Below are 57,671 nucleotides of genomic sequence, written 5' to 3'. Positions count from 1 at the left end.
CCATCCGGGTGAACCAGGGGATCCCGGTCACTTTTGCCACCAGGGCGATATCGTGTTTTTCTGCGGCCAGCAGCGGAGTCGCGAACAACATACAGGCAGAGACAACACATGCATTGAGTAACGAGAGGTTAAATTTCATAGCAGTACCTTGTTATCTGATTCGTTGTTTTTGTCAGGTAAGAGGTGGCATTGACCACCGGATCAAGATAGCAAGAAGATTTTGGCGAAGAGTTGAGCGAGATGAAGAAGTGTGATCGGTAACTTTATATGTAAAATTACGAGCATTATTGTGTTAATTATTTGTTTGTTTTGCTGTGGTTGTTGGATTTTTACCACGATAAAGTGTTGTGTATTTGTTAGTTTAATTTTTATTTAACAAATAAATAACATTATGAGTGGTTCATACGACAAAAAGCACAGGGTATGGCGGTCAGATGCTGTTTTCTGCCTGGAAGAATTCACCGAATGCGAGCGATCTCGCGAATTTTCCATCCGGCCGCCTTGCTTTAGCCTGAAAGATGAGGAAGGTGGTGACGTAATTTCCTTACACAGAGGAAAAATAAGGTCAATGAGCCGCCCGCAGGCGGCCCTGAACACTATTTTGTTGTGCTCTTGCGGTAAACACTGTCGAAGCGCACGTTCATCCCGCCGCAGTTGCTGTTATCGCGCACCACCAGATTGCCATTAATCAACAGCATTTCACCGCCGCACTCGTAGTTCTGTGAATCCGGTTTGCCGAACGTCAGACGGTTGCCGTCTACCGTGGCATCATCATCGATTTCACCGATATGCACCACTTGTTCACCGTAGCTGTTGATGCCGCCGTGCCAGTTCGCCGTACCGCTGACGTGCAGTTTTTCGCCGCTGCGTGAAAGCGTGATGGCATCGGACCCTTCCACCGGAAGCCACAGGCCCAGCCAGTCTTCAGGCTTTACCGCGCGTGTCGGGAGGGGGGTCAGGCTGGCCGTGGGGATCCAGCTGGTAAAGTCGCGCTTTTTCGCGAAGTACCAGACGCAGCTCCACCCGGGTTTGGTCTGTGCCACCAGCACCTGATTACCAGGGACCAGATAGGCTTTACGCGCGCAGCTTGCCCCTTTTTCCGGGCAGCCATTATCATCATCATAGAAATGGACGTTACCTGCATCTGCGCTGATCTCTGCCTGGTGATACTCTCCCTGGTAGCTGGGGAAATAGCCGTTACGGCAGCTATCTTCTTCCGCGGCAAAGGCATGGACGCTGGTCAGCAGTGTGGTCAGTGTTAAAGCGAATATCCCTGTTTTCAATGTCTTGTTCCCGCATCGTCAATATTGCCCTGATAATAACTGACTGCGGGCTTCCTCACGAACTTCCTGATGTGATATTGACGATTTGAAATTTTTTAGCCAATCTATGATACTTTGAAAATAAAATTTCACACAAGCCAACTGAGCGGCACAGGCTGTGCTGTAGGTTTTCCAGGAGAAGTTCGCCATGTCAAGTTGCAGTGATGAGAGCCCGAAAGCGGGCACCCATGCTCTTGCACGTATTTCCTTCGCGGTATTTCTCACCTATCTGACGGCAGGCCTCGCGCTGCCGGTGATCCCGCTCTATGTTCACCAGGAGTTGGGGCTGAACAATGTGATGGTGGGGATTGCCGTCGGCATTCAGTTTTTTGCCACGCTGCTGACCCGCGGTTATGCCGGACGGCTGGCCGACCAGCGTGGGGCAAAGCGCTCCACGATGCAGGGTATGATGGCGCTGGCGCTGGTCGGTGTGGCTTATCTGCTGGCGGCGCTGCTGCCGCTGCCGATCATGGGTAAATTTGCCCTGCTAGTGGCGGGCAGGCTGTTGCTGGGCTTTGGTGAAAGCCAGCTGCTGACCGGTAATTTGACCTGGGGAATGGGGCTGGTCGGGCCGAAACGCGGTGGCCAGGTGATGTCGTGGAACGGCATGGCGATTTATGGATCGCTGGCCGCCGGGGCGCCACTGGGCTTGTGGTTACACAGTCAGTGGGGATTTATGGCGCTGGGCGTGGCAACGATCCTGCTGCCGCTGGTGGCGCTATTGTTCAATACCGGCGTACGCCCTGTACCGATCCACGGCGGCGAGCGTCCCTCGCTGTGGAAGGTGGTGGGGCAGATTACTCAGCCGGGCCTGGCGCTGGCGTTACAGGGCACCGGGTTTGCGGTGATCGGCACCTTTACCTCGCTCTACTTTGCCGATCAGCAATGGGGCAATGCCGGGTTTGCGCTGACCGCGTTTGGGCTGGCATTTGTGCTGGTGCGCGTACTGTTCGGCGGGCTGCCGGACCGGCTCGGAGGCACGCGCGTGGCGCTGATCTCGCTGGGGGTGGAAGCCTGCGGGCTGCTGCTGCTTGGGTTGGCGCCGAATGGCTGGGTGGCGCTGGCGGGAGCGGCGTTGACCGGCTGCGGCTGTTCGCTGGTGTTCCCGGCGCTGGGCGTTGAGGTGCTGAAGCGGGTAGCCCCGCAGGTGCGTGGCACGGCGCTTGGCGGCTTCTCGGCGTTTCAGGATATCGCTTATGGGGCCAGCGGCCCGCTTACTGGCATCCTGGCGACCTCGCTGGGCTACGGTTCGGTGTTTGTCGCCGGATCGATCTGTGCGCTGGCGGGGATTGCCGTGACCTTCAGCTTCTCGCGCACTGCCGTCAGTAGCTCAGACGGCTGAGTTTTAATACCGCCTGCACAATCTCTGCGGGTTGTAGTGCTGAAAATCCCAGCAGCCAGCCTTCCCGTGCAGGTTGCTGCTGATACAACGGTGACAGACGCGGTAACAGCAGCCCGCTCTGCACTGCCTGCTGCGTCAGTCGTTGTTCACCGCCGGATGTCAGGTGCACCGTCAACTGTAAGCCGCCCTGCTGGGGAAACAGTGTGAGTCGATCCGCCAGCTTCTCGTTTAATTCCTCGATCAGCCGTTGACGGCGGCTGGCATAGAGCTGGCGCATCAGGCGCAGGTGGGCAGCGAAATGACCGTGCTGGATAAAATCCGCCGTCACCGCCTGCATCAACTGGGCGCTGTGGCCATCCATCACGCTGCGCAGCCGCCGCAGCGGCTCAATCAGTGCATCGGGCACCACCAGATACGCCAATCGCAGCGAGGGAAACAGCACTTTGGAAAAAGTGCCGAGATACAACACCCTTGCGCTATCCTCCAGCCCCTGCAATGCCGGTAGCGGGCGTCCGTCATAATGAAATTCACTGTCATAGTCATCTTCAATCAGCCAGCGTTGATGGCGGCGTGCCCACGCCAGCCATGCCAGCCGTCGCTGACCGCTCATCGTCACGCCGGTCGGATACTGGTGGGCAGGTGTCAGGTAGACCAGCCGTGGGGCTGGCCCGTCGGGCGGGATAGCTCCCTGTTCGTCGGTGGCGATGCTGGTGAGCTGCGCCCCGGCATAGCGGAAAGCGTGCCAGGCACCCGGGTAACCCGGATCTTCCATCCCGACCGGATCACCGGCATCGCACAGCAGCAGAGCGATCATTTGCAGCGCCTGCTGAGAGCTGGTGAGGATCATCACCTGGTCGGCCGAACAGCGCACGCCGCGCGACTGCCCCAGGTAATGCGCCACCGCCTGGCGCAGATCGGGCAGACCAAGCGGATCGCCATATTGCATCAGGGAAGTGCTCTCTGAGCGCAGGCGCTGCTGGGTCAGGCGCCGCCACAGCACCTGTGGGAAAGCGCGCAAGTCCGGCGAACCGGCGGCAAAAGCACGGGGAAACAGTGGATCGTCACAGCCGCCTCCCGCCACCATTTTCCCCCCGCGTGCTGAGAGTTGTGGCGCCGCAGAAGCGGGGCGGTGGCGGTTTTGCGATACGGTGGGGCTGATGGCAACAAACGTGCCGCGCCCGCTTTTACGTGAGAGATATCCCTCGCTTTCCAGCTGGCTGTAAGCGGCCTCAACGGTAACGCGAGACAGTGAGAGATCGCTGGCGAGCAGGCGGGAAGAGGGCAGGCGAGACCCTGCGGGTAACGTTGCGCTGGCAATCGCCTCCCGTAACATGGCACACACTTTTTCCCGCAGGGTGGACCCATTCTGGCGGGAAAAAAGAGCGGCAAAGGGAGCGGGAGTGGGGTTCATTGTGGTCTTATCATTGTCTCAGAATGGGTCTTATGATTAAGACCCATCCATTCTATGATGGCAACATTAATAATGAACGGGAGTGCATCATGAGTTCGTTTTCAGCGGTTTTACAATTTCCTCCGGCGGCATCTGAGCAGAGTGAGGCGCTGCTGCGCCAGAAGCTGGCACTCTATGCTGATGCCTGGGATGTGGCGCAGGATCTGGCACACGGCGTGCCGGAGATTGTGGTGATTGATACGCGCTCAGAGCAGCAGTATCACGCCGGGCATATCTGCGGTGCCGTCAGCTTCCCTCATCGTTTCATGAATGCCGATACGCTGGCGGAATGGGACCGTGAGAAAGTGTATATCACTTACTGTGACGGCATTGGCTGTAACGGATCAACAAAAGGCGCATGGAAGCTGGCGGCGGCGGGCTTCAGGGTGAAGGAGTTGATTGGTGGGCTGGATTTCTGGCGGCGCGATAACCATCCGGTAACGGAAGGCGATCGGCCGGGCAGTTGGCCTGAAATGACAACACTGCCCGACTGCGGTTGCTAAGTTAAAGCAGTATCCAGAGTACCAGCACCACAACAAACAGGATGGCAAAAGCGGCAAACACCGGACGATTAGCCAGGGGTTGCAGCACAGGTGGAAGTGCACCCCACAATGGCACGGTGATCGGGCGTGGGTTGAGTTCGTTGTCGGCCAACTGCTGTTCTTGCAGGCGCTCTGCACGGCGGCTGAACAGTTGGTTCAGCAGATCCTGCGTCTGGGTTGGCGTCAGCAGCGTTTGCGGTGCGGCGTTAAAGCGCTGCTGGCTGTAATCCTCCAGCATCCGCTGTTCACCGGCATCCGGCGGCTGTTTTAGCGTGGCGGTCAGCTGTATCAGCGTAGGGGCAGTATGCTGGCTCAGGGTCTGGCTGGCCTGCAAATACTGGTTCATCAGCGGGAAGAAACGCGATGGGATCGGGTCGCCGCTGTGCAGGTTCACCACTTTCAGCAGCGAGGTCCACAGCTTGGCCGGCTGTTCCCCGGTCGCGGCGGCAAGACGTGAGATCTGCTGATTCAGCGTCTGATGCTCTGCCGGAAGCAGAGAGCGGTCGGTAACACGGTTTTGCTGTGGCTGGGGAATGGCCATCTGACCATTTTGCAACATCGTCAGCACCTGATGAAGCTGGTCAGGATTCAACGAGCTGAGCACGGTATGACCAAACTGCTGACGAATGAAATCGCTGACCGCCTGGCGGTTATTGCCGGTCGGTAACAGGTCTGTCAGTTGTTGCAGAAGCTGACGTGTGGCGTGGGTGTTTTGTACCTGCGACAGACGGGTATTAAGAAACTGTTCCGCAGGCGGAAAATGGCGTGCCTGAAGACCTGCATCGTTTTTAACCCCCACTTCATGACGTAACCCGGCCCAAAGCTCGGCAGATTTCAGCGAACTGAGCGACATAATCTTGACGATCAGGCGCTCCAGCGTGGTGCGCTGCGCGGGTGTCAGAGGCTGTTCGCCCGTTCCCGTACTGGTGCCCGGGCGTGTTGCGCCGGTTCGGGCATCGATCGTCGGGCGATCGCCGGGTAACGGCGCACCGGGGCCGCTTATAGGTTGCATGGCGAAGTCCTTCAGTCAGAGTCAACGTCCGGGGGGCGCCGGAACAGAATGGTCATCCACTATGATAACAATCCCGTCCGGTGATAGGTAGAGGAACGGGGAACAATCCCGATGCTTTCCCCCTTTTTTTTCATGGTGGCGGGTTAAAGGTAGTTGAGGGTCCAGGTCAGGGTGCTATTAGCCTTACCGGGGGTGATGCGTTCCGCCGTCTGGTAATAGCGTGCCAGGAAGGAGACGGTGAGGGTGCGATCGGCCAGCGGATAGCGGGCGATTTGCCAGCGCTGGCCGATATTCACCGGCGTGCCGTTGTCAGTATGTAAGATTTGCAGTGCTACCCCAGTGGCGCTGTTCGCCTCATCACTGAGGGCAATCAAACTGGGATTGACCGTACCGGTGGGGGCCGTGCCATCAAGTTGCATTAGCACAGTGAAGTTACCGGACACATCCGTGTCGCAGAGAAAATGAAGTGAGAAAGGTTTACCTGCATTTGTCGATCCGATGCCGGATCCCAGCCCCTGTTCGCGCCGTGTTCTGACCTGACCTAGTGGGACATTAAATGAGGCAAGTCCCTGAATCTGGCAGCTCTGGGCGATAAACGTCAGGCCGGTAGTGGCATCCAGCATCATAAACTTTGCATTTTTTATTCCGGTTTCCGATCCCACCTCGAAAAGGGCAATACGTGAAGGGATCGGGGTGACCTGCTCCGGGCGTTCAGGTGTCTTTGCCGTTTTGACGATATCAACGGTGACATTGAGAGAAAAGTGCTGCCAGGTACGGGACGGCAGGCTGGCGGCAGCATTATGGTTATCAATCATGATCCCGGAACTGACAACGCTGTATTCGCTGCCACGGTTGCCGTTAACCGTGGTGAACAGGGTTAAGCCATTGCCCAGTGTTTGCATGCTGGTGCGGCGAATCAAAAAAGCCATTTCGGCTTCCTGCTGAAGAGGATCGCTGATGCTGCACCAGACATCGAGGGTGTAACTTTGGTTGAAAACCGTCTTGCCAATTGGCAGGGAGGAGGAGAGTTTGATGTTGTTGCTGCCGTTGAACAGTACCAGCGGGAAAGCCTTATTGGTGGCGGCAGCAAATTTAAGCGACCCGGCCTGAGCATTCAGGCTGAAAAATGACAGCGCGACAAGGGTGGTTGATATCAATAAAATCAGACGGTTATTCATTTTATACGCTCATCATCAATGGGCAGAAAGGGGTAAGCAGGGTTGACTAAAACGCTCAAAACCGTTTTGCAGAGTGGCGTGAGGGCTAAGCTGCAGCGATAGCGAACACAGGCTGGTATCGCCTGATTTAATTTGCAGGTGTGAGCGCCCTGGGGGCAGGCGAACGTAAATCAGATCGCCCTGCGCGACCAGCCCAAGGTGATTACCCTGTTCATCCTGCACGACTGCGCCAAAGGGCAGGCTCTTTCCATCGGGCAGCGTTGAATGAATCAATACAGCTCGCCCGCGTGACGTGGCAAAATTGACTTTGACCAGCGCACCGGTATGAGGCGCGGTCTGCTGACGGGTACTTTTCAGTTCAATATCGGTGGGCAGCCCTTGTGGATCGAGCGTGATTTCATTCAGTCGATAGGGACGCAGATAAGGCACCAGCGCGCGTCCCTGTGGGTTCAGCGTCAGCCCGGAATGGCCTTCGACCCTGGCGCCGTAGGCGTTAGGTGCATCGACCAGTGCCATGGTTTCACTGTACCAGGGGCTGGTCACCACGCCATCAGGTAATGCCACTAACGCACCACTCAGCCCACCGGACCATGACTGGCTGTGCCTGCCTTGTTCCACACTTCCCTGAACGGAGGTGTAACGCGTGTGCCAGTTCGCCGCCAGATTCGCGCTGGCGCGTTGCTGGCTGTCATGACGCAGACCCAGGGCGTAATCAAACTGCTGTTCGGCACCCAATGTGCTGTTGATACTCGCCTGGCTGGACATTCCTTCCGCATCGTGGCTCACATTCATATTCAAATAGGTATGGCGCGCACTGCCACCCAGTGGGACTGACAGACCCAGCGTGTATTGCGTCTCTTCGCCATCACGTCCATTGACCCGGTTAACGGAAAGGGACCAGCTCAGGGAACCAAAAGTATTACTGTAACCAGCCTGTAGTTGATTGTTGGTGCTCCGGCTCCCCCAGTAACTCTGCCGAATAGCGGTCAGATAAAGCTGTCCCCATTTGCCGGGAAATCCTTGTGCCAGACTGGCGGATAAGCGGCTGCGAGGGGACAGGAATGCAGAGTTATACGAACCGGGAGAAGGGTGCCGGGCATAATCAATGGCAGACATGGCATCATTCAGACCGAGATAGCCTGGAGAGGAAAATCGCCATGCGCTCAATGACATCGTGCTGCTGCTGGCATTGAACCCTTTACTGTAGGTGGCGCGATAGCTCTGCCCTGAAAGATGACGATCCTGAGTGTCGGTCTGTGCCTGTGTGACATCCAGTGCCAGCGCACCCCATGAGCTGCCTATGGCCCCGCCCAGCAGGAAAGCATGGTAATCACGTGTCGTTAATACGCCGCCGTAGCCCGTCAGCAGATTATTGATGCCCCGTTGTAACGTGAGCTGTGCGACGGCGTCCTGCTTTGACAGGTTCATGTTACGTAAGGTGCCTGCAGTCAGGCTGTACTTTGTTAGCCCGGGGCGAACCAGCTGTGGAACCGCAGCATAGGGCACCATAAATTGGCTCTCACGGCCATCGGACTCGCGAATGGTCACGGTCAGATCGCCGCCGTACCCGGTGGGATAAAGGTCATCAATGCTGAAGGGGCCGGGAGAGACGGTGGTTTCGTACAGCAGCACGTTATTTTGCCGCACGCTGATACGCGCATTGGTTTCGGCCACACCCCGGATCATCGGGGCATAGCCACGCCTGGAATCTGGCAGCATATTATCGTCGCTGTAGAGCAAGACGCCGCGTAGAGAAAAACTGTCGAACAGATGACCACTGGTATCCGTATCGCCGATGATAATGCGCGATCTCAGCGCACTAATGCCATGTTCCATGTAATTACGCAAACTCTGATAGTGGGTTCCGCTGTTATTCTGCCAGTTCATTGAGCCACGGTGGCGAAACATAAATCCCCATAAATTCAGGCCAATATTGTCTCCGTTGTAGAATGAGCGATATGCGTTATCATCCTGTTTTGATTGATAATAATTCGCGTTGTACCCGAGGATTAGCGCGTTCACGCCGCCATCCCACTGCGCGGGGTCAACTTCATTTTGGGCGCGCTGCATCAGCAGTACCTGAGGGACAGTAACGATCATCTGCAATGTGGAAACATCAATGTAACCCTGGCCACTGGGAACCCAGTAATCCAGACTGCGGCAGTGGTCGGCATCATCCAGCTCTGCCATTTTTTTGCTATCAATCTCTCCGGGTTTAAGGGGGAGCAAATTGATCAGCGAGCGGGTAGTACAAATAACCGACTCTTCATGGTTTTTTTTGACCTGCAGACGTGTATAGCCAACATATTTATTATTCAGCATCACCCCGACATCATAAGCGCCGGGAGGAAGAGCATGGCGGTGGTTGAACTGGGTGACATCGATTTTTTTATCCGATGGGTGGCGTAACAGGTTGATATCAAAGCTGGCATATCCCTCAGCAGGGGCAGCGAAGGCACTCCGCTGGATATCCCATCCCATCACTCCTGCCAGCAATACGCCAGATACTGAATAACAGAAAAAATGAATGCGCCTTGTCCTGGGCATCTTAGCTCTCCCTGTGAGATCTCATCTCATTCGTGACTCTTTTATCTGGCTTACTGTGTATTTTTGACCGTAGTGATACTGCCGTAGTCATTAATGACTTCATAACGTAGGGCGGCATTTTCAATTTTTTCTGGAAGCGCAGTAAACCTGAACTCAGCGGAGCTTTTTGGCGCAATCATTTCGCCATTCAGGCTTTTGATCTCCTTACGACGCGTTTCAATTTTTACATTGGAGACATTAATAAAGTACGCAGAGGGGTTATTTACCCGTAACACCGTACCTGGCGCGGAAGTGGAGCGTTGCCACTGTAAATCGTGGAATGCCTGATTCGCGCCATTGGCATTCAGGGCGGGCGGTCGGAAGAAAATTTTCAGGCGACTGCGGATCGCCATTTGCAATATATCGGCGTTGATGGCGGTTGCACTTTTTGGCGGAATATCCAAAATATTTAACCAAAAGATAGATTCTTTATCCTGAGGCAACGCTGTGCCTGTCCAGGTGATCCTCAGCGTTTGCCCGCTGTTCGGTTCAATACGGACAATCGGCGGTGTGAGGACAAAAGGAACGGATATTTTGTCTAAAGCAGCATTTTCATCACCATTGTCAATCCAGGACTGAACCAGCGCAGGCTTATCACTATCATTACTCAAATGAATATTCACTTCATTTTTTTGTTGTGGATAGATAACACGTGTTCCATTAATAATAACATTGGCGTTAGCCTGCTGAGAAAGGAGTGAGGCAACAAGATAAAAAGGCAGGCATTTCCAGGCTGACAGGGACATATTGCTTACAACAGACATGATGGTGGCTCGGCTTGTCAGTAAACATAAAAGTGCAAGAATTGCTTCTTGCACTGGGAGAAAAAATTAGAAATAGCTTAACGAGTAATTAACGACTGTACTGACATCACCAGCTTCCACTTTATCCGTAGCGTAATAACGTGCGAAATAATTGAGAGTCGCTAAATCGTCGACTATTTTGAATGAAGGGCCGCTGGCCTGTGAGCCATCGCCTAACTTGATCGGCTTACGGTTGTTGTCCATTAGCTGGACCTGAACATTCGCCGCAGAGCCTTTATTTTTCAGGTTACCTGTCATGCTGTCTGTTTCAGTGCTGTCAAAGAGAGCACGAACATTTTCTGTTGGGTTCTGGCAGTTGGTTAACGTCAGGATCACAGGCTGTTCATTAGCAACTTCACCTGCTTTGGCAAGTGCGGAGGCCGAAATAGGTTCAAATACGATGGTCGTACTGCTGTTACGGCCATTGACGCTAACGTTGCACGTCGTATTTGATATATCTCCTGTGAACGTGATCGTGCCGTTTGCCGCCATGACTGCCGGGACAGGGAGGGCCAGAGCAGCGATCATCGAGGTTGCCAGTAGTCTTTTTTTCATCTGTATATCCTTATTGAGTAACGTGGTTGATTCCTGAAGCACAAGGGTTATTACAGGGAAACCCTTGCTTGGGTATTCCCGTTAAAAAAAACGGGGGTGTTTAATTGCATGAAAAGCAACTAAATAAGGTTTTGGTGTGAAATAAAAAGGATAAAAACCACCTGGCAGAATATGGCTTTTTGAGCGATGTCACTGGTTTCAGATGATGTACTTTCGTTAGAATAAAAGCAGGCACATTGTTTACCTTGTTAATGATTCACGTCATTGTGTTTTTGTTTTTTTCATGTGAAGAAGAGTAGCTTGTGGTAGAAATTGGTAAATAGTAAATAAGCCAAAATAATATCAGAGGGTTTTAAATTTAATCTTAGGTGTGTTTTTTTTAATGAAAATTAAAGGGGGGAGGTGGGGCGTATTTTATTATTAGAATGATCTTAGCAGCTGAAAGTGCAACTGCTAAGGAGAAGGGCGTGACAACATCGGCGGTTTGAGAGTGATTACTTTCTTCTGGTCATCAAGGGCTTGCGGAGATTTTGGGCGAGAACAACGCCAGCGAGTGTGATACCTCCACCGATGAAATGATAACTGTGCAGTGACTCATTCAGAAAGGTCACGGCAATAATTGCAGTAAAAATCGGAGCCAGATTCATAAAAATACTGGCCGTGCTGGCTCCCATACGCATTACGCCCTGTACCCATAGGAAAGGCGCCACGATCGAAGCAGGGATGGCAGCAAACAAAATGAGCGGAATATTGTGCGTGTTAAGTGATACATCGGGTGCCCGCAGGAAGTTAGGTGTCAGTAGCAAGACGCCAAAAAAGATCTGCATCCACAGGCTTTGCCAGTTCGGCAAAGGAATTGCCCAGCGTTTGGTCAGTACGCCGTACAGCGCATAAGAGGCGGATGCGGCAAACATCATTATCTCACCTTTGCCTAATCCGTGTGATAACAGCTGCGCTGGATTACCTTCGCTGACCAGCCACACCAGCCCGGAAAAGGAGAGCAGGCTGCCCAGCAGTATGCCCTGCGTCGGGGCCAGTCGTATTATCACCACGCTGAACAACACGGTCAGTAAGGGGATCAGTGCATTAAGAATGCCCATAAACAGTGCGCTGACGCTGTGTGCAGCGTAATACGCCAGGCTTTGATACAGCACCATACCGAGCAGGCCAAGCACCAGCAGTTTCCACCATGATTGCTTGATCTGCTGGCGATTGCGCCAGACGCCAGGCAGGGCAAAAGGTGCCAGAATCAGCAGGGCCAGCAGCCAGCGATAGAAGGAGATCGCAGCAGGATCGATCGCTGCGGCCGACATTTTGCTGACAATCGCGTTGATCGACCAGATCAGCACGGCCAGCAGGGGAAACAGAAAACTCATCAGTATGCTCTTAAGGTTAGCGTGAGAGCTTTAGTGTAAACTTGTCCTGTTTAATACAGATAACGATAATAAGACAAATGCACGCCGGAACCGGACAAGATGATCCAGCAACTGACGTACCAGGCTCCTAAGGATGCCGAACGGCTTCCCCTCTTTTTCCGCTATGAACTGGCCAATGCCCGTACAGAGTATCTGCCGCATCAGCATCCCTGGGGGCAGGTGATTTTTGTGAAATGTAATGTGCTGGAGATGCAAGTAGAGGGAGAGCGCCTGCTGACGCCGCCCAATTTGCCGATCTGGGTACCGCCTGGCCATCAGCACGCCTGTTACAACCATAAAGCAGCCTATTTTCGCACGCTTAATATTGCAGCGGATGCATGCCAGGGGTTTCCCGAGCGTGCCTGCCTGCTGCGCGTCAGTCCGGTGGTGCATGCGATTATCGAAGAGTGCGCCGCGCGCGAGCTGCTGGTGCCACAGACGACGCAGGATCTTCGCCTCTGTGAAGTATTGATCGATCAGCTACGGGTAGCAGAGAGTCAGCAAAGCTATCTGCCTTCCACCCAGGATAAGACCCTCGCGCCGGTACTTCAGGCGCTGGAGCAGAATCCGGCCGATAACACCACGCTGGCTCAGTGGGCGCAGCGGGTCTACACCACCGAGCGCACTCTCTCACGGCGCTGCCAGGCACTGCTGGGCATATCCTTCAGCGAGTGGCGGCAGCGTCTGCGGTTTTTGCATGCGGTTTCACTGCTGGAACGGGGAAAAAGCGTGCAGGATGTGGCGCTGGATTTAGGGTACAGCTCGGCTTCCGCGCTGATCGTGATGTTTCAGCAACAGTCGGGCACAACACCGGAGCGCTACCGTAACCGCAGCACAATGTCATTGACACCGGATGACCCTGCTCGGGTCATCCGGTGGTGACTACAGTTCACTGCGCGCGATCAGGCGCTTACGTCGCCACCTTTTCCAGACAGGCGGCACCACCAGCACGCTAATCGCCAGTACCAGCAGCAGCTTGCAGATCAGGCTCTCCCACAGGATGGGCAGATTACCATTGCTGATCGACAGCGCGCGTCGCAGGTTCTGCTCCAGCATGCCGCCGAGCACAAAGCCGAGGATCAGCGGCGACATCGGGAAATCCATCTTGCGTAAGATATATCCGAATACCCCCAGACCTACCATCAGCAGCAGGTCAAAGGTCGTGCTGTGTACGGCATAAACCCCGACTGCCGAGATTGACGCAATCGCCGGCACCAGGAACCACAGGGGAATGGTCAGCATGCGGGCGAAGATATTGATCATCGGGATATTCATGATCAGCAGCATCACGTTGCCGATCAGCAGAGCTGCAATCAGCCCCCATACGATATCTGGCTGTTCAGTAAACATCGCCGGGCCGGGGGTGATGTTATACAGTGTGAGCGCGCCAACCATCACAGCCGTTGTCCCCGAGCCGGGAATACCCAGTGTCAGCATGGGAATAAATGAACCGCAGGCAGACGCGTTGTTAGCGGCTTCTGGTGCCGCTACGCCACGGATATCTCCTTTGCCGAAGGTTTCGGCTCCGCTTATTTTCTTTTCACTCATATAGGCGATGGCGCTGGCAATCGTCGCCCCGGCACCGGGTAATACACCAACAAAAAAGCCGATCAGGGAAGAACGTAGGGTTGCACCGGTACACTGTGCAGCTTCTTTCATATTAAATAGCATTCGTCCGCTGGCACGTACGACTTTCTGCCCGCTTCTGGTGGACTCCAGCATCAGCAGGATCTCGCTGACTGAGAACAGGCCAATCACCACCACCACGAACTGAATGCCATCGGAAAGGTGAACACTGTCGAAGGTGAAACGGTAAACGCCGGTATTGGCATCAACACCTACCGTGGCCATGCTTAAGCCAATCAGTGCTGAGAGGAAGGATTTCAAAGGATTCTGACTCATCATGCTGCCAAGGCAGGCAATGGCGAACACCATCAGCGCGAAGTACTCCGCCGGGCCAAACGCCAACGACCAGTTAGCGAGAATGGGAGCAAACAGAATGATGCCGACGATGGCGATGGTAGAACCAATAAAGGAACTGACCGCCGAGATCGACAATGCCACACCAGCGCGTCCCTGTTGCGCCATTGGATAGCCGTCTAGTGCCGTCATAATGGCCCCGGCATCGCCCGGCACATTAAGCAGAATTGACGAAATGCGCCCGCCGTACTCACAACCGATATAGACGGTCGCGAGCAGGATAAGCGCTGACTCAGCCGGAAGATGCAGGGCAAAAGCCAGCGGCATCAGAATGGCTACGCCGTTGATTGGGCCTAAGCCGGGTAATAGACCGACTATCGTTCCAATGAAGCAGCCAATTAAGGCGATTAGCAGATTCTCTGGCGTCATGGCGACGGCAAATCCCTGCATCAGAAAGGACCATGTTTCCATTATGTTCTCCGTTAGCTCAACCAGGCGCCGAGCGGTAAGGTCACTTCAAGCAGACGATCAAAAGCAAAGAACAACGCCGTGCCCATCACCACACCAGAAATGGCGGCAGCCCACCAGGATGCTCCGAACAGCAGGCCAATTGCGAAGGTCAACAGCGTGGTTGATAGTGGAAAACCAAGACTTTCAAACAGCATGCCATACAACCCGAGAGAGACGATTAACAGCAGCAAACGTAGCAGCGTACCGTTTGTCGGCCAGTGGATGATGTCCGGTTTACGCAGCAGCAGGCACAGTGCACAGAATGCCATCAGACCGAGAATAATCATCGGGAAGGGCCGCGGTCCCACGGGTTCATAGCTGTATTCGCTCTGGATGCTCCAGGCGATAAATAATCCGCCAATACACAGCAGCAGCCAGATGCTGGCAAAAATACGATCGCTCATGGTCGCCTCCGTTATTTCGCCAGACCGAAGGATTTTGCCTTCTCACGATAATCGGTAACCTGCTGCTTTACGTAACTGTCCAGCTCTTTGCCAGACAGATTGAATTCAAACAGGCCACGCAGATCGCGCTGTTTTTTAAACTCTTCGGTCTGCGCCATTTTTTTAAATGCATTTTCCCACCACTGATATTCGGCATCGGTCACTTTCGGCCCGAGGTAGAAACCGCGAATAATAGGCCAGACCACATCGATACCCTGCTCTCTGGCTGTGGGAACCTCTGCCAGCACGCCAGGAAGTCGTTTATCAGACATTACCGCCAGCACGCGCATTTTGCCTGCCTGTAAATGGGGCACCATTTCACTCATATCACCGGATATCACCTGAATATGGTTTCCCAACAGCGCAGTGACGGGCTCTCCACCGCCTTCAAAGGCGACATAGCGCATTTTTCGTGGGTCAATTCCGGCACTACGTGCCAGCAGGGCTGTCTTCATCCAGTCCTGGCTTCCAATCGATGCCCCCGCGCCAATGACCACCTTGTTCGGGTCCTCCTTCATTGCTTTCAGCAGGTCGCTGAGGTTTTTGTACGGGGAATCACTGCGTACCGCCACCATGCCGTAATCTGTTCCTACCGCTGCCAGCCACTTCACATCATCAACGGAATAGCGACCAAATTTCCCCTGTGACAGATTAAGCAGGGAGCCGCCGGAGAAGGCGACCACCGTCCCCGCCTCTGCCGGGCGCTGCGCCACGATGGCGTTATACGCCACAGCGCCTACACCACCAGGCATGTAGGTGACACGCATTGGCGTCTTAATCTGTTGAGTGTCCTGCAAGGTGACCTGAAGCAACTTACAGGTCAGGTCAAACCCCCCGCCGGGCTTTGCCGGGGCGATACATTCGGTGCGGGATGGTGCATCAGCGGCAAAGGTGGCGGGCACAGCCAGCAGCAAAAGGGTGCTGGCTAAGGTAGTGCGGATCATCATTTTCATCATTGCTCCATTCTTATCATTGAGTTTGTGAGCCTTCCCAAATATTGGGGTTATGGAATTGTTAACGCGACAACCTTTCATTTACCTTTCAGCCAATGGGAAAAACAACAGGGTGTGATATGCGTCTCTTATTGGTGGAAGATACGGCGGAGCTGGCTTGCTGGCTGCAGAAAGCATTAACTCAGGCAGGGTTTGCCGTGGACTGGGTGGCGGATGGGATGGCTGCCGACCATTTGCTAAAAACCGAACATTATGAACTGGTGCTACTGGATATTTCGCTGCCGCGCCTGAACGGTCTGGAGCTATTGGGCCGGATGCGCAAGCGCGGTCAGACTGTGCCGGTGTTGCTGCTGACCGCGCGCAATGAACTTATGGACCGGGTTCACGGGCTGAATCAGGGAGCCGACGATTATCTGAGTAAGCCGTTTGAACTTGAAGAGCTGGAGGCGCGAATTCGTGCGCTATTACGCCGTAGTCAGGGGCAGGTGCAGGAGGCACAGACCTTCGGCGAGCTGGTCTTTCATCACGAAGGTTACTTCGAGTTACGTCACAAACCGCTGGCGCTGACGCCTCGTGAATCCAGCGTTTTAATCACTCTGATGCAGCGGCGTGGTCGTCCTGTGTCACGCCAGCAGCTTTATGAACAGATTTTCACTTTGGCGGATGAAGCCAGCCCGGAAAGTATTGAGCTCTATGTCCACCGGGTGCGAAAAAAATTATTGGGTAGTAATGTATCGATAGTCACCCTGCGTGGCCTGGGATACAGCCTTGAGCACCAGATATGAAACTGGCATCGTTGCGCGCGCATCTGTTGCTTTGGCTGGGCTTGCCTCTGCTCATCCTCTGGGCGTTGTCGGTTTATACCCATTATGCCAGTGCATTGCAGGCTGCCAACCAGGCCTATGACCGTTCCTTGCTGGCTTCGGCCCGCACCGTGGCGGAAAGGATACGCGTGCGCCACGGGCATCTTGAAGTGGATGTACCCTGGGTTGTGCTCGACAGTTTTGAGCGCAATATGAACGACCAGCTTTATTACCAGGTTATTTCTCCGGAAGGAAAAACCCTCTCTGGTTATGATGATTTGCCATCGTTGCCGAAAAATACTCCGCTGTCGAAAAATTACCCGGCGTTGGTGCATTTTTATTATGCCGATTACAACGGTCTCCCTATTCGCCTCGCGGCACTGTGGCAGCCGGTTAATGAAGATAATGTGCAGGGGATGGCGCTGGTGATCGTGGCGGAAACGCTCACTTCGCGGCGTGATTTTGCCAGCAGTCTGTTGTATACCGCGATTCTCAGTCAGGGAGCTCTTGTGCTGATCACTCTGCTGCTGGCAAGTTGGGTTTTGCATAAGGTGTTACGTCCGCTGCGGCGTCTATCCGGCGTTATGTTGTTACGCGATCCGGGTGACCTGACTCCGCTTCCGACGATGCTGCCCTGGTCTGAAATACAACCGTTAATGGTATCTGTAAACAGATATATCGAGCGTCTGCGGGCGATGGTAGCAAGGCAGCAACGCTTCAGCGCAGATGCTTCTCACCAGCTGCGTACTCCGTTGACCATCCTCAAAACACAGGTCAGCGTGGCGCTCAACAGCAATAATCCGACAACCTGGCGGGAAAGTTTGCAGGGGATGCGTGATACGCTCAACGATACCATCGTGCTCACCGACCGTTTACTGCAACTGTCGCGTATTAAGGCGATGCAGCAGAATCAGCCGATGACCACTATCGATCTGGTTGGGCTGGTGCGCGAAGCCTGCCTGTTGCGCTATCCGCAGGCGCGCAGCAGGCAGATTGATCTCGGATATGAAGGCGATGAGTGCTGTATGATCCGGGGGGATGCGCTGTTACTGGCAGAGCTCTGTTCGAATCTGCTGGATAACGCGATCAAATACACGCCAGAAGGAGGGACGATTACCGCCAGCGTGCGAGAGGGCTGTCTGCATATTGAAGACAGTGGGGCAGGGATAGTCGAATCAGAACGACAGCAGGTATTGCAGCCTTTTTACCGGCTGGAAAACACGCATCAGATATCAGGAACCGGTTTAGGGCTGGCGCTGGTGAAGGATATTGCCCGCTGGCATGGTAGCCAGATCCGGCTGTCAAGGAGTGCTACGCTGGGCGGTCTGGCGGTCGCTGTTGCATTCACTACTGCTTCGTCCGCGCGCTGAGGATGCCCCTGCCCGCGGCTTTATGGCAGAATACTCTCCCCCTGAACCGACTGGAAACCGCTTGTGAAAATTCTCGTTGATGAAAATATGCCGTACGCCCGTGAACTGTTCAGCCGTACTGGCGACGTTGTGGCCGTGCCGGGCCGTCCGATCCCGCAGCAAGAGCTGGATGATGCCGACGGGTTGATGGTGCGCTCAGTGACCAAAGTGAATGCCGAACTGCTGAGCGGCAAGCCGGTGAAATTCGTCGGGACCGCCACCGCAGGCACCGATCATATCGACGAGAGCTGGCTTAACCAGCAGGGGATTGCGTTTTCAGCCGCACCCGGCTGTAACGCCATTGCGGTGGTGGAGTATGTCTTCTCCTCGCTGTTGTTACTGGCCGAACGTGACGGTTTCCAGTTAACCGACCGTACCGTCGGCATTGTGGGAGTGGGCAACGTTGGGGGGCGCCTGCAGGCACGCCTTGAGGCGCTGGGCATTCGCACACTGCTGTGCGATCCCCCACGTGCCGAACGCGGTGATGAAGGGGACTTCCAGCCACTGGCACAGCTGGTGGCGGAAGCCGACGTGCTGACCTTCCATACTCCGCTGTTTAAACAGGGCCCTTACCAGACGCAGCATATGGCTGATGAAGCCCTGTTGCTGGCGCTGAAACCGGGCACCATTCTGATCAACGCCTGCCGTGGCCCGGTGGTGGACAATGCCGCGTTGCTGAAGGTGCTGGAACAGCGTGATGACCTCAGCGTGGTACTGGACGTTTGGGAGCCAGAACCGGAGCTGTCGCTGCCGCTGCTGAATAAAGTGGATATCGCCACGGCGCATATCGCCGGTTACACCCTGGAAGGGAAAGCACGCGGTACCACCCAGGTTTTTGAAGCCTGGACACAGTTCATCGGCCAACCGCAGCAGGTGGCGCTGGATACGCTGCTGCCCGCACCGGAATTTGGCCGCATCACGCTGCGCGGTGAGCTGGATCAGGCAACGCTGAAACGTCTGGTGCATCTGGTGTATGATGTGCGCCGCGATGATGCGCCGCTGCGCCATGTGGCTGCGATCCCAGGTGAGTTTGATCGTCTGCGCAAGAATTATCAGGAGCGCCGCGAGTGGTCTTCGCTGCGGGTTGAGTGTGATAACGCCGACACCGCTGTGCTGCTGAATAAGCTGGGCTTTAACGCGGCCCACCTTTAAGTCTTTATTAAGTCAACCTGCGTAGGGTGAATCCCCTACGTAGGTTTATTCCCAAAATTCGGGCGGTGAACTCACCGCCTTCTATTTTTGTGTCATTGTCTGGAGTAAACCAACATGTCCGACGGCTGGAATATCGCAATCTTAGGTGCGACAGGCGCAGTAGGGGGAGCTTTACTGGAATTGCTGGTGGAACGTCAGTTCCCTGTTGGTGAGCTGTATGCGCTATCAAGCGAACGTAGTGCGGGTGAAGTGCTGCGCTATGAAGGTAAATCGTTACACGTGTCCGATGCGGCAGAGTTTGACTGGACGCAGGTGCAACTGGCGTTTTTCGTTGCCGGGCGCGAAGCATCAGCACGTTACGCTGACGAAGCCGCTAACGGCGGTTGCCTGGTGATCGACAGCAGCGATCTGTTTGCGCTCGAGCCGGATGTCCCGTTAGTGGTGCCGGACGTCAATCCACAGGTACTGGCCGATTACCGTAACCGCAATATTATCAGCGTGGCCGATGCATTAACCAGCCAGCTGCTGTGCGCCATCAAACCGCTGGTTGATCAGGCAGGTCTGGGGCGTTTGCAGGTAACGAATCTGCTGGCGGCATCCTCCCACGGCAAGGCGGCGGTGGATTCGCTGGCCGGTGAAAGTGCGCGGCTGCTGAACGGCCTGCCTGCGGAAGACGGCTATTTTGGTCGTCAGCTGGCGTTCAACGTGCTGCCGCTGATTGCCGATAAAGAGGGCAGTGTGCCGCAGGAACGTCGTCTGGTAGAGCAGGTGCGTAAAGTCCTGCAGGACGATGGGTTGCCGATTGCGGTCAGCACCATTCAGGCACCGGTATTCTACGGTAACGCGCAGATTGTCTACATTGAGAACCTGCGCCCGATCTCTGCGGAAGAAGCCCGTGACGCGCTGGGCCAGGTGGAAGATATCAACCTGACGGCAGAAGATGATTTCCCGACGCAGGTGGGCGATGCTTCCGGTAGTGCGCACCTCAGTATTGGTAGTGTGCGCAATGATTACGGTATTCCTGAACTGTTGCAGTTCTGGTCCGTGGCCGACAACGTGCGTTTTGGCGGGGCATTGATGGCCGTCAAAACCGCTGAGAAGCTGGTGCAGGAGTACTTCTACTAATGTCCGACATCGCCGTGCCACAGCTGACGTTAAAACTCGCGCTGGGCATTGAATATGATGGTAGCCGCTATTACGGATGGCAGCGGCAGCAGGAAGTCCGCAGCGTGCAGGAGAAGCTGGAGATTGCGCTGACAAAAGTTGCCAACCATCCGGTGGAAGTGGTCTGCGCCGGGCGCACCGATGCCGGGGTGCATGGTACAGGGCAGGTGGTGCATTTTGAGACCACCTCGCAGCGTAAAGATGCCGCCTGGACGCTGGGCGTGAACACCCATCTGCCAGCGGATATTGCCGTGCGTTGGGTGAAAGCGGTGCCGGATGATTTCCACGCCCGCTTCAGCGCCACGGCTCGCCGTTACCGTTATATGATTTATAACCAGCGGCTGCGGCCGGCGATCCTCGGGGGTGGCATCACGCATTTTTATCATCCGCTGGATGTGGAAAAAATGCAGCGTGCCGGGCAGTGCCTGCTGGGCGAGAATGACTTTACCTCGTTCCGTGCCGTGCAGTGCCAGTCACGTACGCCAATGCGTAATGTGATGCATCTGAACGTCAGCCGCCACGGCGCGTATGTGGTGGTCGATATTAAAGCCAATGCGTTTGTGCATCACATGGTGCGCAACATTGTTGGCAGTCTGATGGAAGTGGGTTGTGGAAATCAGCCTGAGAGTTGGATAGCAGAGTTGCTGGCGGCAAAAGACCGCAAGCTGGCAGCGGCGACAGGGCGGGCAGAGGGTCTGTATCTGGTCGCGGTCGACTATCCCGCCCGTTTTGAAATACCCCGTCCACCGATGGGACCACTGTTCCTCGGGGATTAACCCTGGCCTGGAGTATTAAAGGAAGCCTGTATGGAATTGATTCGTTTTGTTGTCGACTTCATTTTGCATATCGACGTCCACCTCGCGGAGCTGGTTGCCCAGTACGGTGTCTGGGTGTATGCCATTCTGTTTTTGATCCTGTTCTGTGAAACCGGTCTGGTGGTGACGCCATTCCTGCCAGGGGATTCCCTGCTGTTTGTTGCGGGGGCGCTGGCCGCACTGCCAGGCAATGACCTCAATGTGCATACGATGGTGGCACTGATGGTCGTCGCCGCGATACTGGGTGATGCGGTGAACTATACGATCGGGCGGCTGTTTGGCGATAAGCTGTTCAGTAATCCCAATTCAAAAGTCTTCCGTCGCAGCTATCTTGATAAAACCCATGCATTTTATGAGCGTCATGGCGGGAAAACCATTATTCTGGCGCGCTTCGTGCCGATCGTCCGTACTTTCGCCCCGTTTGTGGCGGGAATGGGCAAGATGTCCTATCGTCATTTTGCCCTGTACAACGTGGCGGGCGGACTGCTATGGGTGCTGCTGTTTACCTATGCGGGTTATCTGTTTGGTAATTTCCCGGTGGTGCAGGAAAACCTTAAGCTATTGATTGTGGCGATTATCCTGCTATCGGTATTGCCAGGAGTGATTGAAGTGGTACGTCATCGCCGCGCAGCACGTCAGCAGAAACAGCAATAAAATAAATCCTCAGGCTTGCGCCCTCTGACCAGATTTTTATCCACAGTCACGGGCGGTTATGGTTTAATGAGCGATAAATTATGGTTTGCGCTGCGACTACAGGTCGCTGCGTGGAAAAAGAAAAACTGGCGCTCCCCAGCAGGAGCGCCAGGTTCAAACAGAAAGGTCATCAATGAGCTGGATTGAACGAATTCTCAATAAGAGCACCATCACCCCATCGCGTAAAGCAAGCATTCCTGAAGGGGTCTGGACAAAATGTGATAGCTGCGGGCAGGTTCTCTACCGCGCCGAGCTGGAACGTAATCTGGAAGTCTGCCCTAAATGCGACCATCACATGCGCATGCATGGTCGCGATCGTCTGCACAGCGTGCTGGACGAAGGCTCACTGATTGAGCTGGGCAGTGAACTGGAACCAAAAGATGTGCTCAAGTTCCGGGATTCAAAAAAATACAAAGATCGTCTGGTTGCGGCTCAGAAAGAGACCAACGAAACCGACGCGCTGATTGTGATGAAAGGTACCCTGCATGGGATGCCGGTTGTTGCAGCCGCGTTTGAGTTCTCCTTTATGGGCGGCTCAATGGGTTCCGTGGTGGGCGCACGCTTCGTGCGTGCGGTTGAGCAGGCACTGGAAGATAACTGCCCGATGATCTGTTTCTCTGCGTCAGGCGGTGCCCGTATGCAGGAAGCGCTGATGTCGCTGATGCAGATGGCAAAAACCAGTGCAGCACTGGCGAAGATGCAGGAACGTGGTCTGCCTTATATCTCCGTGCTGACCGACCCAACTATGGGCGGCGTTTCTGCCAGCTTTGCGATGCTGGGCGATCTGAACATTGCGGAACCTAAAGCCCTGATCGGCTTCGCGGGTCCACGCGTAATTGAGCAGACCGTGCGCGAAAAACTGCCGCCGGGCTTCCAGCGCAGTGAGTTCCTGATCGAAAAAGGCGCGATTGACATGATCGTCCGCCGTCCAGTGATGCGCTTCAAGCTGGCCAGTGTGCTGGCGAAAATGATGAATCTGCCTGCACCTGAGGAAGATATTGTCAAAGAAGCGCCTGCTGACGCATCCCAGAGCCACGAGGCCTGACCGATGATGAGAAAGGGACCCTGCGTCCCTTTCACCAATGAACCGTAACGTTGTGAACGGGACACATGGATAATCTTCCTCAAGCCACGTCGCCTCTTGCCTCGTGGCTTTATTATCTTGAGCATTTACACGCTCAGGCTATCGAACTTGGGCTGGATCGTATCCGGCGCGTTGCCTCTTCTCTCGACCTTCTGACACCAGCCCCTGTGGTTTTCACCGTCGCCGGAACCAATGGTAAAGGCACCACCTGCCGAACCCTTGAAACGGTGCTGATGGCGGCGGGCTATCGCGTGGGCGTTTTCAGTTCGCCGCATCTGGTGCGTTACACCGAACGGGTGCGCATTCAGGGTGAAGAACTGGCGGAGTCAGCGCATACCACCTCCTTTGCGGCCATTGAAGCGGGCCGGGGTGACACCACGCTGACCTACTTTGAGTACGGCACACTATCGGCGCTGTGGCTGTTTGCTGAGGCGAAGCTGGATGTGGTGATCCTTGAAGTCGGGCTGGGCGGGCGTCTTGATGCCACCAATATTGTGGATGCCGATGTCGCCGTGGTAACCAGTATTGCGCTGGATCATACCGACTGGCTCGGGCCGGATCGCGAAAGCATCGGCCGTGAGAAAGCCGGGGTGTTCCGCGCGGGGAAACCTGCCGTAGTGGGTGAGCCGGATATGCCGCACACCATCGCGGATGTGGCCGCAGAGAAGGGCGCACAGCTGTTGCAGCGCGACCGAGACTGGTCATACAGCGTAACTGATGACAGCTGGTCTTTCCGCGATGCCCACGGCACTGTAGAGCAACTGCCGTTGCCACAGGTCCCATTGCCGAATGCGGCTACCGCACTTGCGGCGCTGCGTGCATCCCCGCTTAACGTTGATGAGGCAATAATCCGTCGTTCACTGCACCTGGCCATGTTGCCCGGTCGTTTTCAGACGGTCGCCGAATCACCGCGGGTGATCCTTGATGTTGCGCACAACCCCCATGCGGCAGGCTATCTGGCGGGGCGCCTGGCAGAAGTGCCACGCAACGGCAAGGTTCATGCGGTGGTAGGCATGCTGCATGATAAAGACATTGCCGGTACGCTGGCGTGCCTCTCGCCGCAGGTGGATTACTGGTACTGTGCACCGCTCGACGGTCCGCGCGGTGCCACCGCTGAACAGCTGATGGTGCATCTTGAGGGGGCGCAGGCGTTTGGCTCGGTTGAGCTTGCCTGGCGACAGGCGCTGCAACAGGCAACCGAACAGGATATTGTGCTGGTGTGTGGTTCGTTCCACACCGTGGCACAGGTCATGGAAACGATGGAAACGGAGAACGGCAGTGGCAAGTAAGTTTCAAAACCGTTTAGTCGGAACCATTATCATTGTGGCGCTGGGTGTGATTGTGCTGCCCGGCTTACTCGATGGTAAAAAGAAGCACTATAAAGAAGAGTTTGCGGCTATTCCTCTGGTGCAGAAACCCGAAGACCAGCAGGAAACCGATTTGGTTCCGCCTGTGACGCAAACCTTACCGGCACAACCGCCGGAAGGGGCAGGGGCGGCGATCAGTGCGGGTAGCAATGCTAACGACAACTCCTCGCAGGCCGACAGCGGCTCCACCGCGCCGCAGTCTCATAACCAGCCAACGGTAGTGACGCCACCGCCGGTGAAGCCTGCGCAGCAGCAGCCGAAAGTGGTGGAAAAGCCAAAGCCGCAGCCTAAACCGGTCGAAAAACCGATCGAGAAGCCTAAACCTGTTGAAAAACCGAAACCGGTTGAGAAGCCTGAGCCGAAAGTGGAGGCGCCTGTTGAGAGCCAGCCACCAGTGACGGAATCAGCCCCATCAGGGCAGGCCTGGGTTGTACAGCTGGGTGCGTTGAAAAATGCGGCAAAAGTGAATGAGATCGTCGCACAGTTGCGCCTGTCGGGCTACCGTGCCTTTACCGTTCCGTCCACGCCGGTGCAGGGGCAAATTACCCGTATTTACGTGGGGCCGGATGCTTCGAAAGCGAAAATGCAGGCTGCCGTTGGCACATTGCAGGGGATCTCGGGGCTGGGCGGAGTTGTTAAACCGTACAGTGTTAAATAAGCCGTTCTGGTCCGTTGTTTCTCTCAGCGACGGACTATTATTGCGATAGCTATGATCACCCTGCGCCCGGAGCCGACACCTCGTCACTCCGGGCGTCGTACGTGATGATGCTGGCAAATCAAGGTATTGCGTGGTGGGGTCCGGGCCGTTGAAATCGGTGTCCGGAAGGGTTTTTTTTAAGCGTTCTCGTTTATTTAAATCGCGTCAGTAAAACGCTACGCAAACGTTTTCTTTTTCTGTTAGAATTCGCCCCGAACTGAGGCAGTATCCCCTTGCACCTGTGCTTACAAGGGGAGAGCGGCTGATACAGGGGCATGGTCACTGGAAGCGTTCATGGTCTGGATAGATTACGTCATTATTGCGGTTATTGGTTTTTCGGCTCTTGTTAGCCTGATCCGAGGGTTTGTTCGGGAAGCTCTTTCTCTCGTCACCTGGGGTTGCGCATTTTTTGTCGCCAGTCATTACTACTCCTTCCTTGCCGTCTGGTTCACAGGATTTGAAGACGAACTGGTTCGAAATGGAATCGCCGTAGCGGTGTTATTCATTGCTACCCTGATTGTCGGGGCCATTGTTAACTACGTTATTGGTTCGCTGGTTGAAAAAACCGGCCTGTCGGGAACCGACAGAGTCCTTGGCGTCTGTTTTGGGGCATTACGCGGTGTGCTGATCGTTTCAGCCATGCTGTTTTTCCTCGACACATTCACCGGTTTTTCTAAGAGTCCGGACTGGCAACAGTCCCAGCTAATCCCTCAGTTCAGTAGTATTATCAGGTGGTTTTTTGATTACCTGAAAAGCACGTCGAGTTTTTTGCCCCGGTAATCGAACCGGGGTTGCGGCTTATGAGGAAATGTCAATATGTGCGGTATTGTCGGGATCGCCGGTTTTGCACCGGTCAACCAGTCGATTTATGACGCGTTAACGGTGCTTCAGCACCGTGGGCAGGATGCCGCAGGCATCGTTACCATTGATGCATTGAATTGCTTCCGTCTGCGCAAAGCAAACGGTCTGGTTAGCGATGTATTTGAAGCCCGCCACATGCAACGTATGCAAGGCAATATGGGTATCGGCCACGTTCGTTACCCCACGGCAGGAAGCTCAAGTGCTTCTGAAGCCCAGCCATTCTACGTAAACTCCCCTTACGGTATTACTCTTGCCCATAACGGCAACCTGACCAACGCTCACGAACTGCGTAAAGAGCTGTTCGAAACGGGTCGTCGTCACGTGAATACCACCTCTGATTCTGAAATCCTGCTGAATATCTTTGCGCAGGAAGTGGATCGTTTCCAGCATGACCCGCTGGAAGCAGAGAACATCTTCTCCGCCGTTGCCGCGGTGCATCAGCGCGTTCGCGGTGCGTATGCCTGCGTGGCGATGATCATCGGCCACGGTTTGGTGGCATTCCGCGATCCTAACGGTATTCGTCCACTGGTGATCGGCAAACGCGCTATGGCTGATGGCCGTATCGAGTATATGGTGGCTTCAGAGAGCGTGGCGCTGGATACCCTTGGCTTTGAGTTCCTGCGCGATGTGGCACCGGGCGAAGCGGTGTATGTGACCGTGAAAGGCCAGCTGTCCACCCGTCAGTGTGCTGAAAATCCAAAGTGGAATCCGTGCCTGTTCGAGTACGTTTACTTTGCACGCCCGGATTCGTTCCTCGATAAGATTTCGGTTTACAGCGCCCGCGTGCGTATGGGCACCAAACTCGGTGCCAAGATTGCCCGCGAGTGGGAAGATCTGGATATCGATGTGGTGATTCCAATCCCTGAAACCTCCTGCGATATCGCACTGGAGATGGCGCGTATTCTCGACAAGCCATACCGTCAGGGCTTTGTGAAAAACCGTTATGTCGGCCGTACCTTTATCATGCCAGGTCAGCACCTGCGTCGCAGCGCGGTTCGCCGTAAGCTGAATGCTAACCGTGCTGAGTTCCGGGGTAAAAACGTGCTGCTGGTGGATGACTCCATCGTGCGCGGTACCACCTCTGAGCAGATCATCGAAATGGCACGTGAAGCGGGAGCGAAGAAAGTGTATCTCGCGTCTGCGGCACCGGAAATTCGCTTCCCGAACGTCTATGGCATTGATATGCCAAGCGCCACTGAGCTGATTGCTCACGGCCGTGAAGTGGAAGAGATCCGCCAGCTGATCGGTGCAGATGCCCTGATTTTCCAGGACCTGAGCGACCTGATTGAAGCGGTGCGTGAAGAGAACCCGGATATTGCCCAGTTTGAGTGCTCGGTATTTGATGGTATCTACGTGACCAAAGACGTGGACCAGCAGTACCTGGAGTATCTGCAATCTCTGCGTAATGACGATGCGAAAGCGATGCAGCGTCAGAACGAAGTGGAAAATCTCGAGATGCACAACGAAGGCTGATACCCGTCGTACTTCGAGTGATATGTGCGTTGGCTGCGTTTGCTCACCCCGGTCACATAGTTGTCTATGCTCCCGGGGATGATCAGCCTTGCCGCCTTCATCTAACTCGAATGATTCAGGGTAAATAGGCTAAGATGGGCCGGAAGCAATTCCGGCCCATTTTTTTTGAAGGATTTGGTATGAAACGACTCATTATTGGCATCTCTGGCGCCAGCGGTGTGATTTATGGCATTCGCATGCTGCAAATTTTGCAGCAGGTGAGCGGGGTAGAGAGCCATCTGATAATGAGCCAGGCTGCGCGGCAGACGCTGGCGCTGGAAAGTGACTATACGCTGCGTGAAGTCCAGGCGCTGGCGGATGTGGTCCACGATGTACGCGATATTGCTGCCAGTATCTCCTCGGGTTCTTATAAAACCGAGGGTATGGCGATCCTTCCCTGCTCAATGAAAACCCTGTCAGGTATTGTTCACAGCTACAGCGATGGCCTGCTGACCCGCGCCGCTGATGTGGTGCTGAAAGAGCGGCGCCGACTGGTGCTGTGTGTGCGTGAAACCCCGTTGCATCTTGGCCATCTGCGTACGATGACCGCTGCCGCAGAACTGGGGGCCATTATTATGCCGCCGGTGCCCGCTTTTTATCATCGCCCACAGAGTGTGATGGATATTGTCGATCAGACCGTTAATCGGGTACTTGACCAGTTTGATATCGAACTGGATGAAGACCTGTTTACGCGCTGGCAAGGTGCATAACGGGGAATATGTCGCACCATTTTGGTGCGCCTATTGGTGCTGAATCGCTTTTCGTGCAAGTTGCGCACCAAAATGAAACATTGTTGCTTCGGTCTGCCAACAAACCTGCTATAAATTTTCCTGCAAACTGAGTAATCACAGTGCCTGAAGCATCGTGCAATATAAACAGCGGTTTGCCACAAAATGTGGCACGGAACCTGCTAATTGTATTGTGTAAGTCACTGTGCAAACACATCACGAACCATTAAAAATAATATTTAAATTGGGGTAATGTATGAAAAAGCAGGTCCTGGCTCTCTCCCTGTTAATGTCAATTACAGCTGCAGGCAGCGCATTTGCTGCGGGTCCAAAAACGCTGCGTATTGGTACCGACCCAACGTATGCACCGTTCGAAATGAAAAATGCTCAGGGGCAGCTGGTCGGTTTTGATATCGATCTGGCGACCGAAATTTGTAAGCGTATGGAAACCAAATGTACGTTTGTTGAAAGCGACTTCGATGCGCTGATCCCTTCTCTGAAAGCGAAGAAGATCGATGCCATCATCTCTTCCCTGTCGATCACTGAAAAACGCCAGCAGGAGATCGCCTTCTCTGAAAAACTGTATGCGGCCAACTCGCGCCTGATCGCGCCGAAAGGTTCGAAAATTCAGCCAACGCTGGAAGCGCTGAAAGGCAAAACCATCGGTCTGTTGCAGGGGACCACTCAGGAAACCTACGCGAACGAAAACTGGCGTCCAAAAGGCGTGACTGTGACGCCATACGCTAACCAGGATCTGGTGTATCAGGATCTGACTGCGGGCCGCATTGATGCCGCGTTCCAGGATGAAGTGGCTGCCAGCGAGGGCTTCCTCAAGCAGCCTGCGGGCAAAGAGTATGCGTTTGCAGGCCCGGCTGTTAAAGATGAAAAAATCTTTGGTGTGGGTACCGGGATCGGCCTCAGCAAAGAGAACCCTGAGCTGAAAGCCGCTATCGATAAAGCGTTTGATGAAATCCGCAAAGATGGTACTTACGACAAGTTAGCGAAAAAATACTTCGATTTTGATGTGTACGGCGGTTAAGTAAAACCCTGTCTGCAGGCCTCACTGTGTCATGCAGTGGGGCCGCGTTTAATGCCGATGGCGTAAACGTGAAGTTAGAATCATAAGAACAGGATATTGCCTATGCTGTACGGCTACTCTGAAGTGATATTTAAAGGCGCAATGGTAACACTCGAGCTGGCCCTCAGCTCAGTGGTGTTTGCCGTGGTGCTGGGGTTGATTGGCGCCGGGGCCAAGCTCTCCAACAGCCGCCTGCTGGTGGTTATTTTTGAAGGCTACACAACACTCATCCGTGGGGTTCCGGATCTGGTCCTGATGCTGCTGATCTTCTATGGTCTGCAAATTGCGCTGAACCAGGTAACCGACTTCTTCGGTCTGTCACAGTTTGATATTGATCCGATGGTGGCCGGGATTATCACCCTGGGCTTTATCTACGGAGCCTACTTCACCGAAACATTTCGTGGCGCCTATATGGCCGTGCCAAAAGGGCAGATTGAGGCCGCGACCGCCTTTGGTTTCACCCGTTCTCAAACCTTCCGCCGTGTGCTGTTCCCAGGGATGATGCGCTTTGCGCTACCGGGTATCGGTAACAACTGGCAGGTGATCCTGAAAGCCACGGCGCTGGTCTCACTGCTGGGGCTGGAAGATGTGGTGAAAGCAACGCAGCTGGCAGGGAAATCGACCTGGGAACCCTTCTATTTCGCGATTGTCGCGGGTGTCATCTATCTGATTTTTACCACGCTCTCCAATGGTGTGCTGTGGTGGCTGGAACGCCGTTATACGGTGGGTGTAAAAAGGGCTGACCTATGATTGAGATTATTCAGGAGTACTGGAAAGCCCTGTTATGGACGGATGGTTACCGCTTCTCTGGCGTGGCAATCACGCTGTGGCTGCTGGTGGTGTCTGTCGTGCTGGGCGGGTGTATGGCGGTGCTGATGTCGATTGCCCGCGTGTCTCCCATCAGGGCGATCCGTTTTCCGGTATGGCTGTTTACCTACGTGTTTCGTGGTACGCCGCTGTATGTGCAGCTGCTGGTGTTTTACTCCGGTATGTACACGCTGGAAATTGTCAAAGGCACGGACCTGCTGAATGCATTTTTCCGCAGTGGACTGAACTGTACGCTACTGGCACTGACGCTGAACACCTGTGCGTACACCACGGAAATATTTGCCGGAGCGATTCGCTCGGTGCCGCATGGTGAGATCGAGGCGGCGCGCGCTTACGGTTTCTCCACCTTTAAACTGTATCGCTGCATTATCATGCCTTCCGCATTGCGCGCTGCGCTACCTGCGTACAGTAATGAAGTGATTTTAATGCTGCACTCCACGGCGCTGGCGTTTACCGCCACGGTGCCCGATCTGCTGAAAGTGGCTCGCGATATAAACTCGGCCACCTATCAACCGTTTATTGCCTTTGGCATTGCGGCCGTGCTGTATCTGATTATTTCCTATGTGTTGATTAGTCTGTTCCGTAAAGCGGAAAAACGCTGGCTGGCGCACGTTAAACCTTCATCGTCACATTGAGTAACAACACTATGGCTGATAATAAATTAAGCGTCACCGAGCTGCATAAACGTTACGGTGAACATGAAGTGCTAAAGGGTGTTTCACTCCAGGCGAATGCCGGGGATGTGATCAGTATCATTGGTTCCTCCGGCTCAGGGAAAAGTACCTTCCTGCGCTGCATTAACTTCCTCGAAAAACCGAGTGAAGGCACGATTTCGGTGAATAACCAAAATATCACTCTGGTACGTGATGTCGACGGCCAGCTGAAAGTCTCCAACAAAGAGCAGCTGCGTATGCTGCGCACCCGCCTGACGATGGTGTTCCAGCACTTTAACCTGTGGAGCCATATGACGGTGCTGGAGAATGTGATGGAAGCGCCGGTGCAGGTGCTGGGCCTGAGTAAAACGGAAGCGCGTGAACGTGCCATTCGTTACCTTGATAAGGTCGGGATTGACGAGCGTGCACGGGCAAAGTATCCGGTACACTTGTCAGGTGGTCAGCAGCAACGCGTGTCTATCGCCCGTGCGCTGGCGATGGAGCCTGAAGTGTTGCTGTTTGATGAACCGACATCAGCGCTGGACCCGGAGCTGGTGGGGGAGGTGCTGCGCATTATGCAGAAGCTGGCGGAGGAGGGTAAAACCATGGTGGTGGTGACCCATGAGATGGAATTTGCCCGCCACGTGTCGAACCATGTGATCTTCCTGCATCAGGGCAAGATAGAAGAGGAAGGGCCACCGGAAGAGGTCTTTAATCATCCGAAGAGTACCCGCCTGCAACAGTTTTTGTCAGGGGCACTCAAGTAGGCGTGATGATTTTCCGATCGATCCTCGCTTGGGTGAGATTGGCGTGACTGGCCGACCGGAACAGAGGGTCGGCCACAACGAATTGATGCCTGCATACATCACTCAGGGGGCGATCATTTTTTCCGATCGACCCTTGAGTGCATGTCAGCTCTGATTATCCACTGACAAGATTAATCGTGAGGCATGTGTAGCGGTAATCACGTAAACCAATATGCCTGAGATACCCAGAGCGATGCCGACATACGCCGTTGAGATCCATCCAAACCCCATCGTAATCGCCACCCCTCCCAGATAAGCCCCCATCGCGTTGGCAATATTCAACGCAGAGTGATTCATTGCGGCCGCAAGCGTTTGTGCTTCTTTTGCCACATCCATCAGGCGGATCTGAATCGAGGGAAGCAATACCGATGAAGTCCCGACCAGGAAGGTCGCCAACAGGCCGGTGAACACGTGCCCTGCAAGGAAAGGGAACAGGACCATGATCAGGGTATTCCAGACCAGAGCGCCGCCAATGACCTTAAGCGGGTTGTGATCGGCGAGACGCCCGCCAACAAGGTTACCGACGATCATTCCCAATCCAAAGGCAGCCATGACCCAGGGGACGAGGTTGTCCTGCAATGCAGCGAGGTTTTTTAGCGTGGGGATAATATAGGTGAATATGGCAAACATGCCGCCAAAACCCACTGCGCCCGTCAGCAGGGTCATCAGCACCTGCGAATTTTTCAGCGCCGTGAGTTCTTTCATCGGATGAGCATCGGAACGGTTTGCTGTTGCAGGAACTAACATTGTAATCATCAGGCAGGTGCTCAAGCCTATTGCACCGACAAAAGCAAAAGCGATATGCCAGGAGAAAAACTGCCCTAACCATGCGGCAAGAGGTACACCCGCCAGCGTGGCGACCGTCAGGCCCAGCATCACCAGACTGATGGCTTTACCGCGTTTATCCGCAGGCACCAGTGAGGCCGCAACGAGTGAGGCAATACCAAAGTAAGCACCATGAGGAAGCCCGGCGATAAACCGGGCAGCGACGAGTGTCGGGTAGTTACCGGCCAGTGCGGTAGCAAGATTACCGATAAAGAAAATAAACATCAGAGCAATCAACAGGATTTTTCTGTTCATACGCGCAGTGAGCACGGCAATAATCGGTGCGCCTACCACCACGCCCAACGCATAGCTGGCAATGGCATTCCCGGCCTGAGGCTCAGTGATATTCAGCGAATGGGCGACATCAGGGAGAAGTCCCATGATAACAAATTCACCGGTTCCTAAACCAAATCCCCCGAGGGCAAGTGACAGCAGGGCGAAGCCTGGACTCCTGGTGTTGACTGCATTGTGATCGCTCAAAATTAATTCCGCATTGTTAATATAAAAAGGTAATGATCTCTGACAGTGCATGGAAAACAGCGTGTCGGGTATGCACAGGAATACGCGTGTAAAAAATACGACGATTAAAAGTAATCGATTACTTTTTGGAAATCAAGTGTTTACCTATAAATCCATCAACACAATCAGTAATGGTCAGACATTAAAGGCGTCACCAATATCGATGAGATGAATACCTGTAGAAAATTCAGACCGACCAAAGAACAGGCAATCAACTTCTTTAATCATGCCTGTCCAGTGGAAAATCATTTTGCTACAGATACCCGCTACTCGTCGTGTTATGTGGAAGGTGATATCAAATATGGCGATCAGTGACCCGGAAAGGGGATATTATATTCAAGAGAAATCCGCCCGTCATTCACACCACATCTGCCAGCGCTTTATCCAGCTCGTACCAGCGAAAACGAAAACCCGATGCTTCCAGCCGTTGTGGCAGCACATGCTGTCCCCCCAGCACCAGCACCGCTGACTCGCCCATCATCAGGCGAATGGCCGTGGCGGGCGTACGCATAAATGCCGGACGGTGCATCACTTCACCCAGTGCCGCAGCGAACTGCTCGTTGCGCACCGCGTAGGGCGCTACCAGATTAAACGGCCCGTCCAGCTCGGGATGATCCAGCAGCCAGAGAATGCCGTTTACCGCGTCTTCCAGATGTATCCACGGGAGGTACTGCTTACCGTTACCCAGCGGCCCGCCAATCCCCAACTTAAACGGCAGTTTCATCTTTTCCAGCGCTCCGCCTTTCTCCGCCAGCACGACGCCCGTACGCAGCAGGCACACGCGGGTGCGGTCGCTTTGTGCGTTCAACGCCAGCTGCTCCCAGCGTGCACAGAGTTCATGCGTAAACTCCGCATGACCGGGGTCATCCTCGGTCACCACCAGTTCGCCAGTGTCGCCGTAAAAACCGGTGGCGGAACCGGAAATCAGCACCGCAGGGGGGGCGCTGCTGGCCTTGATCAATTCAACCAGGCGCATCGTTATTTGCCAGCGGCTATCGCATAACAGCTGCTTTTGCGGCTCGCTCCAGCGTTTTGCCGCGATCGGCTCTCCCGCCAGGTTGATGACCGCATCAATGCCGTTCAGATCACGCTGTTGGTCCAGGCCCGACCACAGGTTAATTTTTTCACTCAGGGTACGGCGTGCCGCGGCGACATCACGCGTGACCACGCTGATTTGGTGGCCTGCCTGAAGTAATCGGGCCGTTAACGGGCGGCCAATCAGCCCCGTCCCGCCGGTAATCAGAATATGCATGCGGATTATCCTTCAGAATGCGCCAGTACACAGTATGCTGCTTTCAGCATAGGTGAAGATACCAGGATTGCGTGTGACAGGGCGCACGTGCAGATGCTGTGGTGGTTGTTCTGAAATGGTAAACTCCCTCATTGCGGAGATTGCCATCGGCGTGAAAAGTCGGTAAACAGGATGTTCCTATCCGTGAACGTCAGAGGACGTCCTGATGCGTTATCCCACGATCCTGTTGTGGTCAGATTCCAGCTTTTTCAGCCCTTATGTGATGTCGGTCTATGTTGCCCTGAGCGAAAAAGGCATTCCTTTTTCCCTGAAGCGCGTCGATCTCGGCAGCGGTGAGCATCAGCAGCAGGCTTATGGCGATGTGTCGTTAACGCGCCGGGTGCCAACGTTGCAGGTCGACAACTTCCATTTGTCTGAATCCTCGGCGATTGCGGAGTATCTGGAAGACCGTTTCCCGGCCCCGGACTATGAGCGCCTTTATCCACGTGATATCGAAAAACGTGCTAAAGCTCGTGAGATTCAGGCCTGGTTGCGCAGTGACTTTATGCCCATCCGTCAGCAGCGCCCGACGGAAGTGTTGTTTGCCGGAGCGCGGTTTGCCCCGCTGGATGAGGCCGGTCAGCAGGCGGCCGCAAAACTGATTAGCGCCGTGGAACGTCTGCTGCCGGAAGGTCAGCAGAACCTGTTTGGCGAGTGGTCGATAGCGGATACTGACCTTGCGGTCATGCTGAATCGCCTGGCGCTGCACGGCGATGCGTTACCGCCGCGGCTCGCTGATTATGCGCATTTTCAGTGGCAGCGTGCGTCTGTACAGCTGTGGTTATCCGAATCGTCAAAAGCGGCATAGCGCATCAGCACAAATTGATGATTGCGTCGTGCGGCGTTAAACATTAATTTAGGGCGGATCGCGCAACCGTGTGCGAAAACGTTTGATTCAACTGTGCGCCAGGCGCCAGAACAAAAAGGGTTACGGATGGTGGAGCAAGATCAGGGCACGGAGTGGGTGGATATCGTTAACGAAGATAACGAGGTCATTGCACAATCCAGCCGTGTACAGATGCGTGCGCAGTGTTTGCGCCATCGCGCAACCTACATCGTGGTTCACGATGGCATGGGCAAAATTCTGGTGCAGCGTCGTACCGAGACGAAAGACTTTATGCCGGGGATGCTGGATGCGACCGCCGGGGGCGTAGTGCAGACCGGTGAAGAGATGCTGGGCTCGGCGCGACGTGAAGCCGAAGAAGAGCTGGGCATTGCCGCGGTGCCGTTTGCCGAACATGGCCAGTTCTACTATGAAGATGAACACTGTCGCGTATGGGGCGGATTGTTCAGCTGTGTGTCTCACGGCCCGTTTGCTATGCAGGAAGAAGAAGTGGATGAGATTTTCTGGATGACGCCGGAAGAGATCACTGCCCGCTGCGATGAGTTTACCGCTGACTCGCTGAAAGCCTTGTCGTTGTGGTTGACGCGTAATAACGAATCAGGCCGCTACGACTAACCCTCCCTGTGGCGCAGTAGTCCTGCGCCACACATATTCCTGTGATAACAGTGATTAATGTGCCGGGCTGGACTGGCGCATCTTCTCGCCACGTCGACGCAATATTTCCATCACGATCAGCAGAATCAGCGATGCACCAATCATCAGGCTGGCCGCTGCGGCGATCGTCGGATCCAGGTTTTCACGGATCCCGGCAAACATCTGGATCGGCAGTGTGCGCTGGGTTGGGCTGGCCAAAAACAGCGTGACTACCACTTCATCAAACGATGCGGCAAAGGCAAACAGTGCGCCGGAGAAGACGCCTGGAGCGATCAGGGGCAGCGTCACCTTGCGGAACGTCAGCAGGGGGGAGGCACCCAGACTGGCGGCAGCGCGGGACAGCGTCGTATCGTAACTTTTCAGCACGGCGACCACGGTTATCACGACAAACGGCACGCCAAGCAGCGCATGGGCCAGCACCAGACCGAGATAGCTGTTAAGCAGCGACAGTTTGGCAAAGAAAAAGAACATGCCAACGGCAATAATCACCACCGGCGCCACCATCGGCGAAATGATAATCGCCATCACGATGCCTTTCCCGCGAAACTCACCGCGCACCAGGCCCATTGAGGCCAGCACGCCCAGTACGGTGGCCAGCAGCGTGGCCAGCGGGGCAATCAGCAGGCTGTTACCCAGCGCACCCAGCCACTCTTGCGAATGAAAGAATGTGTCATACCAGCGCAGCGAAAAACCGCTGAGCGGATAGCTGAGAAACGAGCTGCTGTTAAATGACAGCGGCACAATGACCAGTACCGGGACGATAAGAAAGAGCAGCACCGCCGCCGCATAGAAGTTAAACAGGCCTTTCCACAGGCGCAGGATCAGGGTTCCCTGTTGTCTCATCATCATCTCCTTAGTGAGCTGCCGCTTCGGCAGAGGTACGTGTGACACGGATATAGACGATATACAGCAGCAGGACGATCACCAGCAACTGGCTGCCGAGCGCAGCGGCCATTCCCCAGTTCATGGTGGTGTTGGTAAAGAAGGCGACAAAGTAACTCACCATCTGGTCGTTCGGCCCGCCCAGCAGGGCAGGGGTAACGTAGTAACCAATCGCCATCATAAATACCAGCAATGCTCCTGCGGCAACCCCGGCATAGGTTTGTGGGACATAAACGCGCCAGAAGGCGAGGAAAGGATGGGCGCCCAGTGAGACAGCCGCGCGTACATAGCTCGGTGAGATGCCTTTCATCACCGCATACAGCGGCATAACAATAAACGGCAGCAGGATATGGGTCATCGAAATAAACACCCCGATACGGTTAAACACCAGCGTCAGTGGGGAGTCGATAACGCCCATACCCATCAGGGCGCGGTTAATCAGCCCGCCGGACTGCAACAGCACAATCCAGCTGGCGGTGCGGACAATGAGTGACGTCCAGAACGGCAGCAGTACCAGGATCATCAGCAGATTAGCGCGGTTGGCAGGTTGTTTCGCCAGCCAGTATGCCAGCGGATAACCAATACCGACGCACAGCAGTGTCACCACCGTGGCCATCCACAGGGTGCGCAGCAGCACATTGACATACAGTGCCTGGTCAGCAGGCAGTGCCTGAATATCACCGCTGGCTGCATCGACCTTACGGTCGAACACGGACAGCAGATAGTAGCTGGTGACCGGGCCGGATACGCGTTTCAGCGTTTGCCAGGTACTCAATTCTCCCCAGGCCGGTTGTCCGGAAATCAGCGCCGCTTTTACGCCTTCACCCGAGGCGGGGACAAGCCGTGGCGTGGTGGTGATCAGGCGGCGAAACGAGGTGTTTTCATAACTCAGACGCTTGGCAACGGTGGCAATCTGTCCGCGCTCCCTGGCGGCGATCAACTCTTTTCCCAGCGTGGCGTACACTGCCTCATCCGGTAACGCACTGCCAGACCAGGAGGCCAGCGCGGCTGAGGTTTCCGGCAGGTTTTCGTGGATCTCAGGGTTCTGAACGCTTTTACTCAAAATAGAGACGATAGGAAACAGGAAACAGACCACGACGAAGATCAGCAGCGGCGCAATCAGCAGCAGGGAACGACGGGTTTTCACACCATCGACCTTGCGCAGGCGCTGACTTAATGACGTACTGTCCGGTGTTGATGGCATGGGGGATTCCATTACGGGATTGCTCATTACTGTCTCCTGACATCATGGCGGGACCGTTTACTCACAGGGCGACCGGATAGAAGGGGCGCCCCCCGACAAGCGCGCAGGAGCGGACCTACTGTTTCGGTCCGCCCGCAGAGCCGTTACTTCGCGGCCCAGGCGTTAAAACGCTGTTCCAGATCTTCACCGTGCTCCAGCCAGAAATCACTGCTTACCTGTAATGAGGTGGCGAGGTTATCTGGCGCGGTGGGCAGTTTGCTTACGCGTGCCGGATCAAGCAGCTTGCTGGTGTTGATATTGGTCGGCCCGTAAGGAATATTTTCAGCAAACACTTTCTGGTTTTCGGCTTTGTTGGCAAAAGCGATAAACTTCTCCGCCAGTGCTTTGTGTTTAGATCCTTTCACAATCGCCCAGTTGTCGAGGTCGTACAGCGCGTTGTCCCAGACGATTTTGAAGTCATGACCTTCATCCTGTGCGGCACCAATGCGGCCGTTGTAGGCGGAGCTCATCACCACGTCGCCGGACACCAGCCATTGCAGCGGCTGTGCGCCTGATTCCCACCACTGAATATTGGGCTTCAACTGATCCAGTTTTTTGAAGGCGCGTTCCACCCCGGCTGGTGTCGCCAGCACGTTATAGATGTCTTCACGCTTCACACCGTCTGCCATCAATGCAATTTCCAGCGTGTATTTGGCACTCTTACGCATGGCGCGTTTACCCGGGAAGTCTTTCACATTCCAGAAATCTGCCCAGCTTGCTGGCCCTTTTTTCAGTTTGCTGGCGTCATAGGTCAGCACCGTAGACCAGACGAAGATCCCGGCCCCGCACTCGCTCACGGCGGCAGGGATAAAGTCGGCTTTATTACCCAGCTTGTTCCAGTCCAGCGTTTCCAACAGACCTTCCTCACAGCCACGCTGCAGTTCCGGCGTTTCCAGTTCCACCACGTCCCAGCCTATCTGGCCGGTTTCAACCATTGAACGGATGCGAGCCATTTCGCCGTTAAACTCACCCGCCTCAATCGATCCCAGGCCCGCGGCAGTGAAGGGTTTATAAAACGCTTTTTCCTGTGCTGCTTTATTGGTGCCGCCGAAAGAGATCACTGTCAGGCTTTCCGCCTGAGCCTGAAGTGTCAGTGTGGCGAGAATCAGTGCTGCTAAGGTCTTTACCATGCCAAATTCCTCATTTTCTATTAGGTTGTTATAAGCATTTTATGTGCCACATCCCGGTGGCCGGCGGAATGATGCAGTCAGCCGCGTAAAAGTGATGTCAGCAGGCTAAGTGCCGTTTTGAATTGAGCGTCAGGAATAGTGAGGGGATAAAGGAAACGAATGACATTGCCGTGTACGCCGCAGGTCAGCAGGATTAATCCTTGCGCCAGCGCGCGTTGCTGGATATCACGGGCCATCGCCGCGGAAGGTTTTCCGGTGGCCGGGTCATTAAATTCAGCGGCCACCATTGAGCCGCGCGCGCGCACTTCAACCAGCGCCGGGTTTCCACTGGCATTCAGCGTTTCCACCAGTTCCGCGCCAAGGCGCAGGGCGCGGGCGCACAGATCTTCTTCTTTAATCACTTCCAGCACAGCCAGCGCACCGGCAACGGCCAGCGGGTTACCCGCATAGGTGCCCCCAAGGCCGCCGGGTTCAGGCGCGTCCATCAGTTCAGCGCGTCCAGATACCGCTGAAATGGGCAGTCCTCCCCCCAGGCTTTTCGCCATGGTCATCAGGTCAGGCTGCGCGTCAGGATAATATTCGCTGGCGAACAGTTTGCCTGTACGGGCAAAGCCCGTCTGGATTTCGTCGGCAATCATCACAATGCCGTGCTGGTCGCACAGCGCACGCAGTGCAGTAACAAATTCAGCCGGGGCGATGTTAAAGCCGCCTTCACCCTGAATCGGTTCATAGATAATGGCGGCAACCTGCTGCGGACTGATATCGCATTTGAACAGCGTTTCCAGGCTTTCCATCGCGTCCTCTACGCTGAAGCCGTGCAGGGCATTCGGGTAGCGGGCATGGAACACGGAGCCAGGGAAGGGACCAAAGCCGGTTTTGTACGGGGTGACTTTACCCGTCAGTCCCATGGTCATCAGCGTGCGCCCGTGGAAAGCACCGCTGAAAGCAATCACCCCCGGGCGTCCGGTGGCGGCGCGGGCAATCTTCACCGCATTTTCGACCGCTTCAGCACCGCTGGAGAAAAAGGTGGTTTTGCATGGCCCGGTCACAGGCACAAGTTCATTAAGCTGCTCGGCCAGAACAATGTAGTTTTCGTAGGGTATAACCTGGTACGCGGTGTGAGTGAAACAGTCCAGCTGGGCGCTGACGGCGGCCATCACTTTTGGGTGCCGGTGGCCGGTGTTCAGCACGGCAATCCCGGCGGTGAAGTCGATATACTCACGGCCCTGGTGATCCCACAGCGTGGCGTTCTCTGCTTTGGTGGCGAAGAAATCACACATCACCCCCACTCCACGTGGGGTGGCGTTCAGACGGCGCTGCTGTATTTCACTGTTGCTCATGGTGTAACCTCGTTATGAATTTTGAATACTCTCTGCTCTCCTTGCTTTTTAGCCTTTTCGGGGTTTTATAAACCAGAGCCAGTTTTTTTTATTTCAAGGAACCAATTTTGCGAACGTTACTCGGTGACCTGCTCGCGCATCGCCTGGCACTGGCGCCTGAGGGCGCGCTGGGCAAGCGTTTATACGATGTGTTGCAGTGCGCGATTCAGGATGGATCCATTGCCACGGGCAGTCGTTTGCCGGCCACGCGCGATCTGGCAAAAGATCTGTCCGTGTCGCGGAATACCGTGCTGGCGGCGTATGAGCAGTTGCAATCAGAGGGGTATCTGCAAACCCGTACCGGCAGCGGTACCTTCGTCAGCGATGCGTTGCCGGAAAGCGTGCCGGAAACCGAAGGCGTGCCGGTCAGTGCCGGGCGCCCGTTTAATTTCGTGCGCCTCTCCAGTCGGGGATCGCGTCTGCTGACGCGCAGCGGGGCCGGAGCGTATCAGTGGGGGGCGTTTATGCCCGGTGTGCCCGACGTCAGCCATATGCCGCACGATATCTGGCGCAAGATCCACCTGCGTCTGAGCCGCCGCATGCCGGTGGAGGCGCTGAGTTATTCCGGCCACGGCGGTTGCCTGCAACTGCAACAGGCGCTGGCTGACTATCTGCGGGTGATCCGTTCGCTGAACTGCACGCCAGACCAGATTCTGGTGACGGCCGGGACGCATCAGTCGCTGGATTTGCTGGCAAAAATGCTGTGCGATCCGGGGGACCGGGCGTGGGTGGAGGAGCCGGGTTACTGGGGCATCCGTAACGTCCTGGCCGTGAACGGCATTGAGTTGTTGCCAACGGCGGTGGATGACGAGGGGATGACGCTGCCTGATTTGAGCGGTGAAGCGCGTGCGCCGCGCCTGATTTGTGTGACGCCCTCACACCAGTATCCGCTGGGATCGGTAATGAGCCTGCAACGACGGCACCAGCTGCTGGCGCTGGCAAAAAACGCCGGAAGTTGGGTGGTGGAGGATGACTACGACGGTGAGTTTCGCTTTACCGACTCCCCGATCCCCGCCCTGCAAGGGCTGGCGCCGGATGCGCCGGTCATTTATCTCGGCACCTTCAGCAAAACCCTGTATCCCGGCCTGCGCCTGAGCTACATGGTGGTGCCCAAGCCGCTGGCGGCGCGGATGAAAATGGCCCATTCCGAGCTGTACCGTGGCGGCAACGGGCTGGTGCAGTTGACGCTGGCGGAGTTTATCCGCGAGGGGCATTACGCAGCCCATGTGCGCAAGATGCGCCAGCTGTACAGCCGACGTCGCGCTGAGCTGGTGCGGGTGATCCGCGAAAGTCTGGGAGATAAATTTATCGCTCAGCAGAGCAATGCCGGGCTGCATCTGATTCTGTCGCTGCCCGATAACATCGACGATGTGGCACTCAGCGCTGAGCTGGAGCAAAACGGTGTACTGACGCGTCCGCTGTCGGCTTACTACCTGCTGGGTACCGCGCGACGCGGGCTGCTGCTGGGATATGCCTGCGTCGACGAGCAACAGATGGCGGAGAAATTTGCCCCGATCCTCGCCTGTCTGTCACGGCGCATCACGCCGGGCGAATTGCCCTTTCATGGTGCATAGGGCGATGATTGCCTGATTCTGCTGTTTTTTTGTTGATGTGTTTTGGTGGTTTTTAAAAAAACAATAGAAAACAACAGCCTGAAAGCAATGCCTTCAGGCTTTTTTTTGATTTTTTGTCAGATTCTACTTGTCGAAGTGAAATTTGTTGTGGTAGAGCTAAAAAAGAGCCACCCAACAGATGCACCTCTTGTGAGTTATGCACAAAGCGTGCCTGGGACGTTTTTTGCCCGTTTGACGAGAGAATACTATGAGATCCCTGGTAAGTTTTAAGAACATCAAAAAGAGCTACGACGGCGAAAAGCTGGTGGTTCGTAATCTGAATCTTGACGTGCAGGAAGGGGAGTTTTTAACGCTGTTAGGGCCGTCTGGTTCTGGAAAAACGACCAGCCTGATGATGCTGGCCGGGTTCGAAACTCCGACCGATGGCGAGATTTTCCTGCGTGATAAACCCTTGCATACCTTGCCGCCGCACCAGCGTGATATTGGCATGGTTTTCCAGAATTATGCGTTATTCCCGCATATGACGGTGGCGGAAAACCTGGCGTTTCCGCTGTCGATCCGCCGCATGAGCAAGGTTGATATTAAAGAGCGTGTGGCACGCATTCTGGATATGATCAAACTCACCCCACTGGCCGATCGCTATCCGGCGCAGATGTCGGGGGGACAACAGCAAAGGGTGGCCCTGGCGCGTGCGCTGGTGTTTGAGCCAAAGCTAATCCTGATGGATGAGCCGCTGGGGGCGCTGGACAAACAGCTGCGTGAGCATATGCAGCTGGAAATTAAGCAGCTCCATGAGATGCTGGGTCTGACGATTGTTTATGTGACGCACGATCAAAGCGAAGCCATGACCATGTCTAACCGGGTTGCCGTATTTAACGACGGTATGATCCAGCAGATGGACAGCCCTGGCCAGCTTTACGAGCAGCCCGCCAATGCCTTTGTGGCGCAGTTTATTGGTGAAAATAACAGCCTGCTCGCCACGCAGGTCGCAGCACAGGGCGACTACTATCGCGTCAAGCTGGACGATGGTTATGAGCTGGATGCGCTGAAAGTGCGGCCAAGCTCACCGGGGAAAAAAATCCAGCTCAGTATTCGTCCGGAGCGTATTAACGTCAATGCCCCGGAACAGGGCGATCAGCAGGTGAGCGCGCGTATCCAGCAGTTTATCTATCTGGGCGATCATGTGCGCATGCTGACTGAGGTCGCGGGGCAGGGGAATTTTATGGTCAAGCTGTCGCCGGCCAAAATGGACAGCCGCTGGCAGCCGGGCACTGAGGTAAAACTCTCGTGGCAGCCTGAGCATCTGCGTGCGCTTGATGTGGTGATCCAGTAATTAGGGTGTCTTAGTCGGGGAAAAATGCCCTGCGTTCAGGATTATGATCGCAGGGCAGAATGTTTTTATCGCGCCTGTTCCAGTTCCACTATTCGTTTGTTGGTGAAGTCGAGTTGGCATTCAAACATATTTGTCATCTCAGCTTCGCTGCCTTTCATCGAAATTTTCCCGCAAATCGCTTCTTTATTTTTGATCCACTGTCGTTGCTGACTTAATAACGCTTTCTGTTTTTCACTTCCTAATCCGTGCCAGGCAGTACCCAGCTGTTTATCTGCATCCATAAAGCGATTTCTCACTTCATTTAATGAGACTGGAACGGCTCGCTGTGGCGCAGAAGGGGCTGTATTCACTTGCGCCGGCTGGGCAGGAACCGCAGCAGTAGTAGCGTTAGCATCGTCTGCTTTCGCACTCTGTAGGGCTATCTGCTGCTGTGCTGCCGCTTCAGCCTGTTGCTGAGCCAGGGCCTGCTGTGCAACCTGCGCCTGCTGCTGTTTAGCCTGTTCTATTTTTTGCTGCTCAAGTAAGGGCTTAACAATAGTGATTGTGGAAATAAACGCAGCACCGGAGGAAATACCATTGTTTCCTGCCGTTTCAATAAATACCGTCTTATTATCATCGGTTGGTTGCGCGGTATAATTAATGCGCGAAGAAAATACATTGGTACTGAGCGTCAGGCTGAGGCTTTCAAGGAATTTATCAATGTTTTTTCTATAGTTAACTCGATAAAACTCACTGAGATCCTGATATTGCTGGGGATCGATTTTAATACTGACCGTGGCAGAACAGGTCCGTAATGAACTGTTGGGATCTTTGCTGTTCGTCGTGATATCGGCGACGCTGAACTGCACTTTTTCTAATGCTGACCGTTTAATACCGTTGGTGACATCTTCAAACGACATGCTTTCCGGATTGATCTGCTCCATCGCTGACTTTTTCAGTACGTCAATCAACGTCTGGGTGCTTACCGGGGATGAACACTCCAGCTGATCTTTATCATTGCAGCCTGCGAGAAACGCTGAGAGAAGCAATAACGCAATTTTTTTGTTCATTTCTTATCCTTTGAAAATATGGCTGAACGTTGCCACTGCCGGGAGGCAAGGGAGCCAATGCGGTGGGACTACCACCCATGTTCCCTGGCCTTCTATAAATCGGCAGTTCTCCGGATTTCTTTATTTATCACAAATTTTTTTTACTGATTGCAGGAAGGAAACTATAAAAAAAGCGAACCCTGAATCGGGTTCGCCTTTTGATAGGCCGACAGAACGATCGTCGGCCCGGTCACTGCCTGTGGTGTTAGCCTTCAGCCTGTTTAGACTGAATCGCCGTCAGGGCGATGGTGTAAACGATATCGTCTACCAGCGCGCCGCGTGACAGGTCGTTGACCGGCTTACGCATCCCTTGCAGCATTGGCCCGATGGAGATCAGGTCAGCAGAGCGCTGTACGGCTTTGTACGTGGTGTTACCGGTGTTCAGGTCTGGGAAGATGAACACGGTAGCACGGCCTGCAACCGGTGAGTTTGGCGCTTTTGATTTGGCCACATCAGCCATGATCGCGGCGTCATACTGCAATGGACCATCGATCACCAGATCAGGACGTTTTTCCTGCGCGATGCGCGTGGCTTCGCGTACTTTCTCAACGTCGCTACCGGCACCTGAGGTTCCGGTGGAGTAGGAGATCATCGCCACGCGAGGTTCGATGCCAAACGCCAGTGCAGAGTCGGCGGACTGGATAGCGATCTCTGCCAGCTGCTCAGGGTTGGGATCCGGGTTGATCGCGCAGTCACCGTAAACCAGAACCTGCTCAGGCAGCAGCATGAAGAACACGGAGGAAACCAGTGAACTGTTCGGTGCGGTTTTGATCAGCTGTAATGGCGGACGAATGGTGTTCGCGGTGGTGTGAACAGCACCGGAAACCAGTCCGTCAACTTCACCGCGCTCCAGCATCATGGTGCCGAGCATCACGTTGTCTTCCAACTGCTCCTGCGCCACCACTTCGGTCATGCCTTTGCTCTTACGCAACTCAACCAGACGGGCAACGTAGTTTTCGCGTGCAACGACCGGGTCAACAATCTCAATACCTTTGCCCAGTTCAACGCCCTGAGCGGCCGCTACGCGCTGGATCTCTTCCGGGTTACCCAGCAGGATACAGGTGGCGATGCCGCGCTCAGCACAGATGGCTGCGGCTTTCACAGTACGTGGTTCGTCGCCTTCTGGCAGGACGATACGTTTATGCGCTTTGCGTGCCAGTTCGGTGAGCTGGTAGCGGAAGGCAGGTGGAGACAGACGACGGCTGCGCTCAGATTCAGCGGTCAGCGATTCGATCCAGTCTGCATCGATGTGGCTGGCCACATATTCCTGCACGCGTTCAATACGCTGGGTATCGTCGCTTGGGACTTCCAGGTTGAAGCTCTGCAGGCTGAGAGAGGTCTGCCAGGTATTGGTGTCGACCATAAAGACGGGCAGGCCAGTCTGGAAAGCACGCTCACACAGTTTCTGAATCGGCGCGTCGATGGCGTAACCGCCGGTCAACAGAATGGCACCAATTTCTACGCCGTTCATCGCGGCCAGGCAGGCGGCAACCAGCACGTCAGGACGGTCAGCAGAGGTCACCAGCAGTGAACCCGGACGGAAGTGCTCCAGCATGTGTGGCAGGCTGCGGGCGCAGAAGGTCACGGATTTCACGCGGCGAGTGGCGATGTCGCCCTCGTTGATCACACGTGCATTCAGGTGACGGCACATATCGATAGCGCGGGTGGCAATCAGCTCGAAGCTCCACGGCACGCAGCCCAGCACGGGCAGCGGGCTGTTAGCGAACAGCTGCTTAGGATCGATATTGGCCACGCTGGCTTTGTTTGAGTCGTCAAAGATTTCAGACAGGTCCGGGCGTGTACGGCCCTGTTCGTCAACCGGGGCATTCAACTTGTTGATAATAACGCCGGTAATGCTTTTGTTTTTGCTGCCACCGAAGCTGCTCTGCGTCAGTTCGATACGCTCTTTCAGCTGGGCCGCTGAGTCATTGCCCAGTGACATCACGAAGACAATTTCAGCATTCAGTGTTTTGGCGATTTCATAGTTCAGCGCATTGGCGAACTGATGTTTACGCGTTGGCACCAGGCCTTCTACCAGCACCACTTCGGCATCTTTGGTGTTTTCGTGATAGCGCGCAATGATCTCTTCCATCAACACATCTTGCTGGTTAGAGCCCAGCAGAGATTCAACGCGGCTCATTGCCAGCGGTTCAGCGGCAGGAATGCTGGAGTTTTTGCGGATGATGGTGGTGGTCTGGTCTGGGCTGTCGCCGCCTGCACGTGGCTGGGCGATCGGTTTAAAGACGCTGAGACGCACGCCTTTACGTTCCATAGCACGGATAACGCCCAGGCTGACGCTGGTCAGACCGACACTGGTACCGGTAGGGATGAGCATGATAGTACGGGACACGATAGATTCTCTCCTATAGCGTCATTTTTCACGCTACAGGTGTGTTGGCTGCCTTCGCTCACCCCAGTCAATTACTTGAGTAAGCTCCTGAGGATTCACTCAGTTGCCGCCTTCCTGTAACGCGAAATATGTAGCTATATAAAATGGTGTCTAAAACAACGCCGTCAGCCTGGGCTGACGGCTCGTTGCGAGATTATGCCGTCAGGCGGCTGGCGTCCTGCGCGATCACCAACTCTTCGTTGGTTGGGATGACAATCGCTGCACGCGTGCCTTCTTTGTTGATAAAGCCTGATTTGCCGAAGCGTGCGGCCAGGTTGCGCTCGTGGTCAACCTCGAAGCCCAGCAGCGCCAGCTTGCCCAGTGACAATTCACGAACCATCGCTGCATTTTCGCCGATCCCGCCGGTAAAGATAACCGCATCCAGGCGGCCGTCCATCAGTGCAGTGTAAGAACCGATGTATTTCGCCAGACGGTGGCAGAACACATCCATCGCGCGTTTGGCATCTTCTTTAGTGGCGTAGTTGTCTTCAACGTAACGGCAGTCGCTGGTGACTTCAGTCAGACCCAGCAGGCCAGACTCTTTGGTCAGCAGTTTGTTGATCGCATCCACGCTCATGCCCAGCGTGTCGTGCAGGAAGAAGATGATCGCCGGGTCGATGTCACCACTGCGGGTGCCCATCACCAGACCTTCCAGCGGAGTCAGACCCATTGAGGTGTCCACACATTCGCCGTTACGGATAGCCGAAACAGAGCCTCCGTTGCCCAGGTGGCAGGTGATCACGTTCAGTTCAGAAACAGGTTTGTTCAGGACTTTCGCCGCTTCCTGAGTTACATAGTAGTGACTGGTGCCGTGTGCGCCGTAACGACGAACACCGTGCTCTTTATAGAGTTTGTACGGCAGGGCGTAGAGATAAGACTCTTCAGGCATTGTCTGATGGAAAGCGGTGTCGAAAACAGCCACATTCTTATCTGAAAGGTGTGGGAAGTTTTTCAGTGCTTCATCAATACCGATCAGGTGCGCCGGGTTATGCAGCGGTGCAAAAGAAGAAGCATCTTTGATGCCCTGGATAACAGACGCATCGATAACCACAGACTGAGTTAACTTTTCGCCGCCATGTACGATGCGATGACCGATTGCAGCGATTTGTGCCGACAGTTCTGGTTTTTGTGCCAGAATAGTTTTAACCATGAAGTTCAGTGCTTCGCTGTGAGCTGCACCAGCACCCAGAGCCGCTTCTTGTTTAGCGCCATCCTGCTTCCATTTGATACGGGCTTCCGGAAGGTGGAAACATTCAGCTAAACCTGACAGGTATTCGTCGCCGTTTGCCGGATCGATGATGGCAAATTTCAGGGAAGAACTACCGCAGTTCAGAACCAGTACTAACTTACTCGACATGGAAGGTCCTATTTGTTTAAAGTGGCGAAAATAAAGTCAACAGTCTATCAGCGTAGTGCATGAAAGCTGGTACATTAATGATGAAGGTCAGGCTTTCGAAAAGTTTTGTCCGAAAGCAAATTTTTTGGAAATATTACGAGATTTTTTTAAATCTTGTCTGTTATTTTTATAAGTTGGTCGATTGTTGACCCGGATTGCTCGTTATCCACTGCCCGTACCCGATATGATGGGAATAAATCGCGCACAGGATAACCAGGGTCACTCGCAAAGACAAAATATTTTGAATCATGTTAGGTAAAGTTGGTGAGTTACAGTTTTTTTTTAATATTTATCTCTGAAGTTGAGGTCAGACATGGCGAATGAGTCCGGCAGTGTCGGTTGGTTTAAGCTGTTCCAGCATGGGCAGCACTATATGAAGACGTGGCCTGTCGATAAACGCCTTGCACCTATGTTTCCAGAAAACAGAGTGACGCGCGCCACGCGGTTTGCTATCCGCATTATGCCTCCCGTCGCTGTTTTCAGCCTGACCTGGCAAATTGCCCTCGGCGGGCAACTTGGCCCGGCCGTGGCCACCGCGCTCTTTGCCTGTAGCCTGCCAATGCAGGGGCTGTGGTGGCTGGGAAGACGTTCGGTCACGCCGTTGCCTCCTTCTTTGCTGGGCTGGTTCCACGATGTGCGTGAGAAACTGCAAGCCGCCGGCCAGGCGATGACCCCGGTTGAAGGCAAGCCCACGTATCAGTCACTGGCTGATGTTCTGAAACGGGCGTTCAAGCAGCTGGATAAAACGTTCCTTGATGACCTCTAAATGCAGGCGGGTTTTCCTCACTGAAGTGAAGGTAAACCCGCTTTGCGTCAAAGAAGCCTTTCCCCCCGCTATGCGATCCTTGTGCAACTTTCAGATTGCCCCCCGTGGCCGAGGAGCCCCAAATGGATATGACCCACGCACAGCGTTTAATTCTTTCCAATCAATACCAGTTAATGGCGATGCTCGATCCCGATAATGCGGCGCGTCATCGTCGCTATCAGACTATTGTCGAACGCGGTTACGGCCTGCAACTGCGCGAGCTGGATAATGAATTCAGCCAGCTGCCGGAAGCGGAATGCCGCACGCTGGTCGCGATGATGGAGATGTATCACGCGCTGCATGTTTCCTGGACTAATCTGAAAGAGCCTCAGGGGGTTGAAGCGCGTCGCCTGGTATTCCTGGGTTTTGATGCCGCCACAGAAGGGCGTTACCTCGGCTACGTGCGCTTTCTGGTGAATGTGGAAGGGCGTTACGGTCATTTTTCCGCGGGCAACCACGAGTTTAATGCTCAGGTGCCGATGTGGGAAAAGTATCAACGGATGCTGGCTGTGTGGCACAATTGTCCCCGACAGTACCATCTGAGTGCGAATGAGATCGCGCAAGTTATCAACGCCTGAGAAGGAAGATGCAGTGAAGTGTAAAGGTTTTCTGTTTGATCTGGATGGCACGTTAGTCGACTCACTTACGGTCGTTGAACGTGCCTGGAAAAACTGGGGTAAGCGCCACGGGATTGACCCGGACGAAGTGCTTGGTTTCATCCACGGTAAGCAGGCTATTACCTCACTGCGCCATTTTATGGCCGGGGCGTCAGCAGACGCCATTCAGCAGGAGTTTATCGCCCTGGAAAAAATGGAAGCCGAAGACACGGACGGGATTGTGGCGTTGCCGGGTGCGCTAGCGTTGCTGGCGCAGCTTGATGAAATGGACATCCCCTGGGCCATCGTGACCTCCGGTTCTGTGCCTGTGGCCAGCGCCCGTCATGCGGCGGCAGGGCTGCCAGCTCCTGCCGCGTTTGTTACCGCAGAACGTGTCGAGCGCGGTAAACCTGAACCTGATGCCTATTTACTGGGTGCACAGCTGCTGGACCTGGAGCCGGAAGAGTGTGTGGTGGTAGAAGATGCCGCAGCGGGCATTCTCTCCGGACTGAGCGCAGGCTGCCATGTGATTGCCGTGAACGTGCCCGTTGATGCACCCCGTCTGGAAGATGTGGATATGGTACTCACCTCGCTGGATGAGCTTATCATCCATAAAAATGCTGATGGCAGCGTTAATATTCACCGTAAACATTAATTCTTTTCAGCCCTGCTCTCGCGGGGCTTTTTATTTCCCCCTGGTTCCCCGTGGTAAAAAACACAACATAAATGTCACACCAATTTTAATGTTAATAAGAATCATTATCATTTTTATATTTTTTTCTATATTCTTACCTAAAACGAACAAATAGCGACCCGCGCAACCGCGTGCTGGTCCTCTCCAGGGTACTTTTTTATGGTGTGCATTAACGTTGCTTGTGCTCGCTTTAAACTTCCGGCTCCCGGGGTGGCGCTATGCTGAACCTCAAATTGCTCTTCCAGAAGCACGCGCACGAGATCCAGCAGTTTCTTCAGAAACGCGGGCACGGGCCTGATGTGGCCGCCGATCTGACCCAGGATACTTTCCTGCGCATCCTCAGTTCGGCACCGCAAAAGGATGATAACCCGCGTGCGTGGCTGCACCGGGTGGCACGTAACCTCTCGGTTGACCTCTATCGCCGCCAGCAGATTGTCACCATAGAAGAGATGCCGGAAGAGGACTTCTATGCCATTGCTGACCCGCTCTCCGGGCCGGAACGGACCTTTGGTGCGCGTCAGGATCTGCAAATACTGAACGATGCGCTGCATGAGCTGCCGTTACAAACTCAGCAGGCTTTCCGCCTGTATCGTTTAGGGGAGATGACGATTAACGAGGTGGCAGAGGAGCTGGATATTTCTATTTCCCACTGCTGGAAACTGATTCAACGCGCCTACCTTCATCTGCGCGTGAAATTGAACGATGCGCATAAGCAATGAACTAAAATAAGCAAACGCATCTCTTATCCATTACAGTATGAATGCTCTTTTTGCCGACGCGCCAGCGAACCGGATTTGCTCAGATGACTGGAAACATGTCGCAGGACGATAAACTGTTTGAAGAAGCCTTCGACCTGATCATCATGTTGCAGGCTGGCAAGGATACCCCGCAGGTGCGCGATCTGATTCAGGTCTGGCGCGCGCGTGGCCCTGCCCATGAAGCGGCCTGGCGCGAGGCGATGCATATTCACAGCCTGTCCGGCGATTTGCTGCATGTTTCCCCCTCCACCGTTGTGCCCCTTCCTTCCCGACCGGGATTATCCCGTCGTCGTTTTCTGCTGGGGGCAACTGCAGTTGCTGCTGCGGGGGCTCTGTTGGCAGTGGCGGGACCCCAACTGCTGCTTAACCTTCGTGCTGACAACGTGACGGCGACCGCAGAAGTGAAACATCTGCGGCTGGAGGACGGAACCGCTATCGCGCTGGGACCGGACAGTGCCGTTCGTTATCATTTTACCCCGCAGGAACGCCGTATTGAGCTGCTCTCCGGGATGGCGTGGATTGATGTTGCCGCTGACGACATGCGTACTTTTCGCGCGGTGGCGCGTGATATGCAGGTCAGTACTTTCGACAGTGCTTTCGATTTGAGCCAGGAGAGTTCGCTGCTGAATGTCAGCGTCGGGCGCGGCAGTGCTGAAGTGCTTATCGCGGGTAACAGTGACCCGGTCAGTCCGCAGCTGGGTGCCGGTGACTGGCTGACCCTGGATCTGCACAGCCAGTTGATCGAACATGGTCATCATTCTGCTGATGCCGCCGGTGCCTGGCAGGACGGTACGCTGGTGGTGGACGGCGAAACATTATCATCAGTGGTCGCACGCATTGCGCGCTGGCAGCCGGGCAAGGTGGTGATGGCCAGCAGCCGCCTTGGTCATCAGCGTATTAGCGGTGTCTATAATCTGAGTGACCCCTTGAGCGCCTTGCAGGCTGCGGTGCAGCCTCGTGGTGGCAAAGTGCATGAACTGAGTCCGTGGCTGACGGTAATCGCCACGATCTGACCGAAAAAGACCTTCCTCCCTGCGTTTTCATTCTCCCCCAAAATAGTTTTGTAAAAAAAACATCTTAATGAGAAAAATTGTCATTCCCATTCGTTGTATCTGACAGAGCGTGCTGGCTGTCACCTGCATCATCGGCCGCTTACAAAATAACAATATTTTTGCCGAGGGGATTTATGATTTCGTCAGTTGAAGTTCGCCTTGCACGTCGTGTCGGTACCCGACTGTTAAGCGCAACGCTTTTAGGTTCACTTTCGTTGCCGCTGGTGGTGCTGTCTCACAGTGCACACGCAGAAGCCGCACAGCAAATTTCATTCAGCATCCCGGCCGGTTCACTGTCCCGCGCGCTGGCCGCGTTTGGCCGCCAGTCCGGTATGCAGATCAGTTATCCACCAGAAATGGCGGCCGGGAAGACATCTCCGGGTATCTCCACCACCACCACGTCTGACGCCGCGTTGAACCGGTTGTTGCAGGGCAGTGGGCTACAGGCAAACTTCAGCGGCAACACGGTCACACTGAATACGGCTTCAGCATCCAATGCCGACGATGATGCCCTGATGCTGGGCACCATTACCGTGACCGCTAAAGCAGGTGGAACGCCAGCGGACGCACCCTATGAAAGTGCCGGTTCCAGAGCGTATCTCTCTGGCGAACAGGTGGAGCGTTTTCGCGGCACCTCGGTAGGCGACTTCCTCTCTGGTGTACCCGGTGTGCTGAATGGTGATGCCCGCAACTCAGGGGCGCTGGATGTGAACATACGTGGTATGCAGGGACAGGGACGAGCACCGGTTATTGTCGATGGATCCAGCCAGGAGACCAGCATTTATCAGGGATATAATGGATCGAACTCACGTACCTATATTGACCCGGATTTTATTGGTTCCGTCGAGATTGAAAAGGGTGCCAGCATGGGTGCCGATGCCACTGGTGCCATCGGTGGGGTGGTGCGCGTCAGTACCATCGGTGTACAGGATATTTTGCTGCCGGGCGAAAGTCTGGGGGTACGTATTAAGGGCGGCTTTAACAGCAACAGTGGTCATGTTCCTGCGGAAGGTACCCGTGCGGGCATGAAAAAATCGTTCGGCTATGCTGGCGATAGTCCGACTTATGACCAGATGTATTATAAGAATGACACCCGGCGTCCGGGGTTACTGGAGGCAACGGGCGGTTCCGGCAGTATTGCGGTGGCAGGGACGAGCGACTATTTTGACGGTGTAGCTGCCTATGCCCGGCGCTACAACGGTAACTACTACGCGGGTAAGCACGGTGGCGGCCAGCCCCGGGTGACGACCAAAGTGGATCTCTATGGTAATAACACCTTAGTCAACGGCGGCATTGGACCTTACCGTGGCGGTGAGCAGGTGCTGAATACCTCGCTGGATAACGAATCCTGGCTGCTGAAAGGCAAGCTGAAGATGGTGAATAACCAGACGCTGGAACTGGGATATTCAAAATACATCAGTGACTACGGCTATCAGCTGGGATCGACGTATTTTATCACCCCCTCTTTCTATCAGGGCAGGCTGAGTAATATCACGCTAGATACCTGGACTGCGCGTTATCAGTGGCAGCCCGATGATACCGATCTGATTAACCTCAAAGTGAACACGTTTTACAATCAGGTGGATAACCGTGCTAATGCCACCAGCTACAATGAAACGCTGGGCACTCTGACCTCTACCGCTATGCTGGTCGGTGCGGATCGCTGGGGTGCCACCGCATCGAATACCTCACTGTTCACCACGCCTGTCGGGGATGTCAGCGTTGAGCTGGGCGGAGGTTATACACGTGAAGATGTTGGCACACCGAGGGGTGTTACATTTGTCGATGATCTTTCGGTGGTCATGCCACAACCGCGCGAGGGTAATCGCCGCGAGAGTAATGCCTTTACCACACTGGAATGGAAACCGCAGGAATGGCTGACACTGAACGGCCATGTGCGCTATCAGCACTATAAAACCCTGGATGAGGCGCCAACCCTGGAAACACCGTATGAGCGTACCGATAAAGGCTGGTCACGGATTATCAGTGCAACGGTTGAGCCGTTTGAAGGTGTGAAACCTTATGTGAAGTACAGCAATGTCATGCGCAACCCCAGTATCTTTGAGTCACTGACCAGCCCGTCATTTGGCGTGCCGGTGGCGGATAACGCCGTGAAACCGGAACAGGCACGCAGCTATGAGGCCGGAATTAACATTCTGCGCGATGGCGTACTGATGAAAGAAGACAAACTGCGCCTGCATGCGGCGTATTTTGATAACCAGGTTGATAATTACATTACCCGTTCCAATGTCCCGATGGAGACGCCGTGGTTCACCTGGTATGCGCTGGGACGCATTAACCTGAAGTCAGCTGAGATGCGCGGTTTTGAAGTTTCCGCTGAGTATGACACCGGCAAAGTGTTCGGCAGTGTGGGCTGGAACCACTATACCCATGTGATGTTCTGCGCGGTACCGGGCAGTATTAATCCTGAATATACCGAGTGTGCAGCCGGGGGGATTTACAACAGCTTCGCGCTTCAACAGGTACCGCCGAAAGATACGGTGACGGTGAATCTGGGAAGCCGTTTCCTCGATGACAAGCTGACCGTGGGTTCACGTGTTAACTGGATCGGCAGCCGCTACACCGAGGGAATTGGTGATGGCAGTGAGAAAACCACACAGTCACTGGGTGTCGGCTCAATTCAGCCTTCTCGCTGGCGTCCGTATGCGCTGGTTGACCTGTACGCCAGTTATAAGCTGAACAGGAATACGACGTTTGATTTGACCGTTGATAACCTGACCGACCGTTATTATGTCGAGGCGATGAGTATCTCACCGCAGGCCGGTCCAGGCAGGACACTGCGCGGTAGTGTGACGATGAAGTTCTGATAGCCTTTTGCGGGCGGGGGAAACCCCGCCCGTTTTCTTTTTTTCATTTAAATCAAAAAACGTTGTCTTCACTGATAAAAAAAAGCCGCGCCGTTCGTTTTATTAGTAAGAAGCAAGATGCCAGGCAATCAACCCGAGAGGGTTGAAAGAATAAAAAAAGGTTGGGGGTGGTATGCAAGGCGTACTCGGGCCGGAAAGTCAGCAAGATTCTCCGCTGTGGTTAACGGGTGGTCTGCTGGCGCTGGCACTACATGGCGGTCTGGCAGTCTGGTGGATGTGGACGCCACCGCCGGTTGCTGCTGACGATGCCCCTCCCGCAGCCATTATGATTGAAATCGCCGATACGGCGCAGGCTGTACAGACGCAGCAGAACAATATCACCACGGAAAAGGTGGATGCCCAGGCCAGTCAGGCGCAGAACAAAGAAGAAGCGCAGAGCGATGGCGCAGCGGCACCCGCGCAAGCAGAGCCGCAGCCATCATTGAAGGACCCAGAAAAACCGCTGCCTGTCGTGGAAAAAACGGTGATGACCCAGTCAGCCGCCCGGGCATCGAAAAGTAAAAAAGATGAACAACGCAAGGCGCAGCAGAAAAGGCAGCGTCAGCAAAAACAGCAACAAGAGCAGCAACGCGAGCAAGCTGCATCAGCCCAGAGCGTTCAGGCACAGGTACAGGCGCAGCAGGCATTACGTAACGCCGCCCGCCAGACCGTCGCCAGCAACGCGCTGTCACCCCAACAGAGGGCGACCTGGATGAGCAAAGTGATGGCCCATCTGGAGAAGCGCAAACGCTATCCTCAGGCGGCACAGGATCGCGGACAGCAGGGGGTGGCGACCGTCGAATTTACCCTTGATGGTCAGGGAAATGTACAGACGGTAGCACTCAGAAAGGGCGTGGGTTTTAGTGCACTGGATAATGAAGTGTTGTCTCTGTTACGCCGTGCTTCACCGGTACCGGCACCGCCAGATGGTGAACCGAAACGACTTACCGCACAGATTCAGTTCTTCCCGCGTTCGTAGCGCGTGAGGAAGTTACCAGGGGGATATTCCGCTTTTTCCGGGGTAATTACGCCCTTATATGTAAATACAAATACATATCATTGTGATTTGTATTTAATTTTTTTTGACCGGAGCCGCTGGTGTAACACGTAAGGGCGGCTCTAAATTTGCAGTTAACCGTTGTAAATCATCTTTTTAAGGAGAGTTCCAATGTTTGCAAAGAATAAAGTGGTTCTGGCTTTGGCAATTTTGGCGACAACAGGTGTGGCACAGGCAGCGGTCATTGTCGGGGGCACCAGTGCCAGCAGTAACCTGCTTATTGGTCAGGCTGGAACGACGACGCCTGCTGTTGCAGGGGCGGGAGTGAGCGGGCAGTTAAACAGTGCCATCACGGCTTTCAGCCATTTCACGTTACCGATGTTCAAAAACAGTGGGAACGATGGCTACAAATTCTCCGGTAAACAACTGACGGCTATCGGCGTTCCTGGTCATGGTGGCCTGGGGGTCTGGTCATTTGCCAAGGTGGGAACCCAGGATGTGTGGTTCGGTGAGTGGGATGCAGAAGGGACGGCTGTCGGTAGCAAAGTTAATGGCACTCATACCGCATTTTACGTAGGGAACAATGGGAATGTTGCCACCACGCTGCCAACCACTGGTCCAGTGACCTATGCGGTGAAATCCATCAACCGTGGCACCTCTGCGACAGCAGCCCTGCCATCCAGTACGCTGACTGCTAACTTCAGCACCAAAACGGCCAGCTCTACCGGTGATATTGCCTTCACCGGCGGCACCATTACCACTTCTGCTTCCGATGTGAAACTGGCGGCAAGCAACGTAGCGGTAACCAGCGTTAGCGGTACCGGTGGTGCTCTGAATGGTCAGTTCTACGGTACCGGCGCTTCTGCTGTAGCCGGTCTGGTGAAATTCTCAGACCGTAATAAAGATACTGCCTTTGGTGGTACTAAAAACTAATCTACCGGCAGCCTGAGGGTTGCTCCTCAGCAGGGATCCTTTATCGGATCCCTGCTTTTTTTATTCGGGGAACGTTATGCGGATGAGCAGGCTGATGGGTATCCGTGCCTTACGAATCGCTATACCCTTTTTTTGTACGCTCTCAGTCGCTCATGCTCAGGAGCGTGAAGATACTCGCCGCATGCTTGAGATGAACGTGCAGCGCCAGGCGGCAGACCGCGAACGCGATCTGTTGCAGAGTGAAACCACCGCCCCGGCGGGCAGTACAATTACGATTGATGGACAAACCTGGCAGGTAGAGCACAGCTCCCCGGCCGTGGGGCAGGCGCTCTATCTGTCGCTGCAATCGCAGCAGTGGCCGGAAGCGCAACGTTTTCTCAATGACTATCTGACCTTTGCCGACCGTGACCCGCTGCTGGTGCACTACGCACAGGGATTGCTGGCGCGCAAAAGGGGTGATTTTTCGCAGTCTGTTGCTGAATTTACCGCACTGCTGAACAGGCAGCCCGGTTTCCTGCCAGCCCGGCTTGAGCTGGCCCGCACGCTGTTTGAAGATGGTCAGGAGCGCGAGGCGGAGAATACCTTCACCGAGACGCTGGAGAGTATTGATGCCAGCGACCCAAAAACGGCGGGCGTCCGCAAGTCGATTGGCCTGTTCCGTGATGCACTGGAACAACGTCAGGCCTGGACCGGGGCTTTCGCTTTTGGTCCCGAATGGACGGATAACGTTAACCGGACCTC

The 57,671-nt window shown here is 54.6% G+C and carries 54 protein-coding genes (2 of these 54 running past the window's edge); 33 read left to right on the top strand and 21 right to left on the bottom strand.

The features are described from left to right. Nucleotides 1-139 carry the beginning of an autoinducer 2 ABC transporter substrate-binding protein gene (locus WH277_RS21600; protein ID WP_133841349.1) on the bottom strand. Its footprint begins 848 nt before the window's first position, so only the first 139 of its 987 coding nucleotides appear in the window; the start codon lies at nucleotides 137-139; its stop codon lies off the left edge, out of view. A gap of 457 nt (nucleotides 140-596) precedes the next feature. Then, the gene (locus WH277_RS21595) at nucleotides 597-1,283 is read right to left on the bottom strand and encodes a hypothetical protein (RefSeq protein WP_212815540.1); all 687 of its coding nucleotides are present in this window, start codon (nucleotides 1,281-1,283) and stop codon (nucleotides 597-599) included. 187 nt (nucleotides 1,284-1,470) lie between these two features. Here WH277_RS21595 and WH277_RS21590 point away from each other — a divergent pair, with 187 nt between their 5' ends. Further along, the gene (locus tag WH277_RS21590; RefSeq protein ID WP_339506857.1) at nucleotides 1,471-2,664 is read left to right on the top strand and encodes an MFS transporter; all 1,194 of its coding nucleotides are present in this window, start codon (nucleotides 1,471-1,473) and stop codon (nucleotides 2,662-2,664) included. Here WH277_RS21590 and pdxR (WH277_RS21585) read toward each other — a convergent pair. Beyond that, nucleotides 2,645-4,075, bottom strand: a complete 1,431-nt coding sequence (pdxR, locus tag WH277_RS21585; RefSeq protein WP_339506855.1) for a MocR-like pyridoxine biosynthesis transcription factor PdxR — start codon at nucleotides 4,073-4,075, stop codon at nucleotides 2,645-2,647. The genes WH277_RS21590 and pdxR (WH277_RS21585) overlap by 20 nt on opposite strands. A gap of 89 nt (nucleotides 4,076-4,164) precedes the next feature. On the opposite strand from pdxR (WH277_RS21585), the gene WH277_RS21580 reads away from it, so the two are divergent. After that, nucleotides 4,165-4,617, top strand: a complete 453-nt coding sequence (locus WH277_RS21580; RefSeq protein WP_339506853.1) for a rhodanese-like domain-containing protein — start codon at nucleotides 4,165-4,167, stop codon at nucleotides 4,615-4,617. A gap of 1 nt (nucleotide 4,618) precedes the next feature. Here WH277_RS21580 and flk read toward each other — a convergent pair whose 3' ends face one another. From flk to WH277_RS21550, 6 genes are all read right to left on the bottom strand, one after another. Next, a complete protein-coding gene (flk, locus tag WH277_RS21575) occupies nucleotides 4,619-5,668 on the bottom strand; it encodes a flagella biosynthesis regulator Flk (protein WP_133841354.1) in 1,050 nt (349 codons plus the stop codon). 143 nt (nucleotides 5,669-5,811) lie between these two features. After that, nucleotides 5,812-6,846 carry a fimbrial protein gene (locus WH277_RS21570; RefSeq protein WP_339506851.1) on the bottom strand — a complete coding sequence of 345 codons (1,035 nt, stop codon included), beginning with the start codon at nucleotides 6,844-6,846 and terminating at the stop codon, nucleotides 5,812-5,814. 15 nt (nucleotides 6,847-6,861) lie between these two features. Then, nucleotides 6,862-9,393 carry a fimbria/pilus outer membrane usher protein gene (locus WH277_RS21565; RefSeq protein WP_171149090.1) on the bottom strand — a complete coding sequence of 844 codons (2,532 nt, stop codon included), beginning with the start codon at nucleotides 9,391-9,393 and terminating at the stop codon, nucleotides 6,862-6,864. 50 nt (nucleotides 9,394-9,443) lie between these two features. Then, the gene (locus tag WH277_RS21560; protein ID WP_167863585.1) at nucleotides 9,444-10,196 is read right to left on the bottom strand and encodes a fimbrial biogenesis chaperone; all 753 of its coding nucleotides are present in this window, start codon (nucleotides 10,194-10,196) and stop codon (nucleotides 9,444-9,446) included. Nucleotides 10,197-10,262: 66 nt separating this feature from the next. Next, nucleotides 10,263-10,790 (bottom strand): fimbrial protein, encoded by a 528-nt coding sequence (locus WH277_RS21555; protein WP_133841358.1) that lies wholly within the window; start codon nucleotides 10,788-10,790, stop codon nucleotides 10,263-10,265. A 494-nt stretch (nucleotides 10,791-11,284) separates the two neighbouring features. Beyond that, complete coding sequence (locus tag WH277_RS21550) at nucleotides 11,285-12,166, bottom strand: DMT family transporter (RefSeq protein ID WP_133841359.1); 882 nt, start codon at nucleotides 12,164-12,166, stop codon at nucleotides 11,285-11,287. 99 nt (nucleotides 12,167-12,265) lie between these two features. Here WH277_RS21550 and WH277_RS21545 point away from each other — a divergent pair, with 99 nt between their 5' ends. After that, complete coding sequence (locus WH277_RS21545) at nucleotides 12,266-13,087, top strand: AraC family transcriptional regulator (RefSeq protein ID WP_159336267.1); 822 nt, start codon at nucleotides 12,266-12,268, stop codon at nucleotides 13,085-13,087. On the opposite strand, the gene WH277_RS21540 is transcribed toward WH277_RS21545, so the two are convergent. Genes WH277_RS21540 through WH277_RS21530 form a run of 3 tightly spaced genes read right to left on the bottom strand, consistent with a single transcriptional unit; the run spans nucleotide 13,088 to nucleotide 16,031 of the window. Continuing rightward, the gene (locus WH277_RS21540) at nucleotides 13,088-14,596 is read right to left on the bottom strand and encodes a tripartite tricarboxylate transporter permease (protein WP_159336268.1); all 1,509 of its coding nucleotides are present in this window, start codon (nucleotides 14,594-14,596) and stop codon (nucleotides 13,088-13,090) included. 11 nt (nucleotides 14,597-14,607) lie between these two features. Continuing rightward, nucleotides 14,608-15,039, bottom strand: a complete 432-nt coding sequence (locus WH277_RS21535) for a tripartite tricarboxylate transporter TctB family protein (protein ID WP_159336269.1) — start codon at nucleotides 15,037-15,039, stop codon at nucleotides 14,608-14,610. Nucleotides 15,040-15,050: 11 nt separating this feature from the next. Continuing rightward, nucleotides 15,051-16,031 carry a Bug family tripartite tricarboxylate transporter substrate binding protein gene (locus tag WH277_RS21530; protein WP_159336685.1) on the bottom strand — a complete coding sequence of 327 codons (981 nt, stop codon included), beginning with the start codon at nucleotides 16,029-16,031 and terminating at the stop codon, nucleotides 15,051-15,053. Nucleotides 16,032-16,150: 119 nt separating this feature from the next. On the opposite strand from WH277_RS21530, the gene tctD reads away from it, so the two are divergent. The 16 genes from tctD to hisP all read left to right on the top strand — a co-directional run bounded on the left by tctD (nucleotide 16,151) and on the right by hisP (nucleotide 31,642). Beyond that, the gene (gene tctD, locus WH277_RS21525; protein ID WP_159336270.1) at nucleotides 16,151-16,816 is read left to right on the top strand and encodes a transcriptional regulator TctD; all 666 of its coding nucleotides are present in this window, start codon (nucleotides 16,151-16,153) and stop codon (nucleotides 16,814-16,816) included. Then, entirely contained in the window at nucleotides 16,813-18,204 is a 1,392-nt protein-coding gene (locus WH277_RS21520; protein WP_159336271.1) for a sensor histidine kinase, read from the top strand. The genes tctD and WH277_RS21520 overlap by 4 nt, the downstream gene beginning before the upstream one ends. A gap of 63 nt (nucleotides 18,205-18,267) precedes the next feature. Further along, complete coding sequence (gene pdxB, locus WH277_RS21515) at nucleotides 18,268-19,395, top strand: 4-phosphoerythronate dehydrogenase PdxB (protein WP_339506848.1); 1,128 nt, start codon at nucleotides 18,268-18,270, stop codon at nucleotides 19,393-19,395. 114 nt (nucleotides 19,396-19,509) lie between these two features. Continuing rightward, entirely contained in the window at nucleotides 19,510-20,520 is a 1,011-nt protein-coding gene (locus WH277_RS21510) for an aspartate-semialdehyde dehydrogenase (protein WP_339506846.1), read from the top strand. Continuing rightward, complete coding sequence (gene truA / locus WH277_RS21505; protein ID WP_133841363.1) at nucleotides 20,520-21,335, top strand: tRNA pseudouridine(38-40) synthase TruA; 816 nt, start codon at nucleotides 20,520-20,522, stop codon at nucleotides 21,333-21,335. The genes WH277_RS21510 and truA overlap by 1 nt, the downstream gene beginning before the upstream one ends. Nucleotides 21,336-21,365: 30 nt before the next feature. After that, complete coding sequence (locus WH277_RS21500; RefSeq protein WP_133841364.1) at nucleotides 21,366-22,028, top strand: DedA family protein; 663 nt, start codon at nucleotides 21,366-21,368, stop codon at nucleotides 22,026-22,028. 172 nt (nucleotides 22,029-22,200) lie between these two features. Continuing rightward, a complete protein-coding gene (gene accD / locus WH277_RS21495) occupies nucleotides 22,201-23,112 on the top strand; it encodes an acetyl-CoA carboxylase, carboxyltransferase subunit beta (RefSeq protein ID WP_159336273.1) in 912 nt (303 codons plus the stop codon). Nucleotides 23,113-23,177: 65 nt separating this feature from the next. Then, on the top strand, nucleotides 23,178-24,440 hold the full coding sequence (folC, locus tag WH277_RS21490; RefSeq protein ID WP_339506844.1) for a bifunctional tetrahydrofolate synthase/dihydrofolate synthase: 1,263 nt from the start codon (nucleotides 23,178-23,180) through the stop codon (nucleotides 24,438-24,440). Next, nucleotides 24,430-25,176: a cell division protein DedD gene (gene dedD, locus WH277_RS21485; protein WP_339506842.1), complete on the top strand. Its 747-nt coding sequence runs from the start codon at nucleotides 24,430-24,432 to the stop codon at nucleotides 25,174-25,176. The genes folC and dedD overlap by 11 nt, the downstream gene beginning before the upstream one ends. A gap of 333 nt (nucleotides 25,177-25,509) precedes the next feature. Further along, entirely contained in the window at nucleotides 25,510-25,995 is a 486-nt protein-coding gene (gene cvpA / locus WH277_RS21480) for a colicin V production protein (RefSeq protein WP_133841368.1), read from the top strand. A gap of 36 nt (nucleotides 25,996-26,031) precedes the next feature. After that, nucleotides 26,032-27,549 carry an amidophosphoribosyltransferase gene (gene purF, locus WH277_RS21475; RefSeq protein WP_133841369.1) on the top strand — a complete coding sequence of 506 codons (1,518 nt, stop codon included), beginning with the start codon at nucleotides 26,032-26,034 and terminating at the stop codon, nucleotides 27,547-27,549. A 179-nt stretch (nucleotides 27,550-27,728) separates the two neighbouring features. After that, complete coding sequence (locus tag WH277_RS21470; RefSeq protein ID WP_133841370.1) at nucleotides 27,729-28,298, top strand: UbiX family flavin prenyltransferase; 570 nt, start codon at nucleotides 27,729-27,731, stop codon at nucleotides 28,296-28,298. 274 nt (nucleotides 28,299-28,572) lie between these two features. Then, nucleotides 28,573-29,355, top strand: coding sequence for a lysine/arginine/ornithine ABC transporter substrate-binding protein ArgT (argT, locus tag WH277_RS21465; RefSeq protein WP_133841371.1), 783 nt, complete (start codon nucleotides 28,573-28,575; stop codon nucleotides 29,353-29,355). Between the two features lie 102 nt (nucleotides 29,356-29,457). Continuing rightward, on the top strand, nucleotides 29,458-30,144 hold the full coding sequence (locus tag WH277_RS21460) for a histidine ABC transporter permease HisQ (protein WP_133841372.1): 687 nt from the start codon (nucleotides 29,458-29,460) through the stop codon (nucleotides 30,142-30,144). Further along, nucleotides 30,141-30,857: an ABC transporter permease gene (locus WH277_RS21455; protein WP_133841373.1), complete on the top strand. Its 717-nt coding sequence runs from the start codon at nucleotides 30,141-30,143 to the stop codon at nucleotides 30,855-30,857. The genes WH277_RS21460 and WH277_RS21455 overlap by 4 nt, the downstream gene beginning before the upstream one ends. Before the next feature lie 11 nt (nucleotides 30,858-30,868). Beyond that, nucleotides 30,869-31,642: a histidine ABC transporter ATP-binding protein HisP gene (gene hisP / locus WH277_RS21450; protein ID WP_133841374.1), complete on the top strand. Its 774-nt coding sequence runs from the start codon at nucleotides 30,869-30,871 to the stop codon at nucleotides 31,640-31,642. A 144-nt stretch (nucleotides 31,643-31,786) separates the two neighbouring features. Here the strand turns inward: hisP and WH277_RS21445 are convergent, their stop codons facing one another. Then, nucleotides 31,787-32,986 carry an MFS transporter gene (locus tag WH277_RS21445; protein ID WP_259151674.1) on the bottom strand — a complete coding sequence of 400 codons (1,200 nt, stop codon included), beginning with the start codon at nucleotides 32,984-32,986 and terminating at the stop codon, nucleotides 31,787-31,789. A 397-nt stretch (nucleotides 32,987-33,383) separates the two neighbouring features. Next, nucleotides 33,384-34,277 (bottom strand): TIGR01777 family oxidoreductase, encoded by an 894-nt coding sequence (locus WH277_RS21440; protein ID WP_133841376.1) that lies wholly within the window; start codon nucleotides 34,275-34,277, stop codon nucleotides 33,384-33,386. Nucleotides 34,278-34,482: 205 nt separating this feature from the next. Here WH277_RS21440 and yfcF point away from each other — a divergent pair, with 205 nt between their 5' ends. Together yfcF and yfcD are read left to right on the top strand one after the other, a co-directional pair. Further along, nucleotides 34,483-35,124, top strand: a complete 642-nt coding sequence (yfcF, locus tag WH277_RS21435) for a glutathione transferase (RefSeq protein ID WP_133841377.1) — start codon at nucleotides 34,483-34,485, stop codon at nucleotides 35,122-35,124. A 126-nt stretch (nucleotides 35,125-35,250) separates the two neighbouring features. After that, entirely contained in the window at nucleotides 35,251-35,775 is a 525-nt protein-coding gene (gene yfcD, locus WH277_RS21430) for an NUDIX hydrolase YfcD (RefSeq protein WP_133841378.1), read from the top strand. A 54-nt stretch (nucleotides 35,776-35,829) separates the two neighbouring features. Here the strand turns inward: yfcD and WH277_RS21425 are convergent, their stop codons facing one another. The 4 genes from WH277_RS21425 to WH277_RS21410 form a co-directional block, all read right to left on the bottom strand. Beyond that, nucleotides 35,830-36,657: an ABC transporter permease gene (locus WH277_RS21425; RefSeq protein WP_133841379.1), complete on the bottom strand. Its 828-nt coding sequence runs from the start codon at nucleotides 36,655-36,657 to the stop codon at nucleotides 35,830-35,832. 10 nt (nucleotides 36,658-36,667) lie between these two features. Next, a complete protein-coding gene (locus WH277_RS21420; RefSeq protein ID WP_445235341.1) occupies nucleotides 36,668-37,927 on the bottom strand; it encodes an ABC transporter permease in 1,260 nt (419 codons plus the stop codon). Between the two features lie 116 nt (nucleotides 37,928-38,043). Then, nucleotides 38,044-39,069 (bottom strand): ABC transporter substrate-binding protein, encoded by a 1,026-nt coding sequence (locus WH277_RS21415; RefSeq protein WP_133841381.1) that lies wholly within the window; start codon nucleotides 39,067-39,069, stop codon nucleotides 38,044-38,046. A 77-nt stretch (nucleotides 39,070-39,146) separates the two neighbouring features. Beyond that, on the bottom strand, nucleotides 39,147-40,409 hold the full coding sequence (locus tag WH277_RS21410; protein WP_339506837.1) for a 4-aminobutyrate--2-oxoglutarate transaminase: 1,263 nt from the start codon (nucleotides 40,407-40,409) through the stop codon (nucleotides 39,147-39,149). 107 nt (nucleotides 40,410-40,516) lie between these two features. On the opposite strand from WH277_RS21410, the gene pdxR (WH277_RS21405) reads away from it, so the two are divergent. From pdxR (WH277_RS21405) to WH277_RS21395, 3 genes are read left to right on the top strand one after another with little or no spacing between them, the layout of a single operon-like run. After that, nucleotides 40,517-42,022, top strand: coding sequence for a MocR-like pyridoxine biosynthesis transcription factor PdxR (gene pdxR / locus WH277_RS21405; RefSeq protein WP_133841383.1), 1,506 nt, complete (start codon nucleotides 40,517-40,519; stop codon nucleotides 42,020-42,022). 45 nt (nucleotides 42,023-42,067) lie between these two features. Beyond that, on the top strand, nucleotides 42,068-42,292 hold the full coding sequence (locus tag WH277_RS21400; protein ID WP_167863555.1) for a hypothetical protein: 225 nt from the start codon (nucleotides 42,068-42,070) through the stop codon (nucleotides 42,290-42,292). Then, nucleotides 42,270-43,355, top strand: a complete 1,086-nt coding sequence (locus WH277_RS21395; RefSeq protein ID WP_159336280.1) for an ABC transporter ATP-binding protein — start codon at nucleotides 42,270-42,272, stop codon at nucleotides 43,353-43,355. Before WH277_RS21400 ends, WH277_RS21395 begins: the two co-directional genes overlap by 23 nt. A 65-nt stretch (nucleotides 43,356-43,420) precedes the next feature. Here WH277_RS21395 and WH277_RS21390 read toward each other — a convergent pair whose 3' ends face one another. From WH277_RS21390 to ackA, 3 genes are all read right to left on the bottom strand, one after another. Then, nucleotides 43,421-44,404 (bottom strand): lysozyme inhibitor LprI family protein, encoded by a 984-nt coding sequence (locus tag WH277_RS21390; RefSeq protein WP_259151665.1) that lies wholly within the window; start codon nucleotides 44,402-44,404, stop codon nucleotides 43,421-43,423. Nucleotides 44,405-44,648: 244 nt separating this feature from the next. Continuing rightward, nucleotides 44,649-46,793, bottom strand: coding sequence for a phosphate acetyltransferase (gene pta, locus WH277_RS21385; protein ID WP_133841385.1), 2,145 nt, complete (start codon nucleotides 46,791-46,793; stop codon nucleotides 44,649-44,651). A gap of 193 nt (nucleotides 46,794-46,986) precedes the next feature. Further along, nucleotides 46,987-48,189 (bottom strand): acetate kinase, encoded by a 1,203-nt coding sequence (ackA, locus tag WH277_RS21380; protein ID WP_133841386.1) that lies wholly within the window; start codon nucleotides 48,187-48,189, stop codon nucleotides 46,987-46,989. 352 nt (nucleotides 48,190-48,541) lie between these two features. Between ackA and yfbV the strand changes: the two genes are divergently transcribed. The 9 genes from yfbV to WH277_RS21335 all read left to right on the top strand — a co-directional run. Next, entirely contained in the window at nucleotides 48,542-48,994 is a 453-nt protein-coding gene (gene yfbV / locus WH277_RS21375) for a terminus macrodomain insulation protein YfbV (RefSeq protein ID WP_133841387.1), read from the top strand. Nucleotides 48,995-49,116: 122 nt separating this feature from the next. Then, nucleotides 49,117-49,611 (top strand): YfbU family protein, encoded by a 495-nt coding sequence (locus tag WH277_RS21370; protein WP_133841388.1) that lies wholly within the window; start codon nucleotides 49,117-49,119, stop codon nucleotides 49,609-49,611. Between the two features lie 13 nt (nucleotides 49,612-49,624). After that, on the top strand, nucleotides 49,625-50,284 hold the full coding sequence (locus WH277_RS21365; protein ID WP_133841389.1) for a sugar phosphatase: 660 nt from the start codon (nucleotides 49,625-49,627) through the stop codon (nucleotides 50,282-50,284). A gap of 257 nt (nucleotides 50,285-50,541) precedes the next feature. Further along, on the top strand, nucleotides 50,542-51,042 hold the full coding sequence (locus WH277_RS21360; RefSeq protein ID WP_133841390.1) for an RNA polymerase sigma factor: 501 nt from the start codon (nucleotides 50,542-50,544) through the stop codon (nucleotides 51,040-51,042). A gap of 83 nt (nucleotides 51,043-51,125) precedes the next feature. Continuing rightward, nucleotides 51,126-52,094, top strand: coding sequence for a FecR family protein (locus WH277_RS21355; RefSeq protein WP_159336282.1), 969 nt, complete (start codon nucleotides 51,126-51,128; stop codon nucleotides 52,092-52,094). Between the two features lie 173 nt (nucleotides 52,095-52,267). Beyond that, nucleotides 52,268-54,961 carry a TonB-dependent receptor gene (locus tag WH277_RS21350; protein WP_339506829.1) on the top strand — a complete coding sequence of 898 codons (2,694 nt, stop codon included), beginning with the start codon at nucleotides 52,268-52,270 and terminating at the stop codon, nucleotides 54,959-54,961. A 172-nt stretch (nucleotides 54,962-55,133) separates the two neighbouring features. After that, a complete protein-coding gene (locus tag WH277_RS21345) occupies nucleotides 55,134-55,979 on the top strand; it encodes an energy transducer TonB (protein WP_339506827.1) in 846 nt (281 codons plus the stop codon). Between the two features lie 189 nt (nucleotides 55,980-56,168). Beyond that, the gene (locus WH277_RS21340; protein ID WP_133841394.1) at nucleotides 56,169-56,930 is read left to right on the top strand and encodes a Slam-dependent surface lipoprotein; all 762 of its coding nucleotides are present in this window, start codon (nucleotides 56,169-56,171) and stop codon (nucleotides 56,928-56,930) included. An 82-nt stretch (nucleotides 56,931-57,012) separates the two neighbouring features. After that, nucleotides 57,013-57,671 carry the 5' end (the start) of a porin family protein gene (locus WH277_RS21335; protein WP_238336998.1) on the top strand. 826 nt of this gene lie beyond the right edge of the window, so the window shows 659 of its 1,485 coding nt (coding positions 1-659); the start codon lies at nucleotides 57,013-57,015; the stop codon falls past the right edge of the window.

This window comes from Erwinia sp. MYb416 (genome assembly GCF_037479575.1).
In the GTDB taxonomy this organism is placed as follows: Bacteria; Pseudomonadota; Gammaproteobacteria; order Enterobacterales; family Enterobacteriaceae; genus Erwinia; species Erwinia rhapontici.
The sequence above is the reverse complement of the archived record's forward strand: the minus strand, read 5'-3'. Positions and strand labels throughout refer to the sequence as shown.

Bases quoted from the DNA above. Each gene is read 5' to 3' on its own strand.
- WH277_RS21590 (WP_339506857.1), top strand. From the start codon at position 1,471: ATGTCAAGTTGCAGTGATGAGAGCCCGAAAGCGGGCACCCATGCTCTT.
- pdxR (WP_339506855.1), bottom strand. From the start codon at position 4,075: ATGAACCCCACTCCCGCTCCCTTTGCCGCTCTTTTTTCCCGCCAGAAT.
- WH277_RS21580 (WP_339506853.1), top strand. From the start codon at position 4,165: ATGAGTTCGTTTTCAGCGGTTTTACAATTTCCTCCGGCGGCATCTGAG.
- flk (WP_133841354.1), bottom strand. From the start codon at position 5,668: ATGCAACCTATAAGCGGCCCCGGTGCGCCGTTACCCGGCGATCGCCCG.
- WH277_RS21570 (WP_339506851.1), bottom strand. From the start codon at position 6,846: ATGAATAACCGTCTGATTTTATTGATATCAACCACCCTTGTCGCGCTG.
- WH277_RS21565 (WP_171149090.1), bottom strand. From the start codon at position 9,393: ATGCCCAGGACAAGGCGCATTCATTTTTTCTGTTATTCAGTATCTGGC.
- WH277_RS21560 (WP_167863585.1), bottom strand. From the start codon at position 10,196: ATGTCTGTTGTAAGCAATATGTCCCTGTCAGCCTGGAAATGCCTGCCT.
- WH277_RS21555 (WP_133841358.1), bottom strand. From the start codon at position 10,790: ATGAAAAAAAGACTACTGGCAACCTCGATGATCGCTGCTCTGGCCCTC.
- WH277_RS21550 (WP_133841359.1), bottom strand. From the start codon at position 12,166: ATGAGTTTTCTGTTTCCCCTGCTGGCCGTGCTGATCTGGTCGATCAAC.
- WH277_RS21545 (WP_159336267.1), top strand. From the start codon at position 12,266: ATGATCCAGCAACTGACGTACCAGGCTCCTAAGGATGCCGAACGGCTT.
- WH277_RS21540 (WP_159336268.1), bottom strand. From the start codon at position 14,596: ATGGAAACATGGTCCTTTCTGATGCAGGGATTTGCCGTCGCCATGACG.
- WH277_RS21535 (WP_159336269.1), bottom strand. From the start codon at position 15,039: ATGAGCGATCGTATTTTTGCCAGCATCTGGCTGCTGCTGTGTATTGGC.
- WH277_RS21530 (WP_159336685.1), bottom strand. From the start codon at position 16,031: ATGAAAATGATGATCCGCACTACCTTAGCCAGCACCCTTTTGCTGCTG.
- tctD (WP_159336270.1), top strand. From the start codon at position 16,151: ATGCGTCTCTTATTGGTGGAAGATACGGCGGAGCTGGCTTGCTGGCTG.
- WH277_RS21520 (WP_159336271.1), top strand. From the start codon at position 16,813: ATGAAACTGGCATCGTTGCGCGCGCATCTGTTGCTTTGGCTGGGCTTG.
- WH277_RS21510 (WP_339506846.1), top strand. From the start codon at position 19,510: ATGTCCGACGGCTGGAATATCGCAATCTTAGGTGCGACAGGCGCAGTA.
- truA (WP_133841363.1), top strand. From the start codon at position 20,520: ATGTCCGACATCGCCGTGCCACAGCTGACGTTAAAACTCGCGCTGGGC.
- WH277_RS21500 (WP_133841364.1), top strand. From the start codon at position 21,366: ATGGAATTGATTCGTTTTGTTGTCGACTTCATTTTGCATATCGACGTC.
- accD (WP_159336273.1), top strand. From the start codon at position 22,201: ATGAGCTGGATTGAACGAATTCTCAATAAGAGCACCATCACCCCATCG.
- folC (WP_339506844.1), top strand. From the start codon at position 23,178: ATGGATAATCTTCCTCAAGCCACGTCGCCTCTTGCCTCGTGGCTTTAT.
- cvpA (WP_133841368.1), top strand. From the start codon at position 25,510: ATGGTCTGGATAGATTACGTCATTATTGCGGTTATTGGTTTTTCGGCT.
- purF (WP_133841369.1), top strand. From the start codon at position 26,032: ATGTGCGGTATTGTCGGGATCGCCGGTTTTGCACCGGTCAACCAGTCG.
- WH277_RS21470 (WP_133841370.1), top strand. From the start codon at position 27,729: ATGAAACGACTCATTATTGGCATCTCTGGCGCCAGCGGTGTGATTTAT.
- argT (WP_133841371.1), top strand. From the start codon at position 28,573: ATGAAAAAGCAGGTCCTGGCTCTCTCCCTGTTAATGTCAATTACAGCT.
- WH277_RS21460 (WP_133841372.1), top strand. From the start codon at position 29,458: ATGCTGTACGGCTACTCTGAAGTGATATTTAAAGGCGCAATGGTAACA.
- WH277_RS21455 (WP_133841373.1), top strand. From the start codon at position 30,141: ATGATTGAGATTATTCAGGAGTACTGGAAAGCCCTGTTATGGACGGAT.
- hisP (WP_133841374.1), top strand. From the start codon at position 30,869: ATGGCTGATAATAAATTAAGCGTCACCGAGCTGCATAAACGTTACGGT.
- WH277_RS21440 (WP_133841376.1), bottom strand. From the start codon at position 34,277: ATGCATATTCTGATTACCGGCGGGACGGGGCTGATTGGCCGCCCGTTA.
- yfcF (WP_133841377.1), top strand. From the start codon at position 34,483: ATGCGTTATCCCACGATCCTGTTGTGGTCAGATTCCAGCTTTTTCAGC.
- yfcD (WP_133841378.1), top strand. From the start codon at position 35,251: ATGGTGGAGCAAGATCAGGGCACGGAGTGGGTGGATATCGTTAACGAA.
- WH277_RS21425 (WP_133841379.1), bottom strand. From the start codon at position 36,657: ATGAGACAACAGGGAACCCTGATCCTGCGCCTGTGGAAAGGCCTGTTT.
- WH277_RS21420 (WP_445235341.1), bottom strand. From the start codon at position 37,927: ATGAGCAATCCCGTAATGGAATCCCCCATGCCATCAACACCGGACAGT.
- WH277_RS21415 (WP_133841381.1), bottom strand. From the start codon at position 39,069: ATGGTAAAGACCTTAGCAGCACTGATTCTCGCCACACTGACACTTCAG.
- WH277_RS21410 (WP_339506837.1), bottom strand. From the start codon at position 40,409: ATGAGCAACAGTGAAATACAGCAGCGCCGTCTGAACGCCACCCCACGT.
- WH277_RS21395 (WP_159336280.1), top strand. From the start codon at position 42,270: ATGAGATCCCTGGTAAGTTTTAAGAACATCAAAAAGAGCTACGACGGC.
- WH277_RS21390 (WP_259151665.1), bottom strand. From the start codon at position 44,404: ATGAACAAAAAAATTGCGTTATTGCTTCTCTCAGCGTTTCTCGCAGGC.
- ackA (WP_133841386.1), bottom strand. From the start codon at position 48,189: ATGTCGAGTAAGTTAGTACTGGTTCTGAACTGCGGTAGTTCTTCCCTG.
- yfbV (WP_133841387.1), top strand. From the start codon at position 48,542: ATGGCGAATGAGTCCGGCAGTGTCGGTTGGTTTAAGCTGTTCCAGCAT.
- WH277_RS21370 (WP_133841388.1), top strand. From the start codon at position 49,117: ATGGATATGACCCACGCACAGCGTTTAATTCTTTCCAATCAATACCAG.
- WH277_RS21360 (WP_133841390.1), top strand. From the start codon at position 50,542: ATGCTGAACCTCAAATTGCTCTTCCAGAAGCACGCGCACGAGATCCAG.
- WH277_RS21355 (WP_159336282.1), top strand. From the start codon at position 51,126: ATGACTGGAAACATGTCGCAGGACGATAAACTGTTTGAAGAAGCCTTC.
- WH277_RS21350 (WP_339506829.1), top strand. From the start codon at position 52,268: ATGATTTCGTCAGTTGAAGTTCGCCTTGCACGTCGTGTCGGTACCCGA.
- WH277_RS21345 (WP_339506827.1), top strand. From the start codon at position 55,134: ATGCAAGGCGTACTCGGGCCGGAAAGTCAGCAAGATTCTCCGCTGTGG.
- WH277_RS21340 (WP_133841394.1), top strand. From the start codon at position 56,169: ATGTTTGCAAAGAATAAAGTGGTTCTGGCTTTGGCAATTTTGGCGACA.